The 54,013-nt window shown below is 65.6% G+C and carries 59 protein-coding genes and 3 pseudogenes (1 of these 62 cut by a window edge); 23 read left to right on the top strand and 39 right to left on the bottom strand.

Translation table 11 applies throughout. From position 1 onward, the window contains the following. Positions 1-79 carry the 3' end of a helix-turn-helix domain-containing protein gene (locus ACZYZ4_RS12030; RefSeq protein ID WP_463861127.1) on the top strand. 1,196 nt of this gene lie to the left of the window's left edge, so only the last 79 of its 1,275 coding nucleotides appear in the window; its start codon lies beyond the left edge, outside the window; the stop codon is at positions 77-79. A 39-nt stretch (positions 80-118) separates the two neighbouring features. On the opposite strand, the gene ACZYZ4_RS12025 is transcribed toward ACZYZ4_RS12030, so the two are convergent. Together ACZYZ4_RS12025 and purD are read right to left on the bottom strand one after the other, a co-directional pair. Next, positions 119-1,072 (bottom strand): phosphoribosylaminoimidazolesuccinocarboxamide synthase, encoded by a 954-nt coding sequence (locus ACZYZ4_RS12025; protein WP_463861126.1) that lies wholly within the window; start codon positions 1,070-1,072, stop codon positions 119-121. 1 nt (position 1,073) lies between these two features. Beyond that, positions 1,074-2,408 carry a phosphoribosylamine--glycine ligase gene (gene purD / locus ACZYZ4_RS12020; RefSeq protein ID WP_463861222.1) on the bottom strand — a complete coding sequence of 445 codons (1,335 nt, stop codon included), beginning with the start codon at positions 2,406-2,408 and terminating at the stop codon, positions 1,074-1,076. Positions 2,409-2,498: 90 nt separating this feature from the next. Here purD and ACZYZ4_RS12015 point away from each other — a divergent pair, with 90 nt between their 5' ends. The 3 genes from ACZYZ4_RS12015 to ACZYZ4_RS12005 are packed head-to-tail and all read left to right on the top strand — an operon-like array spanning position 2,499 to position 5,508. After that, the gene (locus ACZYZ4_RS12015; RefSeq protein ID WP_463861124.1) at positions 2,499-4,076 is read left to right on the top strand and encodes a molybdopterin-dependent oxidoreductase; all 1,578 of its coding nucleotides are present in this window, start codon (positions 2,499-2,501) and stop codon (positions 4,074-4,076) included. Positions 4,077-4,112: 36 nt separating this feature from the next. Beyond that, positions 4,113-5,129 (top strand): asparaginase, encoded by a 1,017-nt coding sequence (locus ACZYZ4_RS12010; protein ID WP_463861122.1) that lies wholly within the window; start codon positions 4,113-4,115, stop codon positions 5,127-5,129. Position 5,130: 1 nt separating this feature from the next. Then, positions 5,131-5,508 carry a sterol carrier family protein gene (locus ACZYZ4_RS12005; protein WP_463861120.1) on the top strand — a complete coding sequence of 126 codons (378 nt, stop codon included), beginning with the start codon at positions 5,131-5,133 and terminating at the stop codon, positions 5,506-5,508. A 38-nt stretch (positions 5,509-5,546) separates the two neighbouring features. Here ACZYZ4_RS12005 and ACZYZ4_RS12000 read toward each other — a convergent pair whose 3' ends face one another. From ACZYZ4_RS12000 to ACZYZ4_RS11990, 3 genes are all read right to left on the bottom strand, one after another. Next, a complete protein-coding gene (locus tag ACZYZ4_RS12000) occupies positions 5,547-6,260 on the bottom strand; it encodes an HAD family hydrolase (RefSeq protein ID WP_463861118.1) in 714 nt (237 codons plus the stop codon). Then, a complete protein-coding gene (locus ACZYZ4_RS11995; RefSeq protein ID WP_463861116.1) occupies positions 6,257-6,553 on the bottom strand; it encodes a hypothetical protein in 297 nt (98 codons plus the stop codon). The genes ACZYZ4_RS12000 and ACZYZ4_RS11995 overlap by 4 nt, the downstream gene beginning before the upstream one ends. Positions 6,554-6,668: 115 nt before the next feature. Beyond that, on the bottom strand, positions 6,669-8,480 hold the full coding sequence (locus tag ACZYZ4_RS11990; RefSeq protein ID WP_463861114.1) for a glycoside hydrolase family 15 protein: 1,812 nt from the start codon (positions 8,478-8,480) through the stop codon (positions 6,669-6,671). Positions 8,481-8,612: 132 nt separating this feature from the next. Here ACZYZ4_RS11990 and ACZYZ4_RS11985 point away from each other — a divergent pair, with 132 nt between their 5' ends. Together ACZYZ4_RS11985 and ACZYZ4_RS11980 are read left to right on the top strand one after the other, a co-directional pair. Next, entirely contained in the window at positions 8,613-9,344 is a 732-nt protein-coding gene (locus tag ACZYZ4_RS11985; RefSeq protein ID WP_463861112.1) for a DUF72 domain-containing protein, read from the top strand. 68 nt (positions 9,345-9,412) lie between these two features. Next, the gene (locus tag ACZYZ4_RS11980) at positions 9,413-10,495 is read left to right on the top strand and encodes an App1 family protein phosphatidate phosphatase (RefSeq protein WP_463861111.1); all 1,083 of its coding nucleotides are present in this window, start codon (positions 9,413-9,415) and stop codon (positions 10,493-10,495) included. A gap of 27 nt (positions 10,496-10,522) precedes the next feature. On the opposite strand, the gene ACZYZ4_RS11975 is transcribed toward ACZYZ4_RS11980, so the two are convergent. Then, the gene (locus ACZYZ4_RS11975) at positions 10,523-12,064 is read right to left on the bottom strand and encodes a GH1 family beta-glucosidase (protein WP_463861109.1); all 1,542 of its coding nucleotides are present in this window, start codon (positions 12,062-12,064) and stop codon (positions 10,523-10,525) included. A gap of 97 nt (positions 12,065-12,161) precedes the next feature. Here ACZYZ4_RS11975 and ACZYZ4_RS11970 point away from each other — a divergent pair, with 97 nt between their 5' ends. Then, positions 12,162-13,544, top strand: coding sequence for an AAA family ATPase (locus ACZYZ4_RS11970; RefSeq protein ID WP_463861107.1), 1,383 nt, complete (start codon positions 12,162-12,164; stop codon positions 13,542-13,544). Here the strand turns inward: ACZYZ4_RS11970 and ACZYZ4_RS11965 are convergent. From ACZYZ4_RS11965 to ACZYZ4_RS11955, 3 genes are all read right to left on the bottom strand, one after another. Beyond that, complete coding sequence (locus ACZYZ4_RS11965) at positions 13,536-13,913, bottom strand: hypothetical protein (RefSeq protein ID WP_463861220.1); 378 nt, start codon at positions 13,911-13,913, stop codon at positions 13,536-13,538. The genes ACZYZ4_RS11970 and ACZYZ4_RS11965 overlap by 9 nt on opposite strands. A 61-nt stretch (positions 13,914-13,974) precedes the next feature. Continuing rightward, positions 13,975-14,328: a J domain-containing protein gene (locus ACZYZ4_RS11960; protein WP_463861105.1), complete on the bottom strand. Its 354-nt coding sequence runs from the start codon at positions 14,326-14,328 to the stop codon at positions 13,975-13,977. A gap of 74 nt (positions 14,329-14,402) precedes the next feature. Further along, on the bottom strand, positions 14,403-14,828 hold the full coding sequence (locus ACZYZ4_RS11955; RefSeq protein WP_463861219.1) for an Hsp20/alpha crystallin family protein: 426 nt from the start codon (positions 14,826-14,828) through the stop codon (positions 14,403-14,405). Between the two features lie 133 nt (positions 14,829-14,961). Between ACZYZ4_RS11955 and ACZYZ4_RS11950 the strand changes: the two genes are divergently transcribed. Beyond that, on the top strand, positions 14,962-15,288 hold the full coding sequence (locus ACZYZ4_RS11950; RefSeq protein WP_463861103.1) for a MerR family transcriptional regulator: 327 nt from the start codon (positions 14,962-14,964) through the stop codon (positions 15,286-15,288). A 14-nt stretch (positions 15,289-15,302) separates the two neighbouring features. Here the strand turns inward: ACZYZ4_RS11950 and ACZYZ4_RS11945 are convergent, their stop codons facing one another. Further along, positions 15,303-15,611: an MmcQ/YjbR family DNA-binding protein gene (locus ACZYZ4_RS11945; protein WP_463861101.1), complete on the bottom strand. Its 309-nt coding sequence runs from the start codon at positions 15,609-15,611 to the stop codon at positions 15,303-15,305. 1 nt (position 15,612) lies between these two features. Beyond that, positions 15,613-16,395 carry a phosphatase PAP2 family protein gene (locus ACZYZ4_RS11940; RefSeq protein WP_463861099.1) on the bottom strand — a complete coding sequence of 261 codons (783 nt, stop codon included), beginning with the start codon at positions 16,393-16,395 and terminating at the stop codon, positions 15,613-15,615. Between the two features lie 110 nt (positions 16,396-16,505). Between ACZYZ4_RS11940 and ACZYZ4_RS11935 the strand changes: the two genes are divergently transcribed. Further along, positions 16,506-17,627, top strand: coding sequence for a DNA alkylation repair protein (locus ACZYZ4_RS11935; RefSeq protein WP_463861097.1), 1,122 nt, complete (start codon positions 16,506-16,508; stop codon positions 17,625-17,627). A 24-nt stretch (positions 17,628-17,651) separates the two neighbouring features. Here ACZYZ4_RS11935 and ACZYZ4_RS11930 read toward each other — a convergent pair whose 3' ends face one another. From ACZYZ4_RS11930 to ACZYZ4_RS11915, 4 genes are read right to left on the bottom strand one after another with little or no spacing between them, the layout of a single operon-like run. Continuing rightward, positions 17,652-18,497 carry an NYN domain-containing protein gene (locus ACZYZ4_RS11930; protein ID WP_463861096.1) on the bottom strand — a complete coding sequence of 282 codons (846 nt, stop codon included), beginning with the start codon at positions 18,495-18,497 and terminating at the stop codon, positions 17,652-17,654. A 57-nt stretch (positions 18,498-18,554) separates the two neighbouring features. Then, the gene (locus ACZYZ4_RS11925; protein WP_463861094.1) at positions 18,555-19,577 is read right to left on the bottom strand and encodes a sugar kinase; all 1,023 of its coding nucleotides are present in this window, start codon (positions 19,575-19,577) and stop codon (positions 18,555-18,557) included. Then, positions 19,574-20,266, bottom strand: a complete 693-nt coding sequence (locus tag ACZYZ4_RS11920) for a bifunctional 4-hydroxy-2-oxoglutarate aldolase/2-dehydro-3-deoxy-phosphogluconate aldolase (protein ID WP_463861092.1) — start codon at positions 20,264-20,266, stop codon at positions 19,574-19,576. Before ACZYZ4_RS11920 ends, ACZYZ4_RS11925 begins: the two co-directional genes overlap by 4 nt. Next, positions 20,260-20,904, bottom strand: coding sequence for an enolase C-terminal domain-like protein (locus tag ACZYZ4_RS11915; RefSeq protein WP_463861090.1), 645 nt, complete (start codon positions 20,902-20,904; stop codon positions 20,260-20,262). Before ACZYZ4_RS11915 ends, ACZYZ4_RS11920 begins: the two co-directional genes overlap by 7 nt. 8 nt (positions 20,905-20,912) lie before the next feature. On the opposite strand from ACZYZ4_RS11915, the gene ACZYZ4_RS11910 reads away from it, so the two are divergent. Beyond that, positions 20,913-21,476, top strand: a complete 564-nt coding sequence (locus ACZYZ4_RS11910; protein WP_463861088.1) for a FadR/GntR family transcriptional regulator — start codon at positions 20,913-20,915, stop codon at positions 21,474-21,476. Positions 21,477-21,541: 65 nt separating this feature from the next. On the opposite strand, the gene ACZYZ4_RS11905 is transcribed toward ACZYZ4_RS11910, so the two are convergent. The 7 genes from ACZYZ4_RS11905 to ACZYZ4_RS11875 form a co-directional block, all read right to left on the bottom strand. Next, positions 21,542-23,380 carry a S8 family serine peptidase gene (locus ACZYZ4_RS11905; protein WP_463861086.1) on the bottom strand — a complete coding sequence of 613 codons (1,839 nt, stop codon included), beginning with the start codon at positions 23,378-23,380 and terminating at the stop codon, positions 21,542-21,544. A gap of 206 nt (positions 23,381-23,586) precedes the next feature. Further along, positions 23,587-24,459 carry an NAD-dependent epimerase/dehydratase family protein gene (locus ACZYZ4_RS11900; protein WP_463861084.1) on the bottom strand — a complete coding sequence of 291 codons (873 nt, stop codon included), beginning with the start codon at positions 24,457-24,459 and terminating at the stop codon, positions 23,587-23,589. Continuing rightward, the gene (locus ACZYZ4_RS11895; RefSeq protein WP_463861082.1) at positions 24,456-25,046 is read right to left on the bottom strand and encodes an adenylate kinase; all 591 of its coding nucleotides are present in this window, start codon (positions 25,044-25,046) and stop codon (positions 24,456-24,458) included. The genes ACZYZ4_RS11900 and ACZYZ4_RS11895 overlap by 4 nt, the downstream gene beginning before the upstream one ends. 144 nt (positions 25,047-25,190) lie before the next feature. Then, positions 25,191-26,429: a hypothetical protein gene (locus ACZYZ4_RS11890; protein WP_463861081.1), complete on the bottom strand. Its 1,239-nt coding sequence runs from the start codon at positions 26,427-26,429 to the stop codon at positions 25,191-25,193. Next, positions 26,426-26,932, bottom strand: a complete 507-nt coding sequence (locus ACZYZ4_RS11885; RefSeq protein WP_463861079.1) for a hypothetical protein — start codon at positions 26,930-26,932, stop codon at positions 26,426-26,428. Before ACZYZ4_RS11885 ends, ACZYZ4_RS11890 begins: the two co-directional genes overlap by 4 nt. A gap of 1 nt (position 26,933) precedes the next feature. Then, positions 26,934-27,776, bottom strand: coding sequence for a hypothetical protein (locus ACZYZ4_RS11880; RefSeq protein ID WP_463861077.1), 843 nt, complete (start codon positions 27,774-27,776; stop codon positions 26,934-26,936). Positions 27,777-27,866: 90 nt separating this feature from the next. Beyond that, entirely contained in the window at positions 27,867-28,325 is a 459-nt protein-coding gene (locus ACZYZ4_RS11875; protein ID WP_463861075.1) for a hypothetical protein, read from the bottom strand. Between the two features lie 538 nt (positions 28,326-28,863). Between ACZYZ4_RS11875 and ACZYZ4_RS11870 the strand changes: the two genes are divergently transcribed. The 7 genes from ACZYZ4_RS11870 to ACZYZ4_RS11840 all read left to right on the top strand — a co-directional run bounded on the left by ACZYZ4_RS11870 (position 28,864) and on the right by ACZYZ4_RS11840 (position 33,584). After that, positions 28,864-29,607 (top strand): ANTAR domain-containing protein, encoded by a 744-nt coding sequence (locus ACZYZ4_RS11870; protein WP_463861217.1) that lies wholly within the window; start codon positions 28,864-28,866, stop codon positions 29,605-29,607. Between the two features lie 160 nt (positions 29,608-29,767). Continuing rightward, on the top strand, positions 29,768-30,175 hold the full coding sequence (locus ACZYZ4_RS11865; protein WP_463861073.1) for a response regulator transcription factor: 408 nt from the start codon (positions 29,768-29,770) through the stop codon (positions 30,173-30,175). 175 nt (positions 30,176-30,350) lie between these two features. Beyond that, complete coding sequence (locus ACZYZ4_RS11860; protein ID WP_463861071.1) at positions 30,351-30,812, top strand: hypothetical protein; 462 nt, start codon at positions 30,351-30,353, stop codon at positions 30,810-30,812. 199 nt (positions 30,813-31,011) lie between these two features. Then, entirely contained in the window at positions 31,012-31,209 is a 198-nt protein-coding gene (locus ACZYZ4_RS11855; RefSeq protein ID WP_463861069.1) for a hypothetical protein, read from the top strand. A gap of 105 nt (positions 31,210-31,314) precedes the next feature. Then, positions 31,315-32,160, top strand: coding sequence for an alpha/beta fold hydrolase (locus tag ACZYZ4_RS11850; protein WP_463861067.1), 846 nt, complete (start codon positions 31,315-31,317; stop codon positions 32,158-32,160). 105 nt (positions 32,161-32,265) lie between these two features. Next, complete coding sequence (locus ACZYZ4_RS11845) at positions 32,266-32,733, top strand: helix-turn-helix domain-containing protein (RefSeq protein WP_463861066.1); 468 nt, start codon at positions 32,266-32,268, stop codon at positions 32,731-32,733. Between the two features lie 38 nt (positions 32,734-32,771). Continuing rightward, positions 32,772-33,584: an IS3 family transposase gene (locus ACZYZ4_RS11840; RefSeq protein ID WP_463861065.1), complete on the top strand. Its 813-nt coding sequence runs from the start codon at positions 32,772-32,774 to the stop codon at positions 33,582-33,584. 59 nt (positions 33,585-33,643) lie between these two features. Here the strand turns inward: ACZYZ4_RS11840 and ACZYZ4_RS11835 are convergent, their stop codons facing one another. The 8 genes and pseudogenes from ACZYZ4_RS11835 to ACZYZ4_RS11800 all read right to left on the bottom strand — a co-directional run bounded on the left by ACZYZ4_RS11835 (position 33,644) and on the right by ACZYZ4_RS11800 (position 39,457). Then, the gene (locus ACZYZ4_RS11835; protein ID WP_463861063.1) at positions 33,644-34,126 is read right to left on the bottom strand and encodes a hypothetical protein; all 483 of its coding nucleotides are present in this window, start codon (positions 34,124-34,126) and stop codon (positions 33,644-33,646) included. A gap of 364 nt (positions 34,127-34,490) precedes the next feature. Next, positions 34,491-35,678 carry a fatty acid desaturase family protein gene (locus ACZYZ4_RS11830; protein ID WP_463861062.1) on the bottom strand — a complete coding sequence of 396 codons (1,188 nt, stop codon included), beginning with the start codon at positions 35,676-35,678 and terminating at the stop codon, positions 34,491-34,493. Between the two features lie 13 nt (positions 35,679-35,691). Beyond that, a complete protein-coding gene (locus ACZYZ4_RS11825; protein WP_463861060.1) occupies positions 35,692-36,789 on the bottom strand; it encodes a ferredoxin reductase in 1,098 nt (365 codons plus the stop codon). 210 nt (positions 36,790-36,999) lie between these two features. Continuing rightward, positions 37,000-37,203: a hypothetical protein gene (locus tag ACZYZ4_RS11820; protein WP_463861058.1), complete on the bottom strand. Its 204-nt coding sequence runs from the start codon at positions 37,201-37,203 to the stop codon at positions 37,000-37,002. 101 nt (positions 37,204-37,304) lie between these two features. Then, positions 37,305-38,338 (bottom strand): annotated as a pseudogene (locus ACZYZ4_RS11815) (LLM class flavin-dependent oxidoreductase). Between the two features lie 73 nt (positions 38,339-38,411). Continuing rightward, positions 38,412-38,810 carry a hypothetical protein gene (locus ACZYZ4_RS11810; RefSeq protein WP_463861057.1) on the bottom strand — a complete coding sequence of 133 codons (399 nt, stop codon included), beginning with the start codon at positions 38,808-38,810 and terminating at the stop codon, positions 38,412-38,414. A 54-nt stretch (positions 38,811-38,864) separates the two neighbouring features. After that, entirely contained in the window at positions 38,865-39,044 is a 180-nt protein-coding gene (locus ACZYZ4_RS11805) for a DUF2848 family protein (protein WP_463861055.1), read from the bottom strand. After that, complete coding sequence (locus ACZYZ4_RS11800; RefSeq protein ID WP_463861054.1) at positions 39,038-39,457, bottom strand: DUF2848 family protein; 420 nt, start codon at positions 39,455-39,457, stop codon at positions 39,038-39,040. The genes ACZYZ4_RS11805 and ACZYZ4_RS11800 overlap by 7 nt, the downstream gene beginning before the upstream one ends. 18 nt (positions 39,458-39,475) lie before the next feature. On the opposite strand from ACZYZ4_RS11800, the pseudogene ACZYZ4_RS11795 reads away from it, so the two are divergent. After that, positions 39,476-40,201 (top strand): annotated as a pseudogene (locus tag ACZYZ4_RS11795) (MFS transporter); the annotation flags it as partial. A gap of 109 nt (positions 40,202-40,310) precedes the next feature. Here the strand turns inward: ACZYZ4_RS11795 and ACZYZ4_RS11790 are convergent. Continuing rightward, positions 40,311-40,967 (bottom strand): GntR family transcriptional regulator, encoded by a 657-nt coding sequence (locus ACZYZ4_RS11790; protein WP_463861052.1) that lies wholly within the window; start codon positions 40,965-40,967, stop codon positions 40,311-40,313. A gap of 32 nt (positions 40,968-40,999) precedes the next feature. On the opposite strand from ACZYZ4_RS11790, the gene ACZYZ4_RS11785 reads away from it, so the two are divergent. Both ACZYZ4_RS11785 and ACZYZ4_RS11780 read left to right on the top strand, forming a co-directional pair. Further along, on the top strand, positions 41,000-41,794 hold the full coding sequence (locus ACZYZ4_RS11785; protein WP_463861050.1) for a carbon-nitrogen hydrolase family protein: 795 nt from the start codon (positions 41,000-41,002) through the stop codon (positions 41,792-41,794). A gap of 575 nt (positions 41,795-42,369) precedes the next feature. Further along, complete coding sequence (locus ACZYZ4_RS11780; RefSeq protein WP_463861048.1) at positions 42,370-43,671, top strand: ammonium transporter; 1,302 nt, start codon at positions 42,370-42,372, stop codon at positions 43,669-43,671. Positions 43,672-43,682: 11 nt separating this feature from the next. On the opposite strand, the gene ACZYZ4_RS11775 is transcribed toward ACZYZ4_RS11780, so the two are convergent. Continuing rightward, positions 43,683-44,309, bottom strand: coding sequence for a PadR family transcriptional regulator (locus ACZYZ4_RS11775; protein ID WP_463861046.1), 627 nt, complete (start codon positions 44,307-44,309; stop codon positions 43,683-43,685). Positions 44,310-44,520: 211 nt separating this feature from the next. Between ACZYZ4_RS11775 and ACZYZ4_RS11770 the strand changes: the two genes are divergently transcribed. Further along, on the top strand, positions 44,521-46,869 hold the full coding sequence (locus ACZYZ4_RS11770) for a transglycosylase domain-containing protein (protein ID WP_463861044.1): 2,349 nt from the start codon (positions 44,521-44,523) through the stop codon (positions 46,867-46,869). A gap of 39 nt (positions 46,870-46,908) precedes the next feature. Here ACZYZ4_RS11770 and ACZYZ4_RS11765 read toward each other — a convergent pair whose 3' ends face one another. After that, the gene (locus ACZYZ4_RS11765) at positions 46,909-47,502 is read right to left on the bottom strand and encodes a DnaJ family domain-containing protein (protein WP_463861043.1); all 594 of its coding nucleotides are present in this window, start codon (positions 47,500-47,502) and stop codon (positions 46,909-46,911) included. Between the two features lie 456 nt (positions 47,503-47,958). On the opposite strand from ACZYZ4_RS11765, the gene ACZYZ4_RS11760 reads away from it, so the two are divergent. Further along, positions 47,959-48,087, top strand: a complete 129-nt coding sequence (locus ACZYZ4_RS11760; RefSeq protein WP_463861041.1) for a hypothetical protein — start codon at positions 47,959-47,961, stop codon at positions 48,085-48,087. Between the two features lie 66 nt (positions 48,088-48,153). On the opposite strand, the gene ACZYZ4_RS11755 is transcribed toward ACZYZ4_RS11760, so the two are convergent. From ACZYZ4_RS11755 to ACZYZ4_RS11735, 5 genes are all read right to left on the bottom strand, one after another. Next, on the bottom strand, positions 48,154-49,176 hold the full coding sequence (locus ACZYZ4_RS11755; protein WP_463861040.1) for an agmatine deiminase family protein: 1,023 nt from the start codon (positions 49,174-49,176) through the stop codon (positions 48,154-48,156). Then, positions 49,173-50,162: a nitrilase-related carbon-nitrogen hydrolase gene (locus ACZYZ4_RS11750; RefSeq protein ID WP_463861038.1), complete on the bottom strand. Its 990-nt coding sequence runs from the start codon at positions 50,160-50,162 to the stop codon at positions 49,173-49,175. The genes ACZYZ4_RS11755 and ACZYZ4_RS11750 overlap by 4 nt, the downstream gene beginning before the upstream one ends. Before the next feature lie 99 nt (positions 50,163-50,261). Continuing rightward, positions 50,262-50,867, bottom strand: a complete 606-nt coding sequence (locus tag ACZYZ4_RS11745) for a TetR/AcrR family transcriptional regulator (RefSeq protein ID WP_463861036.1) — start codon at positions 50,865-50,867, stop codon at positions 50,262-50,264. Next, on the bottom strand, positions 50,860-52,374 hold the full coding sequence (locus ACZYZ4_RS11740; RefSeq protein WP_463861034.1) for a purine-cytosine permease family protein: 1,515 nt from the start codon (positions 52,372-52,374) through the stop codon (positions 50,860-50,862). The genes ACZYZ4_RS11745 and ACZYZ4_RS11740 overlap by 8 nt, the downstream gene beginning before the upstream one ends. A gap of 127 nt (positions 52,375-52,501) precedes the next feature. Beyond that, positions 52,502-53,260, bottom strand: a complete 759-nt coding sequence (locus ACZYZ4_RS11735; RefSeq protein ID WP_463861032.1) for a methyltransferase domain-containing protein — start codon at positions 53,258-53,260, stop codon at positions 52,502-52,504. 156 nt (positions 53,261-53,416) lie between these two features. On the opposite strand from ACZYZ4_RS11735, the gene ACZYZ4_RS11730 reads away from it, so the two are divergent. Then, the gene (locus ACZYZ4_RS11730; RefSeq protein WP_463861030.1) at positions 53,417-53,557 is read left to right on the top strand and encodes a hypothetical protein; all 141 of its coding nucleotides are present in this window, start codon (positions 53,417-53,419) and stop codon (positions 53,555-53,557) included. Positions 53,558-53,662: 105 nt separating this feature from the next. Here the strand turns inward: ACZYZ4_RS11730 and ACZYZ4_RS11725 are convergent. Continuing rightward, a pseudogene (locus ACZYZ4_RS11725) lies at positions 53,663-54,013 on the bottom strand (IS30 family transposase); the annotation flags it as partial.

The raw sequence follows: 54,013 nt of genomic DNA, 5'->3' as shown, positions 1-54,013 counted from the left end.
GGCACTTGACGCGGTCCTTGAGATCAGGCTTGCCCAGCAGCGGGCCGCAGCAGCAGCGAAAAACGCCAAGGCAAGCTAGGACCGGGCCCGGCGCGAAGCCGGGCCCGTCAAAGGTGTTCTAGGCGAACGTCCTGCCGGTGATTTTTTCGTAGGCCTCGACGTAGCGGCTGCGCGTCCGGGCCACCACGTCCTCAGGCAGCGCGGGTGGTGGCGCATCGGAGGACCGGTCCCAGCCTGATTCGGCCGACGTCAGCCAGTCACGCACATACTGCTTGTCGTAAGAAGGCTGCGCCTTGCCCGGCTCATACGTTGCCGCATCCCAGAAACGCGAGGAATCCGGCGTCAGGACCTCATCGCCGAGGGTGATGGCCCCGGACACGGCGTCGTAGCCGAACTCAACCTTGGTGTCGGCCAGGATGATGCCGCGTTCGCGCGCTATCTTCTCGGCGCCGGTGTAGATCTTGAGGGTCAGCTCGCTGAGCCGCGCGGCGATGTCGTCCCCCACCATGGCCACAACATCGTTGTAGGAGATGTTCTCGTCATGCTCGCCCACCTCGGCCTTGGCAGACGGCGTGAAGATCGCCTGTTCCAGCCGGGATCCGTCCACCAGGCCCGGCGGCAGTGGAATCTCGCAAACTGTCCCCCTGGCCTTGTACTCCAGCAGTCCGGAGCCGGTGAGGTAGCCGCGGGCAATGCATTCCACGGGGAACATGTCCAGCTTCCTGCAGATCATCGCGCGGCCTTCCACGGCCGCGGGAACGCCGTCTTCCACAGTGGTCGCCAGCACGTGGTGGACCACGTCAAGCTGGTCGAACCACCACAGGCTCAACTGCGTGAGGATGCGGCCCTTGTCCGGGATTTCGCTGGCCAGCACGTGGTCGTAGGCGCTGATGCGGTCGCTCGCCACCACCAGGACGCAGTCCTGGCCCATCCGCTGGCGGATGGCTTCATCCGCCGGTTCGTAGAGGTCTCGGACCTTGCCGGAGTAAACGTGCGTCCAGCCCGGCAAGTCCAGGGTTTCGGTGCTGAAGCCGCGGGGCTGCTGTGGTCCCTGATCGGAGTTCTCAGCCATGTTATGCCTTCGCCTTCGCCTTCGTGACAGGGAGCGATGCGGTGGCAGTTCCGGTGGCCAGGGCCGTTACCTTGATTTCGCCGCGGGCGGCCTTGCGGCCAATGTCCGTCCGGAACTGGGAACCTTCCAGCTGAACCAGCTCCACGCCGTCGTACGCCCGTTCCCGGGCCTCCACCAGGTCGCTGCCGAGAGCAACGACGGCGAGCACCCGGCCGCCGGCGGAGATCACCTTGCCGTCGTCGTCGAGCGCCGTGCCCGCGTGGATCACGTGCACGCCGTCGAGCTCATCCACCTTCTTGAGTCCTCGGATGCGGTCACCGGTACGCGGGGAGTCCGGGTAGTTTTCGGACGCAACGACGACGGCGACGGCTGTCTCCCTGGACCAGCGCAGCTCGTCTGCCTTGTCCAATTCGCCCTTAGCGGCTGCCAGCAGCAGCGCACCGAGGGGGGTTTTGAGCCGGGCCAGCACGGCCTGCGTCTCGGGGTCGCCGAAGCGGACGTTGAATTCAATGACGCGGGTGCCGCGCGTGGTCAGCGCCAGGCCAACAAACAGCACACCCACAAACGGGGTGCCGCGGTTTGCCATCTCATTGACCGTGGGCTGGGCCACCCGGTCGATGACCTCCTGGACCAGTCCGGCGGGGGCCCATTCCAGCGGGGTGTACGCACCCATGCCGCCGGTGTTGGGGCCTTCGTCGTTGTCGAAGATGCGCTTGAAATCCTGCGCCGGAGACAGCGCCACGGTGTTGCGCCCGTCGCACAGGACAAAAACGGAAACCTCGGGGCCATCGAGGAATTCCTCGATCACCACGGTGCCGGCGGCGTCGAAGCACGTCTGCGCGTGGGCCAGGGCTTCGTCGCGGTTGTTGGTAACCACTACGCCCTTGCCGGCCGCGAGGCCGTCGTCCTTCACCACGTAGGGAGCGCCGAAGGTGTCCAGGGCCGCGGCTGCTTCCTCGGCGTTTGTGGCCACCATCGCCATGGCCGTGGGGACTCCCGCTTCGGCCATGACTTCCTTGGCGTACGCCTTGGAGGCTTCCAGCTGGGCCGCGGCCTTGCTGGGGCCAAAGACCGGAATGCCGGCGTCGCGGACGGCGTCGGATACCCCGGCAGCCAGCGGCGCCTCGGGACCCACCACCACGAGGTCCACGCCGAGCTTGGCGGCCAGCGCCGCGACGGCGGCGGGATCATTCCCGTCAATGTTGTGGGTGGGGACCAGCTTGCTGATGCCGGCGTTGCCGGGAGCTGCATGGACCTCGGAAACGTTGGGGTCGGCGAGCAGGGAGCGGACAATGGCGTGTTCGCGGCCTCCAGGGCCAATGACGAGTACCTTCACAGTCTCCAAGGGTACTTTGTGCAACCGGCTGGCTCCTAAGCTGTGACCTCGCCCAGCCATCCCTGCGGCCCTCCGCAACGAATCCAAGGCATGAAGAAGCTTTTGAAGTGGCTCAAGGACCCCGCCGCAATGGCCGCGCTGGCAGGCGTGGCGGCTGCCGCCGTCGTACTCTCCGTTGCGGAACTGATCGGAGCGTTCTTTACGGCCCGGGCAACCCCGGTGATCGCGTTGGGGTCCACGTTCATCGACTTCACACCGCCGTGGATGAAGGATTTCGCCATAGCCACGTTCGGCACGAACGACAAAGCCGCGCTGTTTGTGGGGATGGGCCTGACCATTTTCCTGCTGGCCTGCGTGCTGGGTGTGGTGGCCTACCGCAAGTGGGCGCTGGGCGTGGCCGGCGTGCTGCTCATGGGCGCTGTGATCGTGGCCAGTGTGGTGACACGGGCCAGCGTGAAGCCGTTGGATGCCATCCCCACAGTGCTGGGCACCATTGCCGGGCTGGTAGTGCTGCGGCTTCTGATCGCCCCGCTCTGGCGGCTGAAGTCCTGGCCCGAGGCACCCGCCGACACGGGCGCCGAGGAACCTGACCGGCCCGCCACCAGCCGCCGCCGCTTCTTCGCCGCCGCCGGGATCACGGTGATCGGCGCCGGAATCGCGGCCACGGGCGGACGCCTGCTCAGTGCCGCCCGCAGCAACATCGCCAAGGCACGCGAGGCCCTGCAGCTGCCCACCCCGGCAAGGGCCGCCGCGGCCGTGCCCGCCGGCGTCCAGTCCCCCGCTGCCGGCGTCACTCCCTGGATCACGCCCAACGGCGACTTCTACCGGATCGACACCGCCCTCAGCGTCCCCGAAATCAACGCCAATGACTGGGAGCTCCGCGTGCACGGGCTGGTGGAGGAGGAAATCCGCCTCACGTTCCAAGACCTGCTCGACGCCGATCTCATCGAATCGCACGTGACCCTCACCTGCGTTTCCAATCCCGTGGGCGGCAACCTCGCCGGGAACGCGCGCTGGCTCGGCCTCCCCCTTCGCGAGGTCCTCAAGCGGGCACGTCCCAAGGACGGCGCGGACATGGTGCTGTCGACGTCGATCGACGGCTTCAGCGCCTCCACGCCGTTGGAGGTCCTGCAGGATGACCGCGACGCCATGCTGGCGATCGGCATGAACGGCGAGCCGCTGCCGCTGGAGCACGGCTATCCGGTGCGCATGGTGGTGCCCGGGCTGTACGGTTTTGTCTCCGCCACCAAGTGGGTAGTGGACCTGGAAGTGACACGGTTCGCGGACAGCCAGGCCTACTGGACCCAGCGCGGCTGGTCAGAGCGCGGCCCCATCAAGACCATGGCCCGGGTGGAGGTCCCGAAGTCCTTCGCCAAGGTGCCCGCCGGCCGGGTGGCGATCGGCGGCACGGCATGGGCGCAGACCCGCGGCATCACCAAGGTGGAAGTCCAGATCGACAACAACCCCTGGGCCGAGGCCGTCCTGTCCACCGAGGCGTCCCTCATCACGTGGCGCCAGTGGTCCTTCGACTGGGAAGCCACACCCGGACCGCACTACATCAAGGTCCGCGCCACCGACGGAACAGGCGAGGTCCAGACCGATCAGCGGGCCGATCCGGTACCCGACGGCGCCTCCGGCTGGCAGTCCGTCATGGTCACCGTGGAGTAGCCCGGCATTCGACGATTCCGCCCATAGACTGGCAACATGCCGCACAACCCGCATTCCACGTTCACCGTGGACTCCGCCGTCGAACTCGCCGTTGTTGAACGAAGCGGTTTTGTGGAGTCCCGGCACATTGGCTCCGCCGTCGTACTGTCCGCCGACGGGTCCGTCGTCACCGAACTCGGCGACATCAGGACCCCCCTGTACGCACGGTCCGCGCTCAAACCGCTGCAGGCCTTGGCGTCCATGCAGTCCGGAGTTCCCCTGCGCGGCGCGCAGGTGGCGCTGGCCTGCGGCAGCCACGTGGGCTCCCTGGACCATATGGATGTGGTGGAGGGAATGCTTCAGGCCGCCGGCGTCCGGGAGGACCAGCTGCAGTGCCCCGCCGCCTGGCCCAAGGACGAGACGGCCCGCAACTGGCTGGTGCGTTCCGAACGCGGAAAGTCGAAGCTGGCCTTCAACTGCTCCGGGAAGCACGCCGCCTTCCTGTGGGCCTGCACGGAAAACGGCTGGGACACACACAGCTACCTTGAACCGAACCATCCCCTGCAGCAGCGCGTCCGCAGCGTGATCGAGGAATACGCCGGCGAACGGATCGCGCACCTGGGCATTGACGGGTGCGGCGCACCGGTGGCCGCCATCTCGCTGACCGGGCTGGCCCGCGCATTCTCGATGCTGGCCAAAGCGCCGGGCGACAAGAACTCCAACGCCCGCGCCGCCACCATCGCCACGTCCATGCTCGACTACCCGTGGGCCGTCCAGGGCCGCGGCGAGGCCAACACCATCGTGATGGACGAACTGGGCATCATCGCCAAGATCGGGGCCGAGGGCGTCCTGGCCATGGCCACATCCCAGGGTGTCTCGGTGGCCATCAAGATGCTGGACGGGAACCTGCGCGCCACCTCGCTGGTGGGCCTGACCCTGCTCGCGGCCGCAGGGGCCGTGGATATCCCGGGTGTCTCCAGCGTCCTGGAGAAAGTGGTGGATCCGGTGATGGGCGGCGGCCACCCGGTGGGCAAGATCCGTCTGGGTCCGGCCGTGTCCGCGCTCCTGGACTGACATGGCTGTAGCACGCCGTCGGATCGGTATTGAAGAAGGCACCGCGGCACTGGCAGCGTGGCAGGAAGCCGCCGCATCGCCGTCGGACGTTCCACTCCCCCGCAACGTCACCGCCATGGCAGTGCGGTACACGCTGGAGGAAGTGACCGCGCGGGCGCCGGGGAATTCGGTGGAGGTGCGGGTACCGCCGTTCGGCGTCACCCAGTGCGTGGCGGGCCCCCGGCACACCCGCGGGACTCCGCCCAATGTGATCGAGTGCGACGCCGCCACCTGGCTGGGCATGGTGACCGGCCAGTTGAGCTGGGCGGACGCTGTCGCGGCGAGCAGGGTGTCCGCCTCCGGTCTGCGCGCGGACCTCTCAACCCTCCTGCCCCTCTAACCCGCCTTCCGTGCGGAGCCCGACGCCGAACTCGAGCTTCAGGCATCCGGCAACGTCAGCAGCCTGCCAATGGCGCTTGCCTGCAGGTTGTCCAGGAGGTCCCGGGGCCCGTCGTAGACCTCGGCCGCGCCGGCCTCGCGGAGTTCGGCGGCGCTGGTCCCGCCGCAGGTGACACCGATGGCGGGGATGCCCAGCGCGGCAGCGGCCTGCATGTCCCACACGGCATCGCCCACATACACGGCGCCGGCCGCGGCCACAGAAACAGCTTCCAGCGCCGCCACCAGGATGTCCGGGGCGGGTTTGCTCGCCTTCGCATCGTTGGCACTGGTGGCGGCATGGATGAACGAGTCCGCACCGAGAGCTCTGCGGTTGGCCGCCAGATCCTGCGTTCGGGCCGATGATGCCAGGGCGACGGCGAGGCCACCGGCGTGGCACTGGGCAAGCAGCTCCTTGGCGCCGTCGAACGGACGCAGCGACGGCCAGCTCTGGGCGAAGATCGCTGCATGGCTGGCCAGGATATCGGCATCGGCGTCCCTGTCCCGGCCAGCGGGCAGCAGGGTGTCAACCAACCTGTCGCCGCCCATCCCGACGCAGCGGTGGATGGAGGCCATGGGCACGTCATGCTGGTGCTGGCGGAAGGCCTGCCACCAGGCCAGCGTGTGGATGTACGCGGAGTCCACCAGGGTCCCGTCAACGTCAAAAAGAACACCTGACCGCCTCCCGCGGACCAGGGCATGGCTTTGGGTGATCATCCCCTGACGGTTGAGCGTCCGGTACTTGTCAACTTCTTGCCCCGGCGGGCAGCGTTCTCTCTAGGAGGCGACGCCGAATGGATCCGATCCGGGATGACCGATCCAGTGCCACTGCTGCTGCAATCCCGGATCAACCCCGTGCCGGCGATCTCGCGCGCCATGGCAACCCCGGCCACCGCTGCGCGCTTCGTGGGAAAGGTCACCGAGATAGCCATCAGGCTCCCCGAGCCATCCAGCATCCGCACCCGGTAGCCCCCGTCAGGCGCCTCCACAAGTTCAAAGTAACCGGCCATTACAACCACCCCTCGTCAGTCGCGGCGCTGAGCCTGTTTAGGAACGCTCCGCAAGTATTAGTAAGTCTACTTATCTATCCTTCGGAGGTGAAGGGCGGGCCGGCCCCCAAGGCCTTCATTGCCCTACCCTCTCTGTCTCCGGAGGAATAGGTGTGTCACTTCGGCGAACTGTATCCTGATGCAGCTCGAGAGCGCTTGTCACAAGCGCGAAGTGGCTGAACGCCTGGGGCGTATTGCCCAGCTGCCGCCCCGCACTGACGGCCCATTCCTCGCTGAGCAGGCCCACATCGTTGCGCAATTCCAGAAGTCGTTCAAAGAGTTTTGTGGATTCCTCGGCGCGGCCCGCGCCCAGGAGCGCCTCCACCATCCAGAAAGAACACGCCAGGAACACGCCCTCGTCTCCCGGGAGTCCGTCGTCGCTGTCGGCGGGACGGTAGCGCAGGACAAAGCCGTCCTCCGTGAGCTCGCGCTGGATCGCGTCGATGGTCCCGAGCACCCGGGGATCATCCGGCGGCAGGAAGCCCACCCGGGGGATCAGCAGCAGGCTGGCGTCCAGTTCAGGCCGGCCGTAGGACTGCACGAAGGTGTTGCGGGCAGGGTCGAAGCCGTTGGCCATGACGTCCCGGTGGATGGTGTCGCGCAGCGCCTCCCACCGTTCCACAGGGCCGGGCAGGCCGAAGTCGCGCACGCCCGTGACCATCCGGTCTGCAGCCACCCAGGCCATCACCTTGGAATGCGTGAAATGACGCCGCGGCCCGCGCATCTCCCAGAGCCCGTTGTCCGGCTGATCCCAGATGGTCTCCAGGTGTTGCATCAGGGCAACCTGAACGTCCCAGGACTCATCCGTATGTTTCAGCAGGGAGTTCCTGGTCAGCGCAAGGCAATCCAGCACCTCGCCCCAGACGTCCAGCTGAAGCTGCTCCGCGGCGCCGTTGCCGGTCCGTACCGGTTTCGAATTCTCGTACCCGGCAAGCCACGGCAGTTCCATCTCCGGAAGCCTGCGTTCGCCATGGATCCCGTACATGATCTGCAGGTCGGCCGGATCGCCCGCCACAGCACGGAGCAGCCAGTCACGCCAGGCGGCAGCCTCGGTGGTGTAGCCGGCGGCCAGCAGCGCCTGCAGCGTCATGGTGGCGTCCCGCAGCCAGCAGTAACGGTAGTCCCAGTTGCGGGGACCGCCGAGCTGTTCCGGGAGGGACGTGGTGACGGCAGCGACGATGCCGCCGGTGGGAGCGTAGGTCAGCGCCTTAAGGGTCACGAGCGAACGGACCACGGCATCCTGGTATTTGCCTTTGACGGTGCACTGGGTCGCCCAGCCGCGCCAGAAGGCCAGGGTTGTGCCCAGCACCATCTCGGCGTCCACTGTGTGGGGGCGGGGAACATGGCTGGGTGCCCAGGTCAGGACAAAGGGCACCCGCTCCCCCGCCTGGACCGTGAAGTCACTGACGGAGTGCAAATTCTCGCCATGGAGGGGCGCCTTGGTGACAAAGTAGACGGCGTCGGGGCCGGCGATGGCATGCAGGCCGTGTTTGTCCCGCCGCACCCAGGGAACGATGTGCCCGTAATCGAACCTCAGCGCCAGTTCGCCGCGCATCCTGACGCTTCCGCTCACTCCTTCCACGATCCGCACGATGTCCGCCACCTCGTCACGTGGCGGCATGAAGTCAATAACCCTGACAGTGCCGTCCGGGGTTTCCCATTCTGTTTCCAGGATCAGGGTCCCGTCCCGGTAGCTGCGCCTGGTGCAGGTGCCGCCACTCTCGGGTGCCAGCAGCCATCGTCCGGCCTCCGGCGTATCCAGGAGCGCGTTGAAACATGCCGGGGAGTCGAAGCGCGGCAGGCAAAGCCAGTCGATGGAGCCCTCGGTGCTGACGAGGGCGCCGGTGTGGAGGTCCCCAACAACTGCATAATCTTCGATGCGCGCCATTCCCATACACTGCCACAAGGATGGCCCCGGCAGGTGAAGATGCGGCAAAGCACAGCGGTGTAGCCTGAATTGACGGCCGGTCCACGACACCGGAGGCACCATGATCCACACTTCCCCGGGCAACAGCTGAGCATGGCGGTTCATATCGGCACCTCCGGCTGGAGCTATGACCACTGGGAGAACGTGCTGTACCCCCCGGGCCTCCCCGCCCGCGACAGGCTCCAGCATTACGTCTGCCGGTTCGGCACCGTTGAGCTGAATGCCAGCTTCTACCGCTGGCCGCGGGACACCTCGTTCGCCAGCTGGCGGCGCAGGCTGCCGGACGGTTTTGCGATGTCCGTCAAGGCCCCGCGCGGCCTGACCCACGGGAAGAAGCTGTACGCCCCGGAAGTCTGGCTGGAGCGTATTGCCCGCTGCTGGCATGAACTGGGCGATAAACGGGCCGTCCTGCTCGTCCAACTGCCTCCACAGCTGGAACGCGATGATGCCCGGCTGGACTACTTCCTGGCCGCGGTCCCGTGGTGGATCCGGGTGGCCGTGGAATTCCGGCACCCCAGCTGGGACCATCCGGATGTCTATGCCCTGCTGGAACGGCATGGGGCCGCCTACTGCATCATGAGCGGCGCGCAGCTGCCCTGCAACCTCCGCGCCACGGCGCCCTTCGTCTATATCCGGCTCCACGGGCCGGACCATCAGCACCTTTACGGCGGCTCCTACTCCGACACGGACCTGCAGTGGTGGGTGGACCGCATCCGCGAATGGTCGGCGGCCGGCAAGGACGTCTATGCCTATTTCAACAACGACGGCGGCGGGAACGCCGTGCGGAACGCCGACACCGTCCGCCGGCTCCTTGGTGAAGGCTGACGTCACGCAATACCGCGGGACCGCATGACGTGCCCAACGCGCGGCTGCGCTGTGGCAGAGTGGTAGGCATGGACAGGGCTCCTCAGAACGCACCGCAGAACACTCCGCACCCAGCACCAATGTCCGGCACCCAGCTTTTCCGTCTGGCGCACCGGATCTCCGACGCCGTCAACGGCGTCCGCGTCCGCCTCGCCAAGCGCTGGAACTTCACGCCGCAGACCATTGCGTACCAGGGCTACGGTTCAACAGGTTGGGTACGCGTGCTTGGCCGCGTCTTGTTGACCACGACCCCGGCCCCGGGCAGCCGGGCAGAGCACGCAGCCCGCAACGGCACGCAAAACGTCCGCGGCTGGCGGGCCTTCACCAGCGTTCCGGTGCAGTTCATCGAGGTGGAAATTACCATCGGCGGCGTCACCACCCGAGTCCAGGCGGACCGGGGCGGGCTCATCGACACCGTGGTGGACGTGCGGCTCTCGCCGGGCTGGCACACCGCCGTTTTGCGGGCTGACGGGACCGAACCCGTGGATACGCTGATCCGAGTGATCGAAGCCGACGCGAAGTTCGGCATCGTGTCCGACATCGACGACACCGTCATGGTCACCGCACTGCCCAGGCCGTTCCTGGCACTCTGGAACACGTTTGTGCTCAGCGAACGGGCACGGATGGCCACGCCGGGGATGGCGGTCCTGCTGGACAGGCTCACCCTTGAACACCCGGACGCACCGGTCATCTACCTGTCCACGGGTCCGTGGAATGCTGCCCTCACCCTGGCGCGGTTCCTGAACCGGAACATGTATCCCTCCGGCGCCCTCCTGCTCACCGACTGGGGCCTGACCCAGGACCGCTGGTTCCGCAGCGGGCAGGAGCACAAGCACCGCAACCTGGAGCGCCTCGCCAAGGAATTCCCGGACATGCGCTGGCTCCTGATCGGCGACAACGGCCAACACGACGAACAGATCTACTCCGGCTTTGCACAGGAAAACGCCGACAAAGTGGCCGCCATCGCCATCCGGCAACTCTCCGTCAGCGAGTCCGTCTTCGCCGGCGGGCACTCCGAGGGCGGCGACCACACCACCTCGGTGGTGCCGTGGATCTATTCACCGGATGGCGCGGGAATGGCCAAACAGCTCAGGGTCCTAGACCTGCTTTAAGACTGCGGGGCCCGTGGCCACGACAGGCTAGGCGGTGGCACCCGAGGCGGTCACGCCGTCGTCGGGCGCTTCCATTGCGTCAGGTTCCATCGCCTGCGCGACGGCGGTGCTCGCGGCCGCGGCAAGGTTCCGCTCCTCGATGAGCTCCTGAAGCCAGAAGTAGGACGCCTTCGGCGTGCGCTCCAGGGTCTCGAAATCAACATGGAGCAACCCGAACGGCTGATTATAGCCTGCCGACCATTCGAAATTGTCCATGAGCGACCACACATAGTAGCCCCGCAGGTCAATGCCCTCTGCGTCACCGCCCGGGGCCGTGGCCTTCAGCGCTGACTCGATGTGGTCCGACAGGTATTTCAGGCGCCGCTCGTCCGGGATGAGGGCGGTGTTGGTGGACTTGTCGCGGACGATGATGTCCTCGAAACTGGCCCCGCCCTCGGTGATGATCACCGGCGGCAGATGCGGGTACCGCTCCGCCATTTCCTTCAACGCCACCGCCATGTACTCGGGCTTCACCGGCCAGCCGTAGGAGGTGATGTCCGCTTCGGGCCAGGCCACGACATGGAACGGCGTGGAGCCATTACCGGCCGCACTCAGGTCACTGCCCATGGCCTCCGCCATGCTCGCCGGCACAGCCCCTTCACCAGGACCGAAAGCCACCTTCGTGGGCATGTAGTAGTTCAGGCCGTAGAAATCCAGCGGCTGGGAGATAATCTCCATGTCCTCGTCCGGGTGGTCGAACGAGCCGAAGAACTTCGCGGCGCGGATGAGATCCGGATACTTGCCCGTCAGGACGGGGTCCGCGTACAGCCGGTTCTGTGCGATGTCCATCAGCCCGGCACTGATCCGGTCCAAGGGGTTGATGGAGTTCGGGACCATGGGCGAGTACACGTTGGTCATCCCGATCTCGCCCGGGACCCCCGCTCCCCGCAATGCCTGCATCGCGAGCCCGTGGCCCAGAAGCTGGTGGTGCACGGTGGGCAACGCGTTGAGCATCAGTGCCTCGCCCGGCGAATGCAGGCCCATGGTGTAGCCGTTGGTGCTGACCGTGGCGGGCTCGTTGACGGTTACCCAGCGGGCGACCCGGTCGCCGTACGCAGCAGCGGCGATCGCGGCGAACTCCCCCAGGCGGTAGGCGGTATCGCGATTCATCCAGCCGCCGGCGTCGTCCAGTGCCAGCGGAGTGTCCCAGTGATAGAGGCTGACCATGGGCGAAATCCCGTTGGCCAGGAGCTCGTCCAGGAGCCGGTCGTAGAAGTCCAGACCGGCAGGGTTCACCGGGCCACTGCCGTTGGGCTGGATCCGCGGCCAGGACAGCGAGAACCGGTACGAGTCGACGCCCAACTGCTTCATGAGGGCCACGTCGCCGGGCATGCGGTGATAGTGGTCGCACGCGACGGCCGGGCTATGTCCGTCCACGATGGCGCCCTCCTTGGCCGAAAACACGTCCCAGCCCGCCGGGCCCCTGCCGTCTTCGGTGAGCGCGCCCTCGATCTGGAAGGCTGCAGTGGCCACCCCCAGCGTGAAGTCCGCAGGGATGAGGGCGGCCAGGTCTTTGGCGGAAATATGCATGGATTCAGTCCTTCATGACCGAGAAAGCGTGGAACGGGTACGTCCCAGAATGGCACACGGGAGCGGGGCTGACGAGGGCCCCTGCTAGGGTCTGTGCATGGATGAAAAACTGGGGAAGTTCATCGACGATTTTTCCGAGCTCGTTCAGCTGGCCCAGACCGGAAACCACCGGCAGCAGGCGGGCAAGCAGCTGCTGGAAGCATTAACGGAGCACCTGGGAGAGCCGGCCGAAGGCCTCTCCGTGGTGGTGGAAAACATCCCGCCGCACCGGTTTGTGGACGCGGACATCCTGATGGCCCAGTTTGCCGGTCAGGATCCGGACAGCCGACTGGTGGGCATCGGCGGCGCCCAGCGGCACCACCAGTCACTCAGCGACATGGTGCAGGAATCGCAGCTGTTTCCCCAGTTTCCGCTATCCCAGCCCGACTACACAAACCTTGCCGTAGGACCTGGTGCGCAGCGCCAAGCGGTGGCGATTGGGCTCTGGCTCTTTATCTACGAAGGGCACCGGCTGGCAGTGCTGCAGCGCGACGCGGACCCGCGGACGGGGCGCCAAACCGCCACCTTGGAAGTGCTGGCCACCGGGCCGCGAACAGCCACGGAATTCCTGGCGGAGTTCCGCCTTCGGATGGACAACAACAGCGTCCTCAAGGGGCAGGTCATCTCCCTGGTCATGTCCGAGTATGGGCCGAGCACCGCGGGCGTGACGTTCCACCACCGCCCCAGCCTCCCGGCGTCGGACGTCATCATGCCCGACGGACTGCTGCAGAAGGTTGCGGACCACACCGTGGGGATCGCCACGCACCGGGCGTCCCTTAAGCAGCACGGACAGCACCTCAAACGCGGCATCCTGCTGTACGGCCGGCCCGGGACCGGCAAGACGCACACCGTACGGCACCTGCTGAGCCAGAGTGAAGGCTCGACGGCGATCCTCCTCTCGGGCGGTTCGCTCGCCAGGATCTCCGAGGCGGCCCGTATGGCCCGTGCGCTGCAGCCCTCGATTGTGGTGCTGGAGGACTGCGACCTTATTGCCGAGGACCGGAGTTTCGGGCACGGGCCCCAGCCTCTGCTTTTTGAGGTGCTGGACGCCATGGATGGCCTGGATAACGACGCCGACGTCGCGTTTGTGCTCACCACCAACCGGCCGGACATGCTGGAGCGGGCCCTGGCGCAGCGCCCGGGCAGGGTGGACCTCGCGGTGGAGATCCCGCTGCCGGCCCATGCCGAGCGAGTCCGACTGCTGGAACTGTACGGCCGCCTGGTGGCGTTCAGCCCGGCGGCACTGGATGCTGCCGCGGAACGGACGGCGGGAACCACCGCATCCTTCGCCCGGGAACTGGTCCGCCGGGCTGTGGTGGCCGCGGCGCTGGAAGATGCACCGGTGTCTGATTCCCATCTGGGGGCGGCGGTGGAGGATCTGCTGGCCGACGCCGAAACCCTCACCCGCAGCCTGCTGGGCAGCGGTGACGTCTCACTGTGAGCCGAAGAGGAACTCCTTGGCGTGCGCCACGGCCTTCCGGAAAGCATCGTTCCGGAGCGTGACGAGTTGCTCTGTGTCGCCGTCGGCCGGCTCCAGGTAACCGGTGTATCCGGGCCGGAGGACCCAAATATCGCCGGCGGGCGGAAGGTAGAACACTCCAAAGGACCGCTGCTGTTCGTCCTGGGCGGTCCATACCGGGACCACTGCCAAGGCCGCGCCGGTGTTCGGGTTGATCCACTGAGCCCGCGGTAGCGGCTCCTCATACGCTTCCGGGTCCAGGAACGGTGCAGTGTCTTCACCCCACCGCTGTTCAAAGCGTTCGTGGAACGCAGGAATCAGGTGGGAGTCGTAGCGGCGCCACTCGTTCATTCTTTCCTCCGCCTCCTCGCGGTCTTGGCTGTCAACGGGGTCCATCCATGGAGCCCCTCCATCACCGCCACGGCCCGCTTTCCCAGCGCACCGGCGTGACCCTCATGCTGGTGCCGGTTGGGATCCCGCGGCTGCGTATCTTCCGGACCGGAATGACGGTCGGGGCGGTGCCCGACGCCTTCGCTTCCACGCGATTCCGGTCGTAGGCGGCGCGCCGCGCCGGGTCGCGGAGGACGGCGAAGGCCTGCATGATCTGCAGCAACTCGCCATCCTGACTGTCGCGGTCACATGTTGTGCCGCCGTCGACGTCGGGGTGGTGGGTGCGCATCAGCGCCCGGTAGGCATGGGAGACCTCCTGCTGGCTGGCCGCGGGTTTCAGCCGCAGGGCGGCGTAGTAGTCGGGCTGGCTGGTCATGGCGGTACGTCTCGGTAGTTCTGACCGGAAAGGTGCAGGGGCGCCGGCCAGAGCCGGCGCCCCTGGGTCCGGATCTACTTTCCGATCTCGTGCAGGGACCCCTGCTTGTTTTCGATCTCGATCTTGCGCGGCTTAGCCTGCTCCGACACCGGGATGCGCAGCGTCAGGACACCCTGGTGGTAGCTGGCTTTGATGTTGTCCGCGTCCAGCGTGTCACCCAGGATCAGCTGGCGGCTGAACACTCCGCGCGGACGCTCTGAGGCCACCAGCTCCACATTGGGCTGCGTGGGATCCTGGCGCTCCGCCCGGACAGTCAGTATGTTGCGCTCAACGTTGAGGTCCACGGAATCGACGTTGACGCCCGGGAGGTCGAACGCCACCACGAACTCGCCATCTTCCTGCCAGGCGTCCATGGGCATGGCGGCCGGCCGGGCTGCGGTTCCGAAGACCTGCTGGGTGAGCCGGTCCAGCTCACGGAACGGGTCCGTACGCATCAACATCATTTCCCACTCCTTCAGTTGAGATGTTGAATCCAGTTCATCTACCCACCATCGGTTATATGTGCTGGTGGATATAGATTTTTTATAGCACTCGTGCAAGACTGATGCAACATCACGGGGAGGGAATTTTAGAGTGGACGCGGTCAGTGGAACACCAGGACAGAAACCGGGTCCACGGGCCGGGCAGGCACTCTATGCCATCTCTGTGGCGGCAAAGCTGACAGGAACCGGGCAGCAGAACATCAGGCTCTACGAGACCAAAGGCCTGATCCTCCCGGAGCGAACGGCCGGGGGCACGCGTCAGTACAGTGATGCCGACGTCGCCTTGCTCCTGTATATCGGGGAACTCCTGGCCCAGGGGCTCAATCTGGCCGGCATCGCCAAGGTCCTGGAGCTCGAGGCAGCCAATGCCGAACTGCACCGCGCGCTCAAACGCTCCAGGTCGCGTCCGGACAAGTAGCGTCCTGCAGCCGGTCAGGACCTGCGCCCGCCCGCCAGCCGGTAAGACTCCTCCAGCAATTCCGCCAGTTCCTCGGTGCCGATGAGGTCCAGCCGGACCAGCACGAGCTGCGGCGAGCGTTCGTGATGAGGTGTCCAGAAGAACGTTGCCGGATCGGTGCCGGCCAGGGCCTCGCGCTCGTCGCTCTTGACCGTCAGCACGCCCTCTTCCCAGATCCTGGCCATCAGGGTCTTGGCGAACCAGGCGGGCTGGTTCCAGCTGCTGCGCTCCGTGACGCCGGACAGGGCCAGGCACATCCTCCGGACGTCCGCCTCGGTTGCCATGTCAGCTAGTCTCCCGGGGCGTCCCTTTGGAAAGCTCACCGGTGATCCGCTCACCCGGAATCCGGGCAGTCCGCCAGGTATCCAGTGCCATTGCGGCACCAAGGATCACCAGGGACAGGGTGACCGAGGCCAGCGCATCGCTGAGCCAGTGATAACCGAGGTAGAGGCGGCTTAGGGCGGCAAGGACGATGCCGATGCCCGCGCCGATGAAGCCGATGACGGCCGACCTCGGGTGTTCCCGTCTCGAAAAGACCAGGAAGGCTGTCACCAGCAGGAAGTCGCAGGCACCCAGCACATGGCCGGACGGAAACGAGAACGTGTGGTCGGCGCCGAACAGCATGAGCTCCACCGGCGGGCGTGAGCGCTTGACGATCGCCAGGATGATCTGCGAAATCAAGACGCCGGTTAGCATGGCTGCGGCGAGGACGATGGGCCGCCACGCGTGCTTGGCCGCGAAACCCCAGACCACCGTCACTACCAGAACGATGATGGGAAGGGCCACGGGACCGAAGATCACGGCGAGGAAGATCATCACGGCTGTGAGGGTTTCTGACCGGAGCGAAAGCAGCCAGTCGCGGGTGGATTCGTCCGGGGCCCAGGGCGCGGTGTTGCTTTGCAGCACGCCCACAAGGGTAGCGATGAACAGAAGGGCACCTACGCCGATGAGCACAACAGCCATGCGGTAAAGGCCCTTTCGGGCGGCCGGTTCCATGTAGCGTTCCTCCACCACGAACTTGTCATGGAAGGTCCGCCAAAAACTGTTCTTTCGCGCCTGCTCTGCCACCGTGTTTCCGTCCGTGCCGTTGAGGAATGCTTAGGGTGAAGATTATCCCTTCTGCGCGGGGTTGGCCTCCCCCCACCGCGCCTGTGAGCGTGCCGGGGTAACCTGACTCAATGGGCGCGATGAATGAGCTGATCAACCGGCAGGGCGTAGAAACACTGGCCCGGATCCTGGCGGAGGCGGCTCCCGGATCCGAGTGGCCGTCGGTCGCTGCTGCCGCCGCGCGTTTGGATGAGCTGAGCCTGCGGGGCCGGACGGATGCGGTGACCGGAGCGTTGCTGGCGGACATCCGGCAGCATCCGGATCCGGGATATCCGACGGCGGCACGCATCTTCCGGAGCGCCCTTTCCGAAGCCGGTTTCACGGGTTGGATCCTCTGGCCGGTTTCCGAGGCCGCCGTCACGCTGGCTCTTGAATCAGATGCCGACCCGGATCCCCGCCGCGACTTTGACGACTGCCTGGCCCTGCTGGCCGAACTGACCCCGAGACTGACCGGCGAGTTCGCCATCCGTCGGCTCCTGGCGGCGGACCTGGAGCGTTCACTGCAGGTTATCCAGGCCTGGACCGGCCATCCGGATGAGCATGTCCGCCGGCTGGCCAGCGAGGGGACGCGGCCTTACCTCCCTTGGGCGGTGCGGGTTCCCGCCGTCGTTCTTAGTCCGGAGGCCTCCCTCCCAATCCTGGACGCGTTGTACCGCGACCCCTCGGACTATGTGCGGCGCTCGGTCGCGAACCATCTCAACGATCTTGCGCGGCACGCGCCCGGGCTGGTGGTGACGACGGCGGAGCGCTGGCTTCGCGCCCCGGACAGCAACACAGCCTGGGTGGTCAGGCACGGCCTGCGGACCCTGATCAAGAACGCGCACCCAGGAGCGCTGGCGTTGCAGGGGTTCGTCCCGGCCTCGCTCGCTGTAACGGGGCCACGGCTAGCCCGGAACTCGGTGGCCATGCCGGGAGAACTGGACTTCGACTTCGAGATCGCCAACACCGGGAACGGCGATGCCCGGCTCGCCATTGATTACGTGGTCCACTACGTCAAAGCCAACGGCAGGCAATCGGGAAAGGTCTTCAAGATCGCGGCACTCACGCTCGCCGCCGGTGAGACCCGCACGTTGTCGAAGCGTCATGCCTTCCGGCAGATGACCACGCGAGTGCACCACCCGGGGGTCCACGCGCTGGAGCTGCAAATCAACGGGATCCGGCACGGGCACGCCGAGTTCGAACTGCACCTCTGAGCGTGGCGGTGCCGTAATTCCCGTCTACTGGCTGGTGGCCGCCGCCAAAGGCTTGGCGGTTTTCAGGCCACAGCATTCCTCGACAAACTTCGTGAGAGTGGCGAAACCGAACGTTCTGTAGGTGACGTCGGGCCAACGCTTGCGCAGCAGCGTGCCCAGCCGCGGCGCGTTTACCTGGCCATTGACCCACAGGGTTGGATCCTCCTTCACGAGGGCATGGACGCTGGCCCGGTACAGCTTGAACTCCGGGTGGTCTGCTGGGGCCATATTGGCGGGCACAGCTTTCTTGGCGGGGGCAGCCTTCTTGGCCGCAGCCTTTTTGACTGCAGGCATCGTGATCGCTGCAGGGGCGCTGATTGCCACCGGCGGCGGTACGTCGATCACGTGAAAGTGATCCGCCACCGACGGGAGCAGCTTGTTGACGGTGCCGGCCGCCGGCTGCGACGTGGTGGCCACGAGCGACCGTTTGCCCAGTGCGTGGAGGCGGCGGATCAGCGGCACATAGTCGCCGTCGCCGCTGACAATCACAAAGAGTTCAATCCAGGGCATGTCCGCCGCAACTTCCAGGGCGTCCACCACCAACTCAATGTCGGCGGCGTTCTTGGTGCTGTGGTCAAACGAGAAAACCTGGACGGGTTTGATATTGCTGGCCAGCAGCTGGTTTTTGTACCCGGTCATGTCCGGCCGCGACCAGTTGGCGTATGCCCGGGCAAGGGCCATCTGACCGCCGAGTCCGCTGCTGACCACTTCAGCTTCAATGTCCCGGACAACCTTGGCGAGGGGCACCGCCGACACGTGGTTCCCGTATCCGCCGAACAGGTTCTCCATGTCCAGAAAGATGGCAACGTTCCGCTTCTGCTGCACTGGCACCGAACCGTCCTCCCCAAGCGAATAGTAAACAGAGCCTATCTCCCACAGGGCGCCGGATCAGTGAAAGGCCACCATGGCGCCGGAAACGCCGCTACCGCTGGGTCGTTCCGCTGACGGTGGCGCCCAGCATTGCCAGCTCGGCTCGGCTGGGCAGGCCTCCCCAGTCGCCGGCGGTGCTGACGGCGAAAGCCCCCATAACGGCGCCCCGATGCAGGCGGCCGGCAACGTCCTCGCCGTCGAGCAAGGCAGAGAGGTAGCCGGCGGTGAAGGCATCCCCGGCCCCACGGTATCTATGCTTGTCACCGTGACGGCTGGCGCCTCGAACCGTCCGGAGGCGGTGTGGACGCCGGCGCCGGCGGCACCCCGTTTGACCACGACTTCCCCGACCCCCTGCTCCAGCAACGAGGCAGTGAGCGCGGTTTCGGCGTCGTCGTTCCCCAAGGACTCGGAGCTGCCACAGCGCGAGGCGGCGGATGCCACAAGGTCCAGTTCGTCGTCGGACGCTATCAGGATGTCGACGTGCCGCGCGATGGGGCCCAGCACGGCACGCGCCTCGTCCCGGGACCAGAGCCGGCCGCGGTAATTGACGTCGAGTGAGACCACCACACCGTCGGCAGCGGCACGCTCGGCGGCGTATTCAAACGCCTTCCGGGCTGAGGGGCTGAGGGCGGGGGTGATGCCGGTCAGGTGCAGCACGCGCGGGCCGCCAGCGAGGGCACTGTCGACGTCGTCCCGGCTGACGGTGGAACCGGCCGAACCCGAACGGTAGTAGAAGGCCCGGGTGACGTCCGCGGTCCGCTGTTCGAGGAACATCACGCCCGTGCTGCGGGACTGGTCCACCCGGCACTGCGTCCCGATGCCCTCGGAGCGCAGCTGCCGCAGGATGTATTCGCCGTGCGGATCGGCACCAACTGCACCGGCCCATGTGACGCTGTGCCCAAGCCGGGCGACCCCCACCGCGACGTTCGATACGGCACCGGCCACATGCATGGCCAGGCTGCCGCCGGCGGACAGCGGCCCGGCGGACCGCAGCGACACCATGGATTCGCCGAAGGTCAGAAGGTCGACGGCGGCGCTCACCGCACGCCCGCTGCGGCGGTCCGGCGGGCAAAGGAGTCCGCCAGGTCCACAAACGAGCGGGCCCGCCCACGCATCGGGGCGAGGTCACCGCCGGAGCCAGCCTCACCGAACAGCGGCCCGCCGAGCCCGACGGCGATCGCCCCGGCTTCCCAGTAGCCCGCCGCTTCGTCAAGGCCCACTCCGCCCACCGCGATGAACGGGATCCCGGGGAAGGGATCGCGCAGCGCCTTGAGGTAGCCGGGGCCGCCGATGGAGGCGGGGAACAGCTTGATGGCTGTGGCCCCGGGGTTCATCGCTTCGTACGCCTCGCTGGGCGTCAGGGCCCCGGCCAGGACCGGGATTCCCTGCCGCGCCGATTCGTGGATGGATGCAGCCAACGAGGGCGTCACCATGAACTGGCCGCCCGCCTCGGCGACGTTGTCCACGTCCTGCGCGGTCAAAACGGTTCCGCCGCCGACGTAGCAGCCCGCCGGTGCCGCAGCGCGGACCTCCCGGATGGCCTCCAGCGCCCCCGGCGTGGTCAGCGCGATTTCGACGAAGCGGACCCCTTCCGCCATCGCGGCGAGGGCAGCCTTCGCGGCGGCCTTGCCGTCCGTGCCGCGCACGATTCCCACGAGCCGCGCCTCGTGGATTCCGGCCAGCAGGCCTTCGGGCGTGATGTCCGTGCTGTCAGAAATGTTGTTTACCATTCTGCAAACGCTCCGTCCGAGTGGCGCCAGACCGGCCCGCGCCAGGTGTGGCCGCGCTTGTCTGCCGCGCGGACCACGGCCTCGTCGATTTCAATGCCGAGGCCGGGACCGGTCAGCCGTTCAATGTGGCCGTCCACGAACTTCAGCGGCGACTTGTCCACCACGTAGTCCAGGACTTCGGCGCCCTGGTTGTAGTGGATTCCGATGCTCTGTTCCTGGATCAGGAAGTTGGGCGTCGCAAAGCCCACCTGCAGGCACGCTGCCAGGGCGAGCGGCCCCAGCGGGCAGTGCGGGGCCAGCTGGACGTCGTAGATTTCCGCCAGCGAGGCGATCTTGCGGACCTCGGTGATGCCGCCGGCGTGCGACAGGTCCGGCTGGGCCACGGCAATGCCGGCCTGCAAGGCGGGCAGGAATTCCTGCCGGCTGTAGAGCCGCTCACCGGTGGAGACCGGCGTCGTGGTTGAGGAGGTGAATTCGCGCAGCAGGTGCGTGTTTTCCGGAACCACAGGTTCTTCGAGGAAGAACGGCCGGTACGGCTCCAGCAGCGGCGCCACCCGCCGGGCGTTGGCCAGACTGAAGCGGCCATGGAAGTCCACCGCCACATCGCGGTGATCCCCCAGCACCTCGGGTTCTTTCATCCAAGGGCATGCTGGCATCCCGCAGGCGGTTCGGCACCGTGGTGCAACCCGAAGAGGCCTGGAACCTTTACGATCCCCAGGTAATCCGCTGGCGGCTGGCCTCGTCCCGGCGGCTGGAGCAGCTGCAGGCCCTCAACGAACTCCGCGGCGCGATCGAACCGCAGGCCGCCCGGCTCGCGGCCGAACGGGCGTCCTGGGATGCTGGCAGCGATCTGGTTTCCTTGGCCGCGCGGCTGTGGTCCTCCGGCCAGCGCGGCGACAGCGACGAATTCCTCCGGCTGGACGTGGAGTTCCATGCGGCGGTGCTCCATGCCTCAGGCAACGCCATGCTTGCCCAGCTCCAGAATCTTGTGGCAGAGGTCCTCACCGGCCGCACCGAACATGGCCTAATGCCGCACCTGCCGCAGCACGAGGCGCTCCAGCTCCACGTGGACGTGGCCAGCGCCGTCCAGCGCGGTGAGGCCACCGCAGCCCATACTGCCATGAGCAGGATTGTGGAACAGTCCACCGAGGAGATGGGCCGTATCTGGTCCAAGCATCACACGGCGAGGGCACCAGACTCATCCCCATGACGGGTCAGGGAGTCCGACGGCGGCAGTCACCTGCCGCCGTCGGACTCCCCTTCCTTGCCTAACGGTTAGAACGAACCGGTGGTGAACTGCCACGTCTTGGTGGCCAGCTGATTGCCGGCCAGGTCACGCACGCCGGCCGCGATTCCAATGACGGTGACCGTGTATTTGGTCTTCGCGGAAAGCGTCATTTGGGGATCAAGGATCCACTGGTTGGTGCTGCCGTTGCGGAACACCGCCGCCGGGACCACTGCCCCGGTGGCGGCGTTCTTCACCGTGAAGGTGCCGGTGCTGACGCCCTGGACCGGCTCGCTGAAGGTCACCGAAAGGTTGTTGTTCCGCCTGACCAGGATGGAGTTGCTGCCGGGCGTGAACCCCGTGACAGTGGGCGCCGGGCCGGTGGTAAACGTCCAACTCATGCTGGCCAACGGCGTGCCTGCGGCGTCCCGGATGGCGGTGGAATCGCCCACGAGCGTGGCAGTGAAGGTGCCATCCGTGGCCAGGTTAGCGGACGGATCGAGGGTGGCCGTCTTTGTGGACGCGTTGTAGCTGACTGTTGCCGGGATGGCGGAGCCGGCGGCGTTCCGGAGCACAAATGATCCGGCGCCAACCCCTTGGACCGCAGTGCTGAACGTGGCGGTCACGTTGCTGGCCAGCGGGACCGCCGTCGAATTCGCGCCGGGTGATTTGGCGACAACAGTGGGGGCCGGCGCAGGTGCGGGTGCTGGCGCAGCCGGCGCCGTGGCGTACAGCAGGCGGTTCGGCGTGCCCGCTCCGGCGCCCGTGATGACTCCGGCGGTAGCGTTCGAGGTCAACGCCGACGCGACCTGGGACGGGGTGAGGGACGGGTTCTGCGACAGTAGCACCGCCGCGGCGCCGGCCGTGTGGGGCGCTGCCATGGACGTGCCGGACATGGAGGCAGTTGCCGTGGACGAAGTGTAATACGCGGAGGTGATGCCGACGCCGGGGGCATACAGATCCACGCAGGAACCGACGTTTGAGAAGGAAGCCTGACGGTCGGCGGAATCGCTGGCCGCCACCGTGACCGCAGCAGGGAGCCGCGCCGGCGAGCTGCCGCAGGCGTCCGCGGCAGAGTTACCGGCGGCAACCACTGCAGTGACGCCGTCGTTGATGACACCCTGAAGCGCGGAATCCACCGCCGAACTGGCCACTCCGCCCAGGCTCAAGTTGACCACGGCGGGCGCTCCAGCGGCGTGGTTGGCGGCGATCCAGTCCAGGCCTGCCACCACGTCGGAATTGAAGCCGGAGCCGGTACAGTCCAGGACCCTGACGGGGACAATCGTCGCCGCCTTGGCCACGCCGTAGGTGCTCCCGGCCACCGTTCCGGCCACGTGCGTGCCGTGCCCGTTGCAGTCGCCGGAGCCGCGGCCATCGGCCACGGCCGTCCAGCCTGCTGCCACCCGGCCGGCAAACTCGGTATGGGAGGCGAGCACGCCGGTGTCCACCACGTACGCGCTGGCTCCGGCGCCGGCGGCGGTCCAGGTGTAGGAACCGGAGAGCGGCAGGGCCCGTTGGTCCACCCTGTCCAACCCCCATGGCGCGGGCTGCTGCGTCGCGGAGAGGGTGATGGGGGCGTCCACCTCTATGGATGCGACGCGCGCCGAGCGGGACAATGCCGCGGCTTGCGCCGGCGTCGCGGTAACCTCGGCGCCGCGCAGGGCATGCGTAAAGGATCGGCCGACGCCGAGGCCCTGGGACTTCAGCCGTGCTGCCTCGGCAGGGACGTCCGTTTCCGCGGCGTAGCGGACCAGGTAGCGGACGCTTGCCTCGTTGCCGGCCGGTGCAACGGCCGGTTCAACGGCCGCGGCGGGCAGGCCCGAGGCGGTCAGGGCCACCGCACAAATCAGCATGGTGGCAGCGGGCAGCACAAAACGGAAGGTGCGCATGGTGGGGTCCTAGCATGGCGGTCTGGACTGTTACTGGCGGCAGAAAATCCCCGCCCATGACCAGATTAGGAGCCCGCCACCCACCGCGACCGGGAACTGAGCCGATCCTGCGCCAACCCTGCGGCGTCTGCGGAAATCCTGAGGGACCGCCCTCCTCAGTGGCCTGACCTCGGTTTCACTTTTCCGTGGTTCAGTCTTCGGCGGCTTCAGTCCTCCGTGGGCGTGGTGCGGTTCGAGTGGTATGAACGCCACGTGTGTTCAGGCTCGAATCCCAACAGGCGCTTGGCCTTGTCGATGGACAGCATGGTCTCGTGTTCGCCCAGCTCCCTGGTCACCGTGACGTTGGGGAATACCTCCGCGGCAAGGCTGGCGCTGGAACGCGTCATGACGGTGTCCGCGTTCGCGACGATGAAAGCCTCGAATCCGGGCTGGCCGTTTTCCAGCGCACGAGCCACAGCCTGCGCGCCGTCGCGCCCGTCGATGTAGCCCCAGAGGTTCCACTTGCGCAGCGTGGCGTCAGCATCGAACGACGGGAACCGTTCGTAGTCCTCAGGGTCCATAACGTTGGAGAACCGCAGGCCCGTGATGCTCAATTCCGGGTCCCAGCGCGTCAGCTGGATCGCCATCTGCTCCTCGAGGTGCTTCACCAGTGAATACGTGCTTTCCGGACGGGCCGGGTATTCCTCATCCACCGGGATGTAGGGAGGGTCGACGTCGAACGGCAGTCCCAGCACCGTCTCACTGGAGGCATAGACCACCTTCTTGATCCCGGCCCGCCGGGCCGCCTGGAAGACGTTGTAGGTGGAGAGCATGTTGTTCTCGAACGTAGCGGCATCCGGACTCATGCCCGGCGCCGGAATGGCTGCCAGGTGGACGATCGCGTCGAACCCGGAGTGCCGGTCGTCGAGACCCAGGAGCACGTCAAGGACTTGGCCGTAGTTGCGCAGGTCCACAACGGCCAACCCGCGATGCCGCTCCCCCGCACGGTCCAGGTTCAGCACCTGGTGGCCGTCGTCGGTCAGCCTGCGGACCACATGCCGTCCCAGTTTTCCGCTTCCGCCGGTCACTGCAATTCTCATGGGGACATCCGGGCGGCCAGGAACTTTTCGACGGCGGCAATGGCGCGTGTGGTGATGGCGCCGGGGTTACCGCTACCGTCCACCGAAACCACCACGCCCCGGCCGGCGTAGACCGACACGACCTCGTGGGTTTCGCGGTGGTAGAGGTCCAGCCGGTGCCGGAAGACTTCGATGGTGTCGTCCTTCCGGCCCTGTTGCTTGGCCCGCTGCAGCATCCGCTGCTCAAGTTCGGAATCCGGTGCGCGGAGTTCCACCACGGCGTCGAGGCGGTGGCCCTGGGAAGCCAGTATGTTATCGAGTTCCATGATCTGGGGAGCTGTACGTGGGTATCCGTCCAGCAAGAAACCGGGCTGCAGGTCGGCGTCGAGGAGCCGGTCCTTGACCATGGCGTTGGTGAGATGGTCCGGCACAAATGCGCCGTCGTCGAGATACTTGGCGGCCTCAAGGCCCAGCGGTGTCTCTTGGCTGACATTGGTCCGGAAGATTTCGCCCGTGGATACGGTCGGGATGTTGAAGTGCCGTGCGATGCGCACTGCCTGGGTGCCTTTCCCCGATCCGGGCGGCCCGATGATGAGCAGTCTGGTCATGTTCCTGTCCCTCCGCGGCGTCCTTGCCGGCTGGTCTCGGGTCCACCGTTGGCAGCGCCAAACGTGTGCCTCATTCTGCCCATAAGTCGCAGCACAACGCCAGCCTCCGGGAGGGCACCTGGAGGCTGGCGTTGGATTGGGGGGTTAGAACCGGGAGTTGGACCCGGCGAACGGCGCAGTAGGCAGGAGGTTGCCAACGCTGTCCGTCAGCCCGAAGGGCGGAGTGTAGGTTGGCGTGACGTTCCCGGTCTTCGATTCCGGAATGCCGCCAGTCAAACTAACAAGGGTGACGGTGAGTTGACGTGTGCCAGAGTTCCACGTCAGAGACGAATTGAACGTCAGAGCACCTCCCGCAGAGTAGCTACTGCTCAGTGCCACCGACCCGAACCTGACAGAAGGGCAGCCAGGGTCGGTCGCGGCGAAGCTCAGGGCGTTGCCAGCGCCGATAGTGACGGTACCGTACACCGTCTGGCTGCCGGAAGTGTTCGTCCAATTGCCGCAAATGGTCGAGGGAAGCAGCGGCTCCGAGAATGTCAGCACGGCCTTGTCGCCAGGGTCAGGCGTGAACTGGGTTCCGCCGTTGGAGAGGGAAACACTCACTACGGCGGGTGCCACCGCGTCCTTGGTCGACGTCGCAGTTCCAGGATCGCTGACGTTGCCTGCCGCATCAGTTGCCAAGGCCGTGTAGGTGATCGTGCCATTGTTGAACGACGTCAGGTTGAAGTTGGCAGCCGTCCACTGGCCGGAGCTGTCGGCAGTCAGCGTCTGCGAGGACGTGTGTGCAGCTCCTGCATCCCTGACGGTAACGGTCACGGACGAGCCAGCTTCTGCTGTTCCGCTGACTGGGACGCTGGTAACGTTCGCGATGTTCACGATCGCGGGAGCGCTGATCGTCGGCGCGGTGGGCGGTGTCGTATCCGCGGCCGTGACACCGGCGCTGCGGGCACTTTCCACCCCAGTCCACGCTGCCAGAACCGGAGTCACCGTGTAGTACCAGGTGCCCGCGGGCAGTTCAGCCTCGCTGCAGGTCAGCGTAGCGATGGTTCCCGCGCAGGCTCCGCCGGCGGCAACCTTGGCACCGCCGGTCGCCGTCGAGTAGCGGGCAACGGTGTAGCCGGAGACCGGCCGGCCCGCCGCCGTCGTGCTTTGCGTCCAACTGACCGCCGCGGCACCTCCCGAAGTGGACGCCGTGGGCGCGGCCACCCCAAGGATGGAATCGGCCTTGGCACCATGGGCGTAACTGCTGAGGGTTTGCCAGTAGGCGTTGGCGGCCGGGGCGCCCCAGGAAATGACGAGTGCCGCCGCCACAACGCCGGCAATGCGGGCCCTCCGGAGCGCCCGCGGCTGCCGCGCAGGTTGCAGGTTCTGGATGGGGCGGTTCATTTCCGTGCCTCCAAAGTGAGGGGCAAACTGAACGTTGCGCCCTGGCAGCCTGACGATGACGCCGCGGACATGGCGGCGGCGCCCGGCAGTGTGATCTCCACGGACGAGTTCGCCGGAATGCTGACTATTGGGGCCAGCGGAGCCTCAGGCTCAACGAAAGTCACGCCCGTGGTGGTGCAGCCAGGGTGGTTGGCGTCGGCCGTCGCCGCCCCGTTGCTGCGGATGGCGTAAACCTGCACGGCGTAATCGTTGGGGTTGTGTGCCCGGACCGCAACATCGGCGGTGCCGCCCGGGACCAGGGTGTTCTGCGGGCTGTCGCCCGCCACGAGTGCCTCTACAGTGACGGCGGCCATGGTGCCGTTGGCGGCGGCACCCGATCCGGCACCCACCGTGGCCCAGTAGGCGTACGCTCCGCCCACTCCCGTGGCGAGGCAGAGGGTGACGGTTGCTGCCGCAGTCCTGGCAGCCAGCCGTCGGGAGGTGGTTTTCGTTGTGTGTGTCATGTCAGTTCCCCTCTCCTGCTCCGGAGTAGGAGAACTGGAGGGTGGCGCCCTTGCAGCCGTCCTGGTTCAGCGCGGTGTCGAGCATGGCGATTTTGGGCCACAGTGCGGGAGCGATGCCGAGTGATTGGAGCGAGCTGGACCCTGAAGGGACCGTGAACGGATAGGGGCCTGCGTAGTTGGTCACCACGTAGTCCGAGGCCGCGCAGGGAAGCGCTGCAGCCGCTGCCGCCTGCGTCCGGGTGATGCCAGTGATGGCGACGGACAGGCTGGTCAGCGCCAGGCTCTTGTTGTTGGGATTAGCAAAGGAAAGATTCAACGGATAGGTGGCTCCCGGAGTGAGCTGCGTGCCCAGATTCCCGGAAATGGTGAAGGTCTTCTTGGACGACTGGACGTGGAGCTGGACCACGACGGCGGCGGCCTGGCTTGCGCCGGCGGCCGTGGCGATGGTTAGGTCCGCTTTGCCGTCCGGAGTGGTTGCCGACGTCGCCACCGTCAGTGTGACGGTGGCCGTTTTGCCCGATGCGAGAGTGACCGACGCCGGTGCGAAGGCCGCCGTCGTACTGGCCGGCAGGCCCGAAACAGTGGGGGTGACGCTGCCGCTGAATCCGTTGGTGGAGGTCAGGGACACCGAATAGTTGACCGGGTCGCCTCGGTCAACCGTCCGGCTGGAGGGATTCACTTGGATGGTGACGCCCTTTGTTTTGTTGCCTTGGCTCCCGCCCTGGCTGGCCGCGAAGATGGTGCCCGCCGAAACGAGCATCACCACAAGACCCACCAGCAGCACCTTCGCTACGGTGGTGGTTCTCCGCATGGCTGTGCGGAAATACCCAGAATCATTCTGCACGTTCAGCCCTTCTGGCCAGATCTGAATGGAGCGGGAGGAGGTGGAATTCGCCAGCGGGAAGGTTCTGCTCCTTCCCGCCGGCGAAGCTTCTTATTCGCTGGTGACGTTAACCGTGATCACTGCGGACTTGCAGTCATCCTGGTTGTCGGCGCTGTCATTAAACGTAAGGGTTCCGCTACCCACGGCGGTGCCGGTCGAGTTTGCGGCCACGAGAGAGTTGCTGGTGACTGCGGTGACCGCAAACCAGGAGGCCAGGCAGTTGTCCGGATCACTGGTGGTCACGGTGGCGGACAGCACCCCCACCTTGGTGCTGGTGTTTGGGTCGGCATTGTCTGCCGTGTAGCCCACCGCCCGGGAGTCTCCAGGTGTGAGTCCGCCGGTGAAGTTCGCGTGCAGGGTCACAGTGCCGCCGCCTGCCGAGTTGGTTGCGGTACCGGAGCCGGTGCCGACGGTGGTCCAGTAGGCATAGGCAGCGCCGCCGCCGCCCGCCACCAGGGCCAATGCACCGGCTGCTGCGAGGACCCGATTCTTCTTAGTCATCTTGCGCATGAGTGAGACTCCTTTTTGGCTGGGGGTAAAGACAGATGCTGAGACGCACAGCCATCGGGCACCACTCAGGGACCTTGCTTCCGGCTGATCGATGACGCCCATACTTCCCGGCTCCGGTGATCCCAACAACGCGTAGCAGTACTGGACTTTTGCGGACCTCCCCGGCCACGACCTCTTGGATGAGGGGCAGGGTACTCAGTTTTCGTCGGCCAGGCGGGAGGTGTCCGACGCGCCGGGACTCTTCGTGGGAGGGTTCATGAACCAGTCGCATTCCTTTAGTTTCAAGCCAAAAGGCCCCACCGCCGGATCTTCGGGCCGTGCGACCCGCGCGGTAAACAGGTAGTACTTGAGTACTCCGCGGCCTGGCCGCCGTGTGGCGCTTCCCACGGCTCTGGCCTGTATATACTTCTGGTAATCGGTTTAGCAGCAGGCCGTTGGACAGTTCGTCGATCCAGCGACCGTCGCCCCTTTGCCACTCCGGCAGGGTTGTGTGGGGAGTTGCCGGCTCGTTTGACCTGAGCGAATGGCACTAAGAACCGTGGCCAGCGAGTCAACAGCAAAAACAGCTACATCAATCACCGAGCACCTGCACGAAGAACTCCTCAACAGCTCCGACGTAGAGGAGTTCCTGGATGAGCTCGCCCGGGTGGCGGCCCGCAATCTTTCCGAACCCGGCGACGAAGTGCTGTGCGGCATCACCCTCCTGCGCCAGCGCAAGGCAGCCACCATTGCCAGCAGCGGCGCCGCTGCCCGCGCCATCAGCCAGATTGAATATCAGTCCGAGCAAAGCCCAGGCATGGCTGCGTCGCTGGAGCAAGTGACGGTCCATGTTCCTGACGTGAAGGACGAAGCGCGCTGGCCCGAATACTGCGAAGCCGTCCTGGACCAAGGCATCCGTTCGGTCCTGGCCATCCCGTTCCGGCTGGAGGGGGAAACCAAAGCCACCCTCCTCCTTTACTCCCACCGGACCTCCCGTTTCGAAGGCCGCGTCCTGAAGGCTGCGGAGGACTTCGTCCGCCAGACCTCCCTGGCCCTGCGGCTTGCGGTGCGCTTCGCGCATTACAGCGAGACTGCGGCGCACCTGCGTGCCACCCTCGAATCACGCACAGTGATCGACGTGGCGGTGGGCATCATCATGGCCCAGAACCGGTGCAGCCAGCAGGAGGCCTTCGAGCTCCTCAAAGCGGCGTCCAGCACCCGCAACTCCAAGCTGCACAACGTCGCAGCGGCCGTGGTGAATGCGCTGGACCAAGGGCCGGCCCGGACCCACTACGACGGCTGAACCCGGTCCCTCAGCCGGCGCCCGGCGAGGTGACCGCTGAGCTGACCGGCTAGGTGACCGCTGAACTGACCGGCGGGGCGGTTTGCGGAATACGTCATTCATGACGTTTTCCACCCCGCCGGCCCCGTACACTGGTGGCAAAGCTGGCTGAGGGGCTTTCATGAAAACAAAACGCATCTGCCTTGTCATCGAGGACAACGATGACATCCGCGGTCTGATCACGGTGGTCCTGACCCGCGCAGGCTTTTCCGTGCGTTCGGTTGCTAACGGCGCCGAAGGAATTGCCGCTGCCGCTGAATCATCAGTTGCGCTGATCACCCTGGACCTCGGCCTGCCGGACATGGACGGGCACGTCGTAGCCCGGGCAATCCGTGCCTTAAGCACCGCTCCCCTGCTGTTCCTCACCGCCAGGTCCGAGGAGGACGACATTCTGGCCGGAATGGCCTCCGGCGCTGCTGCCTACCTGACCAAGCCGTTCTACCCCAAGGAACTGCAGGAGCTCGCACTGCGGCTCTGCCCGGCGGACGCCACCGCCCGCCGGAAGCCGACGCCACAACGGCAGCAGTAAGCCGCACCTTCGCGCCTGCCCACTCGCTCGCCCACTAGGGGCGCGCAAGGAAGCCGAAAGATCCTGGACGGCTGCAGCTCCCGCCGGCGATCCTGCGGCCAAGGAGCCACCCTTTCACGGGCGCAGCACATCCTCGGCAAATCGAAGCGATGGCTGGGTTGCCTACAAATGAGGTATGACTCCTCTCAAGAACAAACCACGCAAGGGCAGCCACATTCGGCGCGCCGTCGTCGCCGGGGCCCTTGCCCTAACGCTTCCGGCAGGCGGTGCCACGGCCTGGGCGTTGGACCGGTTCGTGGTCCACATGTGGAAATCTCGGACGTCTCCGCGTACTAGGCCAGCCAAACGGAAACCAGCCAGGGTACGACGGCGGCCACCACCAGCACCAGCGATTCCACCGCCGCCGTCACCACAGACACTCCGATGTGTCGGACAGCTCGAACATCAACATCTCCACGGTGACTACCGGCAGCGGCGACTGCACCGTCACACCGTCTACACCGGCGGCACGGCCACGGTCAGCGCCGGGGTTGGCGAAGGTTCCCGGGACGGCGCCGATCAGGTGGGCACCGTGACGGCCGGCGAATACACCGCTGCACAGGATCCGGGCGGCGGCGGCTTCGGCGCCCGCCCCTAGTCGCTAGTCCCTACAACCGCCCCTGAAACGCACTCTCACTACCTGCGCGTTTTCCACCGACCCTCTCTCACCAGGTGAGAGAGGGATTGGGATTTTCCTGCAGGAAGTGAGAGAGCGTCTGGAGGTGGGCGAGGTGTCTGGAATCCGGATATCGGCGCATACTTGAACGCACAGGCGGCCACGGCCATGGGAGGACACCATGAAGTTTCTCGGAGCACTGATTGTCATCTGGCTGATCATCGGAGGAATCGCCGCCTGGCAGCGCGGCTACTTCGGCGGGGCACCCGGGTCCTGTGCCCAAGCTGGAACGGTGGCCGTGACCATCGTCGCCGGGCCCTTGAACTATATGGGTGTCAACCCGCAGGTCGCCTGCGAGCTGCCCCAGCCCTCCCAGTAGCCACATCCTTGGTGCCGCGGCGGGCGGTCCCTAGAGTAGGAAATGCCGGGCGTTGGCTTTGGTTGCGCCCGAAACTGATTCCGAAGCTTCGAAAGGACCGCCGAGATGGCATTTGTCACCGTTGGAACCGAGAACAGCACCGATATCGAGGTCTACTACGAAGACCACGGGAGCGGCCAGCCCGTTGTCCTGATCCACGGCTACCCGCTGGACGGATCGTCCTGGGAAAAGCAGACCCCCGCCCTCCTGGAGGCCGGCTACCGCGTGATTACCTACGACCGCCGCGGCTTCGGCAAGTCCACCAAAACCACCAGCGGCTACGACTACGACACCTTCGCCGCCGACCTCAATATCCTCCTGAACAGGCTGGAAATCCACAACGCCGTGCTGGTGGGCTTCTCCATGGGTACCGGTGAAGTTGCCCGCTATCTGAGCACCTACGGTTCGGCGCGCGTGGCCAAGGCCGCGTTCCTGGGATCCTTGGGACCGTTCCTCCTGAAGACCGACGACAACCCGGACGGCGTCCCGCAAAAGGTCTTTGACGGGCTCACGGAGGCGGTCACGGCGGACCGGTACGCGTTCTTCACGGAATTCTTCAAGAACTTCTACAACACGAACACGTTCCTGGGCACGCCGCGCCTCAGCCAAGAAGCCGTGGACGCCAGCTGGAAGATCGCCTCCGAGGCCGGCTCCACCGCATCAGTTGCCGCGCAGCCCACGTGGCTGACCGATTTCCGCGGCGACATCCCCCGGATCGATGTTCCGGCGCTGATTGTCCACGGCTCGGAAGACAACATCCTGCCCATCGACTCCACCGGGCGCCTCTTCGCCAAGGCCCTGCCCAGCGCCGACTACGTCGAGATCGACGGCGCCCCGCACGGCCTGCTGTGGACGCACGCCGCGGAAGTCAACGAAGCCCTGCTCGCCTTCCTGAAGAAGCAGACCGGATAGCAAAAAGAGTGGAAGGGCCAGGCATTTTGAACTGCTCCCCGAAAGTTGGACTGAAAATTCAGTTCTGACTTACGGGGAGCAGTTTTCATGTTTAAAGGCAGTTCGTTGTCTGAAGAGCAGCGCGAAGCCGCGGTGGCGCTGTTTGCGACCGGTTGGGGCTCCAGGGCCGTAGCGACCAGGCTTGGGGTGGGCAGGAAAGCGGTCCTCCGGTTGCACGACAGATGGCGTGTCCGCGGAGATACTGCTCTAGTGACCAAACCAGGCAGACAGTATTCGTTCGAGCTCAAGCTCAACGCCGTGCAGCGATATATCTCCGGCGAGAACAGGGTAGCTCTGGCGAAAGAGCTCGACCTGTCGTCCCCACACCTGATAGCCGTGTGGGCGGGGCAGTATCGGGCTGAAGGCGAGGAAGGCCTTCGTCCGAAACCGAAAGGCCGGCCGAGGAAGAACCCGGAGGCCCCGGCACAGCAGGAGCCGGAGCTGCAGCGACTGCGGCGTGAGAACGAACGCCTGCGCGCAGAGGTGGCCTTCCTGGGAAAAGTAAACGCCTTGAGGGACGGGGAACAGCGCTAAAGGTTCGCGCTGTCATCGCTCTCAAGGCTGAGCACCGGTTGGAAGTTCTCCTGGACGTAGCCGGGTTGGCCCGGTCCACGTTCTTCTACCACCAGTCCCGCCTCCAAGGCCCAGATCCACGGGCGTCCCTGAAGGCCGCTATTACAGAGATTTTCAAGAAGAACCAGGGCCGGTACGGGCACCGCCGGATCCATATCGAACTGCGCAAGCAAGGCTGGACGATCGCCAAGAAGACCGTCCTGAAGCTGATGCGTTCCCTGCGGCTGGTCTGCAAGGTCCGAAGCAGGAAGCGGTACAACTCCTACCAGGGAGAGCAGGGCATCGTGGCCCCGAACCTGCTGAAACGCCAGTTCGAAGCGGATGCCCCAAACCAGAAGTGGGTCACCGATGTAACCGAGTTCAGCGTCGGTGACCGGAAGCTCTACCTCTCACCGATCATGGATCTTTATAACCGGCAGATCATCTCTTACGCGATTAGCGCTTCACCCAACCTGGAGCTGGCTAATGCCTCGCTGCGTGGCGCCTTGGCCACGCTGGAGGACGGGCAGAAACTCCTCGTGCACTCCGACCAAGGATTCCAATATCAGCACAACTCCTGGCGCACACTCCTGGAGAACGCCGGCGCGGTCCAATCGATGTCCCGCAAAGCCAACTGCTACGACAACGCCGTGATGGAGAACTTCTTCGGACACCTGAAGGAAGAGCTCTTCCACCGTGTCCGGTTCCTTAACACCGATGCACTCGCGTCCGCGTTGCACGAATACCTGCGCTGGTACAACACCGAAAGAATTTCCACCAAGCTCAAGGGTCTGAGCCCAGTACAGTATCGCGCTCAGATGATTGCGGCATAGGTCCCTCTTAGCCAACCTTCTACGGGACACCGGGGTTTCCTAAAGCCGGAAAACTGCAGCTAGTCGAGTTCTACGATGACTTTCTCGCCCTCGTAGAACCCTTCACCATCGGCCTGGATCATCGCGCCGTTGTTGTCGACGAAGTAGGTCAGAACATGGCCCAGGGCGGCGTAGCCATCATTGTCAATATCGGAGGTTGGCAGCTGGGCTGCGATGATAAACCGCGTACTCCGCAGATGTTTCTCGACGCGTCTTCGGTTCCTTTTGTTCGGCGTGTCCTCGAGTAGCTCTATGAACTCTTCGATCTCTTCGCGCATGAGGGACTCATCCTCCCCGTCGTCGCGATTGACTTCGAGCAGGATCGGCAACTTGTGATCCTTGTAGACAATACCGACTTGCTCCCAGCCGCCGTCGTCAAGAGACGACTCGCCGGCTGGCGGGTCGAGGGCGAGAGGCACTCCGCGTTCAGCTGCGTATGCAAGAACCGGCCGCAGAGGTGAAGGTTCACCCTCAGTACAAAACGCTCTGACGTAGTAGCCCACGGCTAGGACGATACCTTGTGCACGAGCGAATGGCATCACCTCAACCGGGTGTCCAGCCGCCGGTCGTGCACCTAACCTGGCCTTGCCGTCTTTATAGAAAGTGCTAAACCTGTTGCGACGATCGTTGGAAACCGCACTCATCCTGCGCTGCATCCTGCGCGGGGCCCGGGGAAACTCCAAACGAACATTCACTTTAACGGCCATAGAACTGCCCCAACGACAGGAGTCCCCGTCCCAAATGGGACGAGGACTCCTGGGAAGAGCCGATCACTGACCACTAAAGTGGATACATCGCATTTGCGAGTCCAACTTTCGGGGACCAGTTCATTTCGCCTGGCCCTTCCACTCTTAAGGCTTAGTCAGCTCAAGCCCTGGCAGCTTTGCCCGGCAGCGCCAGCTTGAAGACCTTCGCCCAGGACGATCCCACCTGCTTCAGCAACGGACCAGTGGTGTACTTCAGGCCGTAACGCTGGCAGATCTCGCGTACCCGCGGAGCAACCTCGGCGTACCGGTTGGACGGCAGGTCGGGGAAGAGGTGGTGCTCAATCTGGTGCGACAGGTTGCCGGTCATCAGGTGCATGAACTTGGAGCCGGAGATGTTGGCGGAGCCGATCATCTGGCGGACGTACCAGTCACCGCGGGTTTCGCCTTCCACCATGTCCTCGGTGAAGGTGTCAGTGCCTTCCGGGAAGTGGCCGCAGAAGATCACGGCGTGTGCCCACACGTTGCGGACGGCGTTGGCGGTCAGGGTGCCGTAGAGGGCCTGCTTGCCGGAACCGGTCAGCATGGCGACGGCGGGCGTGGCGGCGTAGTCCTTGGTGAACTGGGTGACCACCTTGCGGCCCAGGGCCTTGAGGTCCTTGTGCAGCGCCTCCTTGGACTTCTTGCCTGCCTGGTACTCAGCAAGCTCAAGGTCGTAGATGGCGATGCCCCATTCGAAGAGCGGGGAAAGGATGGCGTTGTAGATCGGGTTGCCCAGGTTGTGGGGCTTCCACGGCTGGTTCTCGTCCATACGCAGGAGGTTGTACCCGACGTCGTTGTCCTTGCCCACCACGTTGGTCCAGCGGTGGTGCAGGTCGTTGTGCGTGTGCTGCCAGGCGCGCGACGGGGTGACGAAGTCCCACTCCCAAGTGGTGGAGTGGATGTCCGGGTCCCGCATCCAGTCCCACTGCCCGTGCAGGATGTTGTGGCCGAGTTCCATGTTTTCCAGGATCTTGGCGAGGCTCAGCAGCGTGGTGCCGGTGACCCAGGCTGCCTTGTTCTTGCTGACCAGCAGTGCCGCGCGGCCGGAGATCTCCAGCCCGCGCTGGATCTTGATCATGCGGCGGATGTAGGCGGCGTCGGAGGCGCCGCGCTTGGCCAGGATTTCGTCGCGGATCGCGTCGAGTTCGCGGCCCAGCTCAGCTACCTGTTCGTCGGTAAGGTGCGCTGCGGCAGGAGGTCTGACCAAGGGGCTGCCGGACTCGGCCAGCGCTCCGGGCCGCGTCTTTGCCGCTCCGGTGGGGGCGGTGTTGCTTTCGGAGACTTTTTTGCTTTCTGAAACTACTGACATGCGGTATGGCTCCTCAGAGTTCGAGGTTGACGGGTCCGGCGGCTGCCGAGACACACGTTTGGATTAGTTGGCCGGGTTCGCCGTGGACCTCATTGGTGCGAAGATCACGGACCTGTCCAGCCAGGAGCGGAGTCAGGCAACTGTGGCAGATTCCCATCCGGCAGCCGCTGGGCATCAGCACCCCGGCGTCCTCGCCGACGTCGAGCAGCGGAGTATCGCCGTCGGCGTCGACTTCCCGGTCCGACGCCTCAAAGGTGACCAGGCCACCGTCGTGCCCTACACCCCCGGCGAAGGTGGTGTTGAACCGTTCAATCATCAGGTTGCCGGGATCGCCGGGCAACGCAACATCGGAACCGGGGGCGCCGGCGGTGAGGGACGCCTGCTTCCACAGGGCCTCGGCGTCGTCCAGGAAACTGTCCGGACCGCACGCGTAGGCGGCCCGTTCCTTCCAGTCCGGGCAGATCTCATCGAGCTCGGCCGTGTTGGTCAGGTCCATCCGGCCCTGTTCGCCGGTGAACCAGTGGGCCAGCCGGAAGTTGGGGAACTGGTCAGCCAGCTCGGCGAGTTCCTCGCGGAAGAGGCTGTCGCCGGGCGTGCGGGCGGAGTGCACAAGGACGACGTCGGCATCCGGGCGGCGGGGAACAAGGGTGCGGATCATGGACATCACCGGAGTGATGCCGCTGCCGGCGGTGACCATCAGCAGGGGGCGGGGGTGCTCGGGCAGGACGAAGTCGCCTTGCGGGGGTGCCAGGAAAAGGACGTCACCGGGTTTGGTGGTCCGGACCAGGGTTCCGGAAACAGCCCCGACATCGGTGACGGTGATGGCGGGGTCCTTGCCGGCGGGGGCGCTCAGCGAATAGGAGCGCCAGTGGCGGACGCCGTCCAGCTCAACGCCGATGCGCGCCCACTGGCCGGCCAGGTGCGAATGCCAGCCGCGGCCGGGACGGAAAAAGATGGTGGCCGACTGCGCCGTTTCCTGGACCACACGGGTCACCACTCCGCGCAGCTGGCGCGCGGAAAAGACAGGGTTGAAGAGCGCCAGAATATCTTCCGGTGCCAATGGCGTGGTCAGTACGGAAGCCGCCTGTGCCAGCTGACGTAGCCGGATCATGCAGCAAAACCTAAAGCGGCGCGCGCCATATCTCTCTCTCCTGACCGTTCCGCAGTCACGCTGTAATAATGGGACGCTTAGCCCCCAAAGCCCGCTACAAGCCTAACGGCTGTTGCTTGTGGATGGTTCCTGAGCAATATTAGTAAGGACGCTGACTAATTTCCACTGCAGGTCACCGGAATGGGCCAGACCGACGGCGGGGGACGGTTTTCAGCGGTCGTCGCGGTCGTGGAATTCCTCATCCAGGTCGTGGTGCCGGAATTCGGTCTCGGGGTTCGGTTCGCCCTCGGCCACGTACTCGTAGTCCAGTTGGCGCTGTACTTGACTGTCCAGAACCTGCAGATCCTTGTCCGGAACCGCGGCGAGATCGTCCGGGAATTCGTCTTCCGGGGCGAGGTGTAGCTTCTCGGACATGGTGAGCCTCTCTAGGCAGTGAGAATACCCGGGCCTCAATGGCCCGCACCTTCTCAGGATATTCCCTTCCGGGCGGATCACCCAGCGGAATCTGCGCCGGATCAGGAACGGGCCGGGCTCCAGCCGACGGCGGGCGCAATGTACCGGGCGATGTTGCCCAGCATTTTGGCGTTGAAGTCAACGCCTAACTGGTTGGGCACTGTCACCAGCAGTGTGTCCGCGGCCTGGACCGCGGCGTCGGCCGCCAGCTGTTCGGCCAGGACATCCGGGGCGCCGGCTTAGGTCTTGCCAAAGCGTGCCGTCAGGCCGTCGATGACGCCCACCTGGTCCCGGCTGTCCCGCAGCGCGCTGCCCGCAAAGTACCCGCTGTCCTCGTCGTCCACGATCGGCAGGATGCTGCGGCTGACGGAGACGCGGGGCTGGTGGCTGTGCCGTCCCGCGGCCCAGGCGTCCCGGAAGAGTTGGATTTGCTCCGCCTGCAGCTGGTCGAAGGGGACGCCGGTGTCCTCGGTGAGCAGCGTGGAGCTCATCAGGTCCAGGCCCAGTCCGGCCGCCCACACGGCGGTGTTGCGGCTTCCTGCGCCCCACCAGATCCGCTCCGCGAGACCCTGCGACTGCGGCTGGACCGGCAACAGGCCGATGGCACCGCCGGCGTAGCGCGGGTTCGCCTCAGCCACTCCGGCACCGCTGATGGCGTGCCGGAACTGGGCTGTGTGCCGGCGGGCCATGTCCCCGTCGGACTCCCCTGCTGCCGGTTTGTGGCCGACGGCGACGGCTCCGTTCCGGGCGGGCTCGGGGGAACCACGGCTGATGCCCAGCTGAAGCCTGCCGTCGCTGATCAGATCCGTGGCCGCGGCTTCCTCAGCCATGTACAGCGGATTCTCGTAGCGCATGTCGATCACGCCCGTACCGATCTCAATGCGGCTGGTCCGGGCAGCGATGGCTGCCAGAAGCGGGAACGGGGACGCCTGCTGACGGGCGAAATGGTGCACCCGGAGGAAGGCGCCGTCGATTCCGAGTTCCTCGGCGGCCACCGCCAGCTCAATGCCCTGGTGCAAGGCCTCGCCGGCGGTTCTGGTACGGGAACCCTGGCCGGGGCCCCAGTGGCCGAAGGAAAGGATCCGATGCGTTGCATGTAGGCCCAACCTCCCCGCGTCTGGCCGCATTCCCGGCTGGCCTTGAGCCTGCCGATGTTCAGCCGCGGAACTTCAGAACAGCGGCAGCAGGAAGCCCGCGATGAGCGCCACGGCACCGATCCCGGTGAGCACACGGCCGAGCACGACGGCGGTCCGCCCCACCGCTTCGGGCGCTGCGGTCTGCCACTGCGTAGGGCGCTTGGGGTGGTAGTAGATCGGCAGGCTGTCGCCCACGGCCAGGTCCTTGATGTCGTGGGGTGACATCGGGGCGTGGTGGACCTGGTACTTGCGGTCAAACCAGCGGAAGCCCGTTCCGGTGGCGTCCGCGTAGACCACTGCTTCCGCGACGGTCCAAGGGTGCACAAACCGCCGAAGGATGCCCGAATAGAAAAGCAGGGCAAGCCCCGGCGGAAGGCACAGCCAGGTCATCATTTCCAGGATGGGACCTGCCATTTCAAGCGCAGTGGGCATAGCAATGATGCTACCGGGAGTTTGCGCCCCTCAACGTGCCCCGGCCCGGCGGAATCAGCCGAGGGGCTCGGCCATCGGCTCCACCACGTACTGGGCATCCACGGTGGATTCGGTCACGGGGTCTGTCATCTCCACTTTCCAGCTGCGGGCGAACTGGTTCACCCCGCTGGTCATGGCCACCGTGCCGGAAATGAGGACCGTCCCCGGCTCATTCAGGCCACGCTCGGTCAGCACTCAAGCCAGTAATCCGGGGTCAGCAGGGCTTCCAGCGAGCTGTCCTGGATCAGCGTGTCCGGCGTTTCGCCTACCCCCACCCAGCCCTTCAGCGTGATCTGGTCCAGGTGGCCGCGCACGTCCTCCAGCCGCCACGCCTTGCGGCCCAGGACGTCCGGGCTGGCATTCTTGCTCCAAGCCACCCCATGGACCTCAAACTCGCGGTCCGTGTGGTCGCACGCGACCGTCAGCAGCACGCCGTCTTCCGTAATGACCAGCGCCCATTCGGCTTCCCCGGATGTCCGGGCATGCTGGACCCGGACTTCGGAAACCTGTTGCGCCAGGTACGGCGAGACCGGGTAGAGGGCCGGGGTTGTTGTGGGTCCGGGCACGCCGAGCTCGGCCCACGCGTGACAGGCGTAACCCGTAAACATCTCGTGGAGGACAACACCATGGCTAAAGTCCCAGTTCCGGTCTCCGGCGCAGCACCGCGTCCGGACAAGCCGATTCACCCCAAGGGCCTGCACAAGGCCTTCGCCGCCAGCCTCACCGGTACCGCCCTCGAGTGGTATGACTTCGCCGTCTACTCGGCCGCGGCCGCCGTCGTATTTCCCCTCGTCTTCTTCCCGTCATCCGATCCCCTGACCGGCACCATCCTGGCCTTCTCCACCTATGCGGTGGGCTATGTGTCCCGACCCGTCGGCGGCATCATCTTCGGCCGGCTGGGTGACCGGATCGGCCGCAAGAAGGTGCTGGTGACCACCCTGATGATCATCGGCGTGGCCACCGTTCTGATAGGTGCGCTCCCCGGTTACGACAGCATCGGCATCAGCGCGCCAATCATCCTGGTGCTGCTGCGCTTCGCCCAGGGCGTGGGAGTCGGCGGCGAATGGGGCGGCGCCGTGCTGCTCTCCAGCGAGTACGGCGACCCCCACCGGCGCGGCTTCTGGGCCTCTGCAGCCCAGGTGGGCCCGCCCGCCGGCAACCTCATGGCCAACGGCGCCCTGGCTGTTCTGACCCTCACCCTGACCGAGGAACAGTTCATCAGTTTCGGCTGGCGCATCGCGTTCCTGGTCTCGGCCCTGCTGGTCGGTTTCGGCCTCTGGATCCGCCTGAAGCTGGAAGACAACCCGATCTTCAAGGCCATCGAGGCCTGTGGAGGACGAGGACTACCGCCTGCTGCTGGAAGGAACCGCGGCAGCGCGCCAGCAGACGGCCACCGGCAAGGCCAACTAACCAGTCCGGAGTTTTTGTCCACAAAATGCACCCAAAACGACGGCAAAGTCATTAGGTGCGCAGCAGGATATCCCGGGTGACAGCCAGGTGATGGTCAATGGCCTCCTGCGCCCTCGCGGCGTCGCCGGACACCAGGGCATCGAGGATGTCCTGGTGTTCGGCGCACACCTGTCCGCGCCGGTCTCCGGTGCGGAACAGGGCAGAGACGCCCACCAGGATCTGCCGGACGTGGAGCTTGCTGTACGTTCGGGAGATGAGCTCATTGCCCGCGGCGTCGATCAGCAGCTGGTGGAAGAGGGTGTCCAGCCGAATGAACTCCTGCGCAGCCTCCGCATTCAGCTGCTCGGGAAGCTCGGCCTGCTGGTCCAGTGTGTCCTGCATCGTTTCCGCAGGAACGCGACGTTGTTCGATAACGAGGCGGGCGGCATGGCTTTCCAGCACACCCCGGAGTTCAATCAGCTCGGACATTTCGCGGCCCGTCACCGGCGGAACATAGGCCCCACGCTGCGGAATCAGTTCCACCAGGCCGTCGGAGACGAGCAGCAGGAGCGCCTCCCGGACCGGAGTTCGCGAGACGCCGATCTCGGCGGCCAGTTCCTGCTCGTTCAGGAACTTCCCCTGCACCTCCGGGTCAATCAGGATGTGCTCGCGCAGGTGTGCGTACGCTTTCTCGCGGCCGGACGCCGCCGTCCCCGACATTTTTCGCATACATTATGTATACAACAGAATGGAGTAATTTCATGCGTTTAGCAGTGGCCCAAATCATCACCGGAGCCGATCTGGCCGCCAACCTCGAGCTGATTCGAGACTACGCCACGCGGGCCAAAGCCGCCGGAGCGGAGCTCGTGGTGTTCCCGGAAGCGGCGATGCGCGCCTTTGGCAACAGCCTGGCAGACAGTGCCGAGCCGCTGAACGGGCCGTGGGCCACCGCCGTCCGCAGCATCGCCCAGGAGCTGGACATCACCGTCGTGGCAGGTATGTTCACCCCGGGGCGGGACCGACGCGTCCGCAATACCCTGCTGGTCACCGGACCCGGTGTGGAGACCTCCTACGACAAGATCCACCTCTTTGATGCCTTTGGTTTCGCCGAGTCCGATACCGTGGACGCCGGAACAGCCCCCGTGACCTTCGAGGTGAACGGCACCACCTTCGGCCTGGCCACGTGCTACGACGTACGGTTCCCGGCACTGTTCACGGCCAATGCCAAAGCCGGCGCCCAGGTCAACATCGTCTGCGCCTCGTGGGGTGCCGGCGAGGGCAAGGCTGATCAGTGGGACCTCCTGGTCCGTGCCCGCGCGCTGGACAGCACCACCTTCGTGGTGGCCTGCGGACAGGGCGATCCGGCAAGCGTCGGCATCGCCTCCGCGGGCAACGCTCCCACCGGCGTCGGCCACAGCGCCGTCATCTCTCCCCTGGGTGCTGCACTGGTGGCACTCGGCGGCGAACCGGAACTCGCCGTCGTCGACATTGACCCGGCAGTCATTGCCGAGGTCCGCGGCAAACTGCCCGTCCTGGCCAACGCCCGGACCTTCTGACCCCGGTTAGCGGGCCCTGCCGCAAAATCAGCCCGGCGAAACTCCCGGTGAGGGCTGCGCTCAGGAAAGCACAAATCCCCTGAGCGCAGCCAACCACGGCCCAAAACATTCGAGGTGCGCACATGCGACGCGCCGGGAAGATCCACCCGCGTCACGTTCCTGCCCCGCCGGACAAACTCAGCCTCGGCCGCTTCATCAAACAGGCCAGCCTCCCCAGCAAGCACCGCCGCCGCCGGAAAGAACTCCCCCCACGGCGGTGAGTCGCCGTTCACTTTCAGGAAACGTTGCCATTTTCAGCGTCCGACGGCGGCTTCTCACCACGTGCGCGCACCGGTGCCCGCCGTCGCTGGCATCAGGGTCGCAGGGCTTCCCGCCCCGGCACCGCTCAACAGGTCCCGTTTACACGCCGGAAACATCACGGTCATGCGATCTTCACGAAAGCCGCCTGGCCGTAACCTGTCCGCAACTTAGCGAAGTGCAAACGGAAACACACGGCGACAAATATTGACCGGGGGGATTGCGCGGGCCACGCAGGGAAAGTCCCCGTATTCAGGATCAATGGAAGGGACCCGCCGGTGGAGATCACTGCGCAACACGTCTGGATGATGATCGCGGCGGCTATGGTGCTGCTCATGACACCCGGACTCGGCCTCTTCTATGGCGGCATGACGCGCGCCAAGGCAGCGCTGAACATGATCATGATGAGCTTCATCTCCGCTGGCATCGTAGGAGTTGTGTGGGTCCTGTGGGGATACTCGATGACCACCGGCGAGGGAATCCTGGGAATTTTTGGCAACCCTTTCGCCAACTTCGGGCTGCAGAACCTCATGGGCTCCCCTGACCTCATCAAAGCCGGCTTCAGCGCCACCTTCGCCATCATCACCGTGGCCCTCATCAGCGGGGCCATCGCGGACCGCGCCAAGTTCAGCGCCTGGGCAGTGTTTGTGCCGCTGTGGGTCACACTGGTCTATTGCCCCCTCGCCTACATGGTCTGGGGCGGCGGGCTCATGAGCGCCGGCGGAGCCATCACCGAGGCCTTCGGCCAGGTCATCGACTTCGCCGGCGGTGCAGTGGTGGAAATCAGCTCGGGCACGGCGGCCCTGGTCCTGGCCCTGGTGGTTGGCCAGCGGCACGGCTTCGCCAAGGACCCCAGCCACCGCCCGCACAACGTCCCCTTCATCATGCTCGGTGCAGCCATCCTGTGGTTCGGCTGGTTCGGGTTCAACGGCGGCGCGGCCACCACCGCGGAGCAGGCCGGCCTGATCTGGATCAACACCCTGGTCACCCCGGCCGCGGCCATGCTCAGCTGGCTGCTGACGGAGAAGATCCGCCACGGCCACCCAACGTCCCTAGGCGCAGCCTCCGGTGTTGTTGCCGGCCTGGTGGCCATCACACCGTCCTGCGCCAACATCAGCCCGGTGGCCGCCATCGGCCTGGGCCTGGTAGCCGGGGCAGCCTGCTGCGTGTTTGTTGACCTGAAGTACCGGTTCAGGTTGGACGACTCCTTGGATGTGGTGGGAGTCCACCTCGGCGCCGGACTCATCGGCACACTCGCCCTGGGCTTCATCGCCCTCCCCGTGGACGGCCATGGCGGCGGCCTCTTCTACGGCGGCGGTCTCCAGCAACTGACGGCACAGACCGTAGCGGTGGTGGTCACCGTAGTTCTCTCCGGCGGTGTGACCCTGGTGATCGGCCGGGCCATCGACAAGACCATCGGGTTCCGGGTGAGCCACGAGGCCGAGATGGCCGGGGTGGATCTCTCCGAGCATGCCGAGACCGCCTACGCCTTCGGCGGCCTGGGGAGCCACTTCAACCCCCTGGGCCACCGGCCGCCGGCACCTGCTGCCGCTCCCGCCATGGAAGACACCTTCGCCTGACCTGAACGGGCTCAGTCGGCCAGAATCTGGTAGAGCGCGCGGCGGGTTTCGTCGAGCTTTTCCACCGCAGCGTTGCGCTGTTCTTCCGTGGCGGCGGTGCGGAACTGATGAATGACCCCCATCAGCTTGCCCACACTCTGGTGGAATGCTGGCCCGGATCCGTCCGCATCGCTGTTCCACGCGCTCTCCAGCTCCTCCGCATGCTCCGCCACGTAGGCCTTGCCGGCATCGGTAAGGGTGAAGTCGGTCCGCCGGCCCTCGCTGAGGGGCGCAATGAGGTCCTCGTCCACCAGCTGCTGGAGCGTCGGGTAGATCGACCCCGGGCTGGGCCGCCATGCGCCCGATGTTTTCTCCGCGATGGTCTTAATCAGTCCGTATCCGTTGGACGGGGCCTCGGCCAGCAGCGACAGGATGGCCCACCGGACGTCACCCCTGCTTGCCCGCCGGGAACCGGGCCCAAAGCCGGGGCCGAACCCTCCGCCCGGCCCAAAACCGGGACCAAATCCGCCCCGTGGCCCAAAGCCCGGGCCGAATCCTCCACCGCGGTGTCCGTGCGGTCCGCGGTGGCCTCTGCCGCGCTCAAACCGTCCCCGCCCGAACTGGGGTTCCAAAAACTTGTCGTCGTGAATGCCCTTCATGGTGGCATCGTCCCTTCCCTGACTAAATGAATGTTTATCGGTCAAATACTCACCAACACTTAACGATATATCGGTATGTATCGTGTGACAATACCCGGAACGAAACTTAGGGAGGGAAAATACCGACTTGGCATCAGTTGGTCCAGCATCTGGATGCAGCAGGTCAGGCGGCGTATCCTGTTCACACGTCGCGAGCTTGAGGGCTGAAAAAATGGCGAAGAAGAAGAAACGCGAGCATCGTGTGGCCAGGACCTTGGGAAGGGTCCTGGGGTTCTTCACCGCGAGCGCATTGTGCGGCGTCCTCGCCGCAAGCCTGGTGGTCCCAGCGGTTGCGACGGTAGGCTTCGGCGTCAGCAGCTCCATCAGTTTCTTCGATGAACTCCCCTCGGAACTGATCGTGGCGCCGCCGTCGCAATCCACCAAAGTCCTCACCTCCGACGGCCAGCCGATCGCCACCTTCTATACCGAGAACCGGATCAAGATCCCCCTGGACCGAATATCCCCCTATGTCCGGGATGCCATCGTGGCCATCGAGGACAGCCGCTTTTATGAGCACCCGGGCGTTGACCCGCAAGGGATCGTCCGGGCTGCGATCTCCAACCTGACGAATAAGGGCAAGCAGGGCGCCTCCACGATTACCCAGCAGTACGTCACCAACGTGATCAACGAGTCCTTCGTGTCCCAGGACAAGACCGACGAGGTGATCCTCAGCGGCCAGAAGAGCATCGGGGACAAGCTCCGCGAGATTAAGCTGGCCATCGCGCTGGAGAAGAAGTTCAGCAAGGACCAGATCCTCGAGGGCTACCTGAACATCGTGTTCTTCAACCGCGAGGCGTACGGAATCGAGGCGGCTGCGCAGTATTTCTTCAGCGCCACGGCCACGGATCTCACGCTGCCGCAGGCCGCCCTGCTGGCCGGGCTGGTCAACAGCCCCAGCTACTACAACCCCGCGGTCAATCCGGAGCAGGCCACGAGCCGACGGAACCAGGTTCTTGCCGAGATGCTGGCCACCGGCAAGATCACCCAGGCAGACCACGACGCCGCCGCAGCCACGCCCATCGAACTCAAGCTGAGTCCGGGGAAGCAGGGCTGCGCCAACGCCCAGATGGCACCCTACTTCTGCGATTACATTTCGCGTCTGATCCTGAATAACCCGGCCTACGGCGCCACCCTGGTCGAGCGCGAGCGGAAGCTGTACCGCGGCGGACTCACCATCGTCACCACGCTGGACAGCCGGCTCCAGGCGGCGGCCCAGGCGCAGGTGGACAGCACCGCCGGGGCGAATCCCGACCGCTGGGGCGCGTCCTTGGTGTCGATCCAGCCGGGCACCGGGAGAATCCTGGCAATGGCGCAGAACACGGTGTACCTGCCTGCCGAGGGCAGGTTCGATACGCAACTGAACTTCAACGTGGACTCCCGCGATCCGCAAGGCAATGACCTCAACGGGGCGGGCGGTTTCCAGCCAGGCTCCACCTTGAAGCCCTTCACGTTTGCAGAGTGGCTGAACGAGGGCAAGCCGCTGACAGGGATGGTGGATGCCTCCCGCCGGGTGTATCCGCTGGGCTTCCCGTGGCGTTCCAGCTGCGGAAAGGTGCTGGGCGCCTACAGCACGGCGCAGAACAACCCTGAGCTGGGCGCCGCCGATGACCTGCAGAATGCGGACGAGGGCTACTACCGCTCCATGCCCGTGAACTACGGGTTGTACAACTCGATCAACACGGCCACCTTCGCCTCGGCCACCCAGCTCGATTTCTGCGGCATCCAAAAGATGGTGGACGCCGTGGGGCTGCACAGCGGACTGGATGGCGCCCAGATCAATATGCATCAGCTGGGCAATCTTCTCGGCGCCATCGGCGTCGCCCCGGTCCACCTGGCCAATGGTTTCGCCACCTTCGCCAATGACGGCCGGTACTGCTCCCCTATCTCCGTGCTTGAGGTGACGGAGATTTCGGGCGGGAAACTCCCGGCCCAGACCAGCGAGTGCCGCGACGCCGTCAAGCCGGAAGTTGCCCGAGGCGTCAACGCGGTGCTCCAAGACGTACTGAAGGTCGGCTCCGGGGTGTACATCAACCCCAAAATCCACACGCTGATGCCCGTTGCCGCCAAGACCGGCACGTCCAACAACAACGGCTCCACCTGGGTGGTGGGCTACACCTCGGGATTGGCCACAGCTTCCTTCTTCGGGGATGCACTGGAAGGCCAAAACCGCCCCGGCCAGAACGTCACCGTCAACGGCCAGTTCTACCCGCGCCTTGACGGCTTTATGATCGCCGGGCCGCAGTGGGCCAACTACATGATCCAGGCCGCCCCGCTCTACCCGGCGGAACCGTTCCCGGCGCCTCCGGCTTCCATGCTGGCCCCGCCGAAGCCGACTCCCGCTCCTGCCCCCGCACCAGCACCGGCCCCCGCACCAGCGCCGGCTCCCGCTCCTGCCCCCGCACCAGCGCCGCCACCGGTTCCCGCGCCAGAGCCACCTCCTGAGCCCGCGCCTGTCCCATCGCCGCTGCCAGAGTCTCCGGGCCTTCCGCCGGCGAACGGTCTCCCGGGAGGCACACCCTGAGAGCTGACGACGGCGGGTGGCGCCGCCGTCGTCCGTTCCCTAAGTGGTGCCGCGCCAGAGTCGCTGCCACCAGGTGCGCTGTGGTTCCGGCTCGGGCGGGGCGTCCTGTTCGCGGGCGGCGCGGCGTTCGCGCCAGCGCGCCACCTCCGTTTCGACGTCGCGCGTTTTGGTGATGACAGGCGGACCGCCCTGGAGCTGGCGCCGGGCGTCTATCACCCGGGCGTTGAAGTCAGCGAGGATGTCCCGGACCTGCTTTTCAGTGAACTGGGCATCAAGCCGGTCATCCAAATCGGCGTCTTCGGTGCGGAGCAGGATGGCTCTGGGGCCCAGTCCGCTGATGTTCTCGCGCTGGATCAGGCCTTTGACCCACCAGTCGGGATCGTAGGCCTCCCCCAGCCCGGGGATCCGCTTGCCGGCGTATTTGAGGTTGTCGAATTTGCCCTGGGCCATGGCGTCCCGGATCAGATACTCCGCCCGCCCGGCGTCGTCCACCTTCTTGCGTTTGTCCCGCTCCTTGGCCTCGGCGGCCGCGAGTTTGGCCCCGTCCTCGGCGCTGATGCCCGCACCGCGGTAGGAGCGCACTTCTGCAGCCCGTTCCAGCCGGCGCTTGAACGCACTTTCGCCACCGCCCATGATCCGCCACCTTTCTGCCGTGAGACTCCTGACTTCCAGTATTCAGACGCGGGCGGCAGCTTTCAACGGAGCGGACACCCCCACGCGCGCGAAAGGACACTTGAGGCCCGACGGCGGTGGGGATCTTTGCGCCGAACGTCGGCAGGTCCTTGGCCACCAGGGTCGCGGTGACGATGAGGCCACCGTCATGGGCAGGGATGCGATCCCGGCGATGAACGGCGCGAAGCGAACTGACCTTCGGCCTGCTCGGCGACAAACTCGCCACAAGAAGCTGGTCATCGGCGGCGCACTGCTCCTGACCATCGGGTCCTTGATCTGCGCCCTTTCCGCAAGCATGGCGGCCATGTGGATCGGTTCGGCCCGTAACGGCCTGGGCGCCGGAGCCATCTTCCCGGCGTCCCTGGCCTTGGTTGCCGTGGTCACCCATAACGCACGCGAGCGGGCCAGGGCATTGCCATGTGGGCCGGTTTCCTCGCGGTCGGCGCAGTCCTCTCCCCCATCCTCGGCGGGGTGTTTGCGGGACCGGCCGTGGGACACCATCAGCTCGCGTCGGGTCCGGTCATCCCGGAGGTCTCCTTCAGCTGAGCATGCTAGCCCCCTGCTGCGGGCGACGGGTACGACGGCCGCAGCAGGGGGCTAGGGCTGCCACGATCAGCTGGTTGCCGGCTGATGCTGGGTGATGCAATGGATGCCGCCGCCCCGGGCGAAGATGGGGCGGGCATCGACCATCACTACTTTGCGGCCCGGATAGGCCTGCTCCAGGATCCGGCGGGCTCCCGCGTCCGCGGGGTCATCGAAACTGCAGGCAATGACGCCGCCGTTCACCACCAGATGGTTGATGTAGCTGTAGTCGACCCAGTCGAGCTCGTCGCGCAGCGTGTCCGGGGCGGGCACCTCCACGATGTCCCAGGCCCTGCCCTGCGCGTCCCGGGTCCCGGCGAGCATCGCGATGATGTCCGCGGTGATCTGGAAGTCCGGGTGTGAGGGGTTGCGCTGGGAGTGGACCAGCAGCACTCCGGGTGACGGGATGGCGGCCACGATGTCCACGTGCCCGCGGGTCCCGAATTCTTGCGTGTCACGGGTCAACCCGCGCGGCAGCCAGATGACGTGCGTGGCGCCGATGGTGCGGGCCAGCTCGGCTTCAACGTCCGCCTTGGTCAGGTGCGGGTTCCGGAACCGATCAAGCTGCACCGTCTCGGTGACCAGGACCGTGCCCAGGCCGTCCACCTGGATCCCGCCACCTTCATTGACCAGCGGGCTGTTTAGCCGCTCCGCCCCGGCCTGCCTCACCACTTCCGCAGCGACCGCGGAATCCTTGCCCCAGCTGGCCCAGTCCTGCTGCCCCCAGCCGTTAAAGACCCAGTCGACGCCGCCCAGCCGGCCGTCGTCGCCGGTCACAAACGTGGGCCCGATGTCCCGCATCCAGGCGTCGTCGAGCGGCGCTTCAACCAGGTCAATGCCGGCCGAAAGGTATGTCCGCGCGGCAGCCATGTCCGGCGGGTCCACCACCACGGTGACCGGCTCAAATCCCGCGACGGCGTGCGCCACCGCGGACCAGGCCGTGCGTGCCTCGTGGGTTTCCTCCGCGGTGTGCCCGATCGAGGAGCGCTCCGGCGGAAAGGCCATCCAGACCCTTTCCTGGCGGGCCGTTTCGCTTGGCATCATCCAGCTCATGGCTGGGCCGCGGTCTGCCGGGCCGACACCGCGCCGTACGGGCGGTCGACGTCGACGTCCCTGGTGAGCTCGGCGTAGGTGTCGGGGCGGCGTGTGGTCAGGAATGGGAACAGGTCCAGCCAGTCCTTGCGCTGGTCCAGGTCGAGGTCGGCCACCAGGACGGCTTCCCCGTCCCGCGGCGCCTGGACCAGGACACGGCCGTAGGGGTCGGAGATGAATGAGGAACCGTAGAAGTTGATGTCGCCTTCGTCGCCCGTCCGGTTGGGGACCACCATGAACGTGCCGTTCGTGATGCCATGGCCGGTGATCACGTGCTGCCACAGCGGCTGGTGGTCGAACGTCGGGAAGCTCGGCTCCGAGCCGATGGCCGTGGGGTAAACCAGGATTTCCGCACCGGCCAGCGAATACAGCCGGGCGACCTCCGGGAACCATTCGTCCCAGCAGGTGGGGAGTCCGACGGCGGCCCCGCCCAGTTCCGCGGGACGGTACACGGGGTAGGCGTCTGCGGCCGGCCCGGCGCGGAAGTACGTGTCCTCATAGTAGCCGGCGCTGACCGGAATGTGGGTCTTGCGGGTGCGTGCCAGCAGCTCGCCCTGGGGCGAGACTAGGATCGCAGTGTTGAAGCCCAGACCGTCGGTTCCGTCTGAACGCTCGTAGAGCGAGGCGTGGACGGTGACACCGTGTCGCCGGGCCGCGTTAGCGGCGAAGTCAAACGTGCGGCCGTTGAGCAGGTCCTCGGCATTCTGGGCGGGGTTGCTGCCGGCCCGGACATTGGCCGGGTATTTGGACAGCGTCAGTTCCGGGAGGAACACGGCCCGGGCTCCGGCGCCGGCGGCTTTGCCGATGGCCTCGGCCAGCACAGACTTCAGCTCGGCGGCGCTTTCCCGCCAGTGGTGCTGGACCAGTGCCACGCGGAGGGGCCGGCGGCTGCTGTCCTCGCTCCGGGCGAAGGAGACGGGCGGAGTGGCGTTGGCAATGATGTCCATGGTGGTGCTTCCTAACGGGACCCTATGGGTCCTTGCATGATCGCGGAATTCCGTCGGATTCGCGTCGATCGAAAAGTGGTTGAGAGTTGGGTCGGTGGTTCATTTGCCCGGACCCTGTGCGCCAGGTTCCTGCGACGTCGTCGGGTGTGCTGCGGTGAGTGCGTCAATCGCCGTGGTCAGCTGGGAACGCGCGTGGGCTGTGGTGATGAACCCGTTTAGCCAGCGTCCGGAGATCCCTTCCACCAAACTGGTGAGAATTTCCGCGGTGACTGCGGCCTCGTCCTCGCTGGTCCCTTCGCTGGCGGCCAGGATGGCCTGGGCGATCTCGCGGTTCCATTCCTTCGTTGTCCTGGACAGTGGTTCTGCCAGTTCCTGTTCGAAGATGGAGCAGGCCCGGAGCTCGTTCCAGGCCACCGAATTCCGGCGGACATCGGCGTCGTCCTTGATTTCGTCAAGGAGTAGGTGCCTGAAATGCCGGGAGCGGTCTTCGGCGTCAAGGGAGGCGGCGTCGTCTTTGCTGACCTGCTTGTTGATGTGTTCAAGCGTTGCCGCTAGTAGGCCGGCCCGGTCCGTGAAGTGGTAGTACAGGAGCCCCGGCGAAACCCCGGCCTCTGCAGCCACATCATTGACCCGCATTCCCCGGACTCCGCTCCTGGCGATGCAGGTGGTGGCGGCGGTGAGGATCCGGGCTATTTTTTCACTCATGGTTTGACAGTAATACGTGCTCACCTTCCTCCCGTGCGGACTCCCTCGTTGCGGCGGGTTCGGGCCAGAACCGCAGGGCCAGCAGATAGCCTGCCGCTCCGATGACCGTGGACCCGATGAAACTGAGGTCGATTCCCCCGGCGAGCTGCGAGAACGGCCCGGTGTACAGGGACGTGTCCGTCGCGAGCAGGCCGAAGACTGAACCGATGGCCCAGGGAATTACCGCGCGCAGGTTCCAGCCGTTGCTGAACCAGTAGCGTCCGCGCGGTCCGCTGGCCCGGAAGAGCTGGAGATCGGCGGCGTGGTACTTGCCGCGGCGGGCGATCAGGAATCCCAGGACGTTGATGGCAACCCAGGGTCCGGCGAAGCCGTTGAGGACCAGTGTCATGGCCGTAATGGAGTCCACTGCGTTGAAGACGAAGACACCGACGTAGAGAAGACCGACTGCGATCACCGAGGTGATGAGGGTGGTGTGGATCCGCCGGAGCCTCGGGAAGAGGGCTTCGAGGTCCAGCCCGCTGGCGTAGAGGTTGAGCACGCCCTGGCCGAGTCCGCCCGCCAACGCGATGATGAGGATCGGCAGCAGATACCAGGCCGGGGATGATTTCACGAGATCGGCGACGTACGAGCCGCCAAGCTCCGGCAACGCCGAGGCCGTGAAGGCACCGAAAAGGGCAGTGACGAAGAGCCCGAGGAAGACGCCGAGGCATGCCGACGTCACCACCGAACGGTCCGAGTGCCTGGTCCGCGAAATGCGCCGGCTGTAGTCGCCCAGTGTGGGTGCATAGGAGAGGGGGCCGCCGACGGAAATGACGGCCGAGAGGATCCACGTGGGCCAGAAGTCGCCCAGGAGGTAGTCGGCATGGACTGTTGTGGGGCTGAACGTCGGTGCGAAGGCGACGACGCCGATGAGGAGCAGAACGCCGACGACCGGTGCGACGAACTTCTGCATCGCCACCACGGTGCCGTGGCCGAAGAGCGCCACGAGAACAATTTCCACGGAGATCACGGCGTAGCCGATGGCGAGCGTGACGCCGTCGACGGGTATCCCGAGCAGCCGTTCGGCGGCGGCAACCAGCGCGTCGCCCGAAGTCCAGACCGCGATGGCGGCGTAGGCAAGAGCGAACACCAGGGTCAGGGCGGAACCGATCAAGCGCCCGCGGGTGCCGAAGTGTGCGGCGCTGGAAACGGTGTTGTTGGTGCCGGTCCGCGGTCCGAGGAGGGCCATCGGGCCGATCAAGGCCGTACCAACAACGAGGCCGGCGAGGCTGGCCGTGGCTGCCCCGACGAAGTTCAGGCCGAAGGTGATGGGAAGCCAGCCGAAAACGATGACCGAGAAAGCGAAGTTGCCGCCGAAGAACACGGTGAACAGGTTCCGGGGGCGTGAGGTGCGTTGTTCGTCGGGAATGAACTCAATGCCGGCCGACTCAATGCGGCCAAAGCGGTCCTTGTGCACCGATGCGGCACCGGCGGAATCCGCGTCTTTGCGAATGCGCGTGCTGATCATGGCAAGCCTTTCGTGAGTTACATCACGGTGATGTATGCCTCAACCGTAATCCTGACTGAATTTTCAGTCAATAGCCCGACGGAACTCATGCTGGGAATGGCGGTTTCGGTGTCGCGTAAGCCGATCCCTAATCGGGCCGACGCGCTTCGATGAGATGACGGGTCGAGTGCGCGACAAATGGGCCCTCGCTCTGGATGAGATCGTGAAGGTTTCGCAGGCGGTCTCGGTATGCCGCAACCGTGAAACCGGGCACCCACCAGACCACCTTGCGCAACAAATAGACAACCGCGCCGACATCGTGGATTTCGATGCGTAGGCGCGCTTCCTGAAGGTCTACGATGTCAAGTCCGGCTGTCCGCGCAGCCGCTGTCTCGGCGTCCGGGCGTCGGCCAAGACGTGCCTGTGGCTGAGGGCCCAGGAAGTACTCGATGAGTTCGAAGACGCTGGCCGGTCCGACGTGCTGGGCGAAATAGGTGCCTCCCGGTTGGAGTACCCGAGCAATTTCGTCCCACCAAATGGTGGCTGGATGGCGGCTTGTCACAAGGTCGAAAGCGCGGTCCCCGAAGGGCAGAGGCGGTTCATCAGGATCTGCTACCACCGCGATGCCTCGGCGGTGCAGGAGCGCAGTTGCCTTCGCGACGTTGGGTGGGAATGATTCCGTGGCGACCGCTAAACGCGGGATGACCGGAGACTGTGCCAGTACCTCGCCCCCTCCGGTCTGAATGTCGAGCGAAGCGTCGGCTTCGGCCAGCCGTTCACCCAGCAGGCGTGCGTACCCCCAGGGTGGTCGTTCTTCGGTGGCGCGTCCTTGCAGCCAAGAGAAGTCCCAGCCATCAACGCTCACCGCGTTGGCCTCTGCAATTAGCTCGTCGAAAGATGCACTCATCTATCCAGTATCTCGCCCGCCAGCCGATGGATTGAGCATGCTGCGCCAGCATGCGCAGCGACAGGAGGCGTCGGGCAGTGGGACCGGGGCAATACCTCAAGATCGAAACAACAGCCGTTTCCACGGGTGTCGATTGGAACGAAAAGGGTGAAAAGGATGCCTGGCTCGGGGGAACATCGAGACCAGCTTTTCGGGCGGACCGGAATCGCCATCGGCATCCCCGGCGAGATCTACAGACAAGAAATCATCATCGTCCCCGCCACCGGACTCCTATTGGCGAACGCACGGTCCTACTGAAAAGCACCCCTGATATCCCTTAGGAACGGCCACCGGACCTCGGTGGCCGTTCCTAAGCGCGTTCTCCGCCTCCTCGCTCGTTCAGGGATCGGTGGATTCAGGCGGTCATTGCAACAGGAGTCCTTCGATCAGTTCGATCGGTTTTTTGAACTCTAGTCTTTTGCGTGGCCGGTCGTTGAGTTCCTGGGCAACCCAGTCGAGGTCTGCCTGGCTGTGGATGCCCAGGTCCGTGCCCTTGGGGAAATACTGGCGGAGCAGGCCATTCGTGTTTTCATTGATGCCGCGCTGCCAGGGCGAGTGCGGGTCCCAGAAGTAGATGTCGATGCCGGTGTCCATCCCAATGCCCCGGCATGGCCCGGTCCTGAACCTCGGGAGGACGTTCGGAAATGTTGATCATGCCCGGGATCCGGTTCTTCCGCTGACCGGCTTTCCTGCAGGGCTGCCTGACCGCCCGCC

The sequence above is a fragment of the Pseudarthrobacter adonitolis genome (genome assembly GCF_055412845.1).
The sequence above is the reverse complement of the archived record's forward strand: the minus strand, read 5'-3'. Positions and strand labels throughout refer to the sequence as shown.

Bases quoted from the DNA above. Each gene is read 5' to 3' on its own strand.
- ACZYZ4_RS11785 (WP_463861050.1), top strand. From the start codon at position 41,000: ATGCGTTTAGCAGTGGCCCAAATCATCACCGGAGCCGATCTGGCCGCC.
- ACZYZ4_RS11890 (WP_463861081.1), bottom strand. From the start codon at position 26,429: ATGAACCGCCCCATCCAGAACCTGCAACCTGCGCGGCAGCCGCGGGCG.
- ACZYZ4_RS12005 (WP_463861120.1), top strand. From the start codon at position 5,131: ATGGCTGTAGCACGCCGTCGGATCGGTATTGAAGAAGGCACCGCGGCA.
- ACZYZ4_RS11850 (WP_463861067.1), top strand. From the start codon at position 31,315: ATGGCATTTGTCACCGTTGGAACCGAGAACAGCACCGATATCGAGGTC.
- ACZYZ4_RS11910 (WP_463861088.1), top strand. From the start codon at position 20,913: ATGCTGGCATCCCGCAGGCGGTTCGGCACCGTGGTGCAACCCGAAGAG.
- ACZYZ4_RS11820 (WP_463861058.1), bottom strand. From the start codon at position 37,203: ATGTCCGAGAAGCTACACCTCGCCCCGGAAGACGAATTCCCGGACGAT.
- ACZYZ4_RS11860 (WP_463861071.1), top strand. From the start codon at position 30,351: ATGACTCCTCTCAAGAACAAACCACGCAAGGGCAGCCACATTCGGCGC.
- ACZYZ4_RS11875 (WP_463861075.1), bottom strand. From the start codon at position 28,325: ATGCGCAAGATGACTAAGAAGAATCGGGTCCTCGCAGCAGCCGGTGCA.
- ACZYZ4_RS11965 (WP_463861220.1), bottom strand. From the start codon at position 13,913: ATGAACGAGTGGCGCCGCTACGACTCCCACCTGATTCCTGCGTTCCAC.
- ACZYZ4_RS11970 (WP_463861107.1), top strand. From the start codon at position 12,162: ATGGATGAAAAACTGGGGAAGTTCATCGACGATTTTTCCGAGCTCGTT.
- ACZYZ4_RS11760 (WP_463861041.1), top strand. From the start codon at position 47,959: ATGTGGGCCGGTTTCCTCGCGGTCGGCGCAGTCCTCTCCCCCATCCTC.
- ACZYZ4_RS11920 (WP_463861092.1), bottom strand. From the start codon at position 20,266: ATGGTAAACAACATTTCTGACAGCACGGACATCACGCCCGAAGGCCTG.
- ACZYZ4_RS11955 (WP_463861219.1), bottom strand. From the start codon at position 14,828: ATGTTGATGCGTACGGACCCGTTCCGTGAGCTGGACCGGCTCACCCAG.
- ACZYZ4_RS11885 (WP_463861079.1), bottom strand. From the start codon at position 26,932: ATGACACACACAACGAAAACCACCTCCCGACGGCTGGCTGCCAGGACT.
- ACZYZ4_RS11765 (WP_463861043.1), bottom strand. From the start codon at position 47,502: ATGGGCGGTGGCGAAAGTGCGTTCAAGCGCCGGCTGGAACGGGCTGCA.
- ACZYZ4_RS12000 (WP_463861118.1), bottom strand. From the start codon at position 6,260: ATGATCACCCAAAGCCATGCCCTGGTCCGCGGGAGGCGGTCAGGTGTT.
- ACZYZ4_RS11855 (WP_463861069.1), top strand. From the start codon at position 31,012: ATGAAGTTTCTCGGAGCACTGATTGTCATCTGGCTGATCATCGGAGGA.
- ACZYZ4_RS11945 (WP_463861101.1), bottom strand. From the start codon at position 15,611: ATGGCAACCGAGGCGGACGTCCGGAGGATGTGCCTGGCCCTGTCCGGC.
- ACZYZ4_RS11995 (WP_463861116.1), bottom strand. From the start codon at position 6,553: ATGGCCGGTTACTTTGAACTTGTGGAGGCGCCTGACGGGGGCTACCGG.
- ACZYZ4_RS11740 (WP_463861034.1), bottom strand. From the start codon at position 52,374: ATGATCAGCACGCGCATTCGCAAAGACGCGGATTCCGCCGGTGCCGCA.
- ACZYZ4_RS11915 (WP_463861090.1), bottom strand. From the start codon at position 20,904: ATGAAAGAACCCGAGGTGCTGGGGGATCACCGCGATGTGGCGGTGGAC.
- ACZYZ4_RS11960 (WP_463861105.1), bottom strand. From the start codon at position 14,328: ATGACCAGCCAGCCCGACTACTACGCCGCCCTGCGGCTGAAACCCGCG.
- ACZYZ4_RS11775 (WP_463861046.1), bottom strand. From the start codon at position 44,309: ATGAAGGGCATTCACGACGACAAGTTTTTGGAACCCCAGTTCGGGCGG.
- ACZYZ4_RS11985 (WP_463861112.1), top strand. From the start codon at position 8,613: ATGGCGGTTCATATCGGCACCTCCGGCTGGAGCTATGACCACTGGGAG.
- ACZYZ4_RS11905 (WP_463861086.1), bottom strand. From the start codon at position 23,380: ATGCGCACCTTCCGTTTTGTGCTGCCCGCTGCCACCATGCTGATTTGT.
- ACZYZ4_RS12015 (WP_463861124.1), top strand. From the start codon at position 2,499: ATGAAGAAGCTTTTGAAGTGGCTCAAGGACCCCGCCGCAATGGCCGCG.
- ACZYZ4_RS11990 (WP_463861114.1), bottom strand. From the start codon at position 8,480: ATGGCGCGCATCGAAGATTATGCAGTTGTTGGGGACCTCCACACCGGC.
- ACZYZ4_RS12010 (WP_463861122.1), top strand. From the start codon at position 4,113: ATGCCGCACAACCCGCATTCCACGTTCACCGTGGACTCCGCCGTCGAA.
- ACZYZ4_RS11770 (WP_463861044.1), top strand. From the start codon at position 44,521: ATGGCGAAGAAGAAGAAACGCGAGCATCGTGTGGCCAGGACCTTGGGA.
- ACZYZ4_RS11810 (WP_463861057.1), bottom strand. From the start codon at position 38,810: ATGCCCACTGCGCTTGAAATGGCAGGTCCCATCCTGGAAATGATGACC.
- ACZYZ4_RS11980 (WP_463861111.1), top strand. From the start codon at position 9,413: ATGGACAGGGCTCCTCAGAACGCACCGCAGAACACTCCGCACCCAGCA.
- ACZYZ4_RS11745 (WP_463861036.1), bottom strand. From the start codon at position 50,867: ATGAGTGAAAAAATAGCCCGGATCCTCACCGCCGCCACCACCTGCATC.
- ACZYZ4_RS11800 (WP_463861054.1), bottom strand. From the start codon at position 39,457: ATGTTTACGGGTTACGCCTGTCACGCGTGGGCCGAGCTCGGCGTGCCC.
- ACZYZ4_RS11730 (WP_463861030.1), top strand. From the start codon at position 53,417: ATGCCTGGCTCGGGGGAACATCGAGACCAGCTTTTCGGGCGGACCGGA.
- ACZYZ4_RS11865 (WP_463861073.1), top strand. From the start codon at position 29,768: ATGAAAACAAAACGCATCTGCCTTGTCATCGAGGACAACGATGACATC.
- ACZYZ4_RS11790 (WP_463861052.1), bottom strand. From the start codon at position 40,967: ATGCGAAAAATGTCGGGGACGGCGGCGTCCGGCCGCGAGAAAGCGTAC.
- ACZYZ4_RS11735 (WP_463861032.1), bottom strand. From the start codon at position 53,260: ATGAGTGCATCTTTCGACGAGCTAATTGCAGAGGCCAACGCGGTGAGC.
- ACZYZ4_RS11830 (WP_463861062.1), bottom strand. From the start codon at position 35,678: ATGTCAGTAGTTTCAGAAAGCAAAAAAGTCTCCGAAAGCAACACCGCC.
- ACZYZ4_RS11750 (WP_463861038.1), bottom strand. From the start codon at position 50,162: ATGGACATCATTGCCAACGCCACTCCGCCCGTCTCCTTCGCCCGGAGC.
- ACZYZ4_RS11825 (WP_463861060.1), bottom strand. From the start codon at position 36,789: ATGATCCGGCTACGTCAGCTGGCACAGGCGGCTTCCGTACTGACCACG.
- ACZYZ4_RS11755 (WP_463861040.1), bottom strand. From the start codon at position 49,176: ATGAGCTGGATGATGCCAAGCGAAACGGCCCGCCAGGAAAGGGTCTGG.
- ACZYZ4_RS11935 (WP_463861097.1), top strand. From the start codon at position 16,506: ATGGGCGCGATGAATGAGCTGATCAACCGGCAGGGCGTAGAAACACTG.
- ACZYZ4_RS11975 (WP_463861109.1), bottom strand. From the start codon at position 12,064: ATGCATATTTCCGCCAAAGACCTGGCCGCCCTCATCCCTGCGGACTTC.
- ACZYZ4_RS11895 (WP_463861082.1), bottom strand. From the start codon at position 25,046: ATGACCAGACTGCTCATCATCGGGCCGCCCGGATCGGGGAAAGGCACC.
- ACZYZ4_RS11900 (WP_463861084.1), bottom strand. From the start codon at position 24,459: ATGAGAATTGCAGTGACCGGCGGAAGCGGAAAACTGGGACGGCATGTG.
- ACZYZ4_RS12025 (WP_463861126.1), bottom strand. From the start codon at position 1,072: ATGGCTGAGAACTCCGATCAGGGACCACAGCAGCCCCGCGGCTTCAGC.